Source organism: Mycobacterium shunyiense (assembly GCF_058270075.1).
On the sequence record NZ_JBZDPU010000015.1, the window covers coordinates 224,480 to 279,794 of the forward strand.

General features: G+C 66.4%; 58 protein-coding genes, 2 pseudogenes and 2 riboswitches (2 of these 62 cut by a window edge). Of the genes and pseudogenes, 26 read left to right on the forward strand and 34 right to left on the reverse strand.

Annotation, left to right across the window (positions count from 1 at the left end; genetic code table 11):
- From AC4ELH_RS15395 to AC4ELH_RS15410, 4 genes and pseudogenes are all read right to left on the reverse strand, one after another.
- Window positions 1-497, reverse strand: a pseudogene (locus tag AC4ELH_RS15395) (type IV toxin-antitoxin system AbiEi family antitoxin); it reaches 353 nt to the left of the window's first position.
- A 123-nt stretch (window positions 498-620) separates the two neighbouring features.
- Window positions 621-1,046 carry a nuclear transport factor 2-like protein gene (locus tag AC4ELH_RS15400; RefSeq protein WP_498885259.1) on the reverse strand — a complete coding sequence of 142 codons (426 nt, stop codon included), beginning with the start codon at window positions 1,044-1,046 and terminating at the stop codon, window positions 621-623.
- A gap of 28 nt (window positions 1,047-1,074) precedes the next feature.
- The gene (locus tag AC4ELH_RS15405; RefSeq protein WP_498885261.1) at window positions 1,075-2,025 is read right to left on the reverse strand and encodes an SDR family oxidoreductase; all 951 of its coding nucleotides are present in this window, start codon (window positions 2,023-2,025) and stop codon (window positions 1,075-1,077) included.
- Window positions 2,026-2,054: 29 nt separating this feature from the next.
- Complete coding sequence (locus tag AC4ELH_RS15410; RefSeq protein WP_448448594.1) at window positions 2,055-2,675, reverse strand: NADPH-dependent F420 reductase; 621 nt, start codon at window positions 2,673-2,675, stop codon at window positions 2,055-2,057.
- Window positions 2,676-2,773: 98 nt separating this feature from the next.
- Here AC4ELH_RS15410 and AC4ELH_RS15415 point away from each other — a divergent pair, with 98 nt between their 5' ends.
- Complete coding sequence (locus AC4ELH_RS15415) at window positions 2,774-3,241, forward strand: MarR family winged helix-turn-helix transcriptional regulator (protein ID WP_448448593.1); 468 nt, start codon at window positions 2,774-2,776, stop codon at window positions 3,239-3,241.
- 5 nt (window positions 3,242-3,246) lie between these two features.
- On the opposite strand, the gene AC4ELH_RS15420 is transcribed toward AC4ELH_RS15415, so the two are convergent.
- A complete protein-coding gene (locus tag AC4ELH_RS15420) occupies window positions 3,247-3,843 on the reverse strand; it encodes a TetR/AcrR family transcriptional regulator (RefSeq protein WP_448448592.1) in 597 nt (198 codons plus the stop codon).
- A gap of 126 nt (window positions 3,844-3,969) precedes the next feature.
- Between AC4ELH_RS15420 and AC4ELH_RS15425 the strand changes: the two genes are divergently transcribed.
- The 4 genes and pseudogenes from AC4ELH_RS15425 to AC4ELH_RS15440 all read left to right on the forward strand — a co-directional run bounded on the left by AC4ELH_RS15425 (window position 3,970) and on the right by AC4ELH_RS15440 (window position 6,748).
- On the forward strand, window positions 3,970-4,704 hold the full coding sequence (locus AC4ELH_RS15425) for an SDR family NAD(P)-dependent oxidoreductase (RefSeq protein ID WP_448448591.1): 735 nt from the start codon (window positions 3,970-3,972) through the stop codon (window positions 4,702-4,704).
- A 9-nt stretch (window positions 4,705-4,713) separates the two neighbouring features.
- Window positions 4,714-5,136 carry a nuclear transport factor 2 family protein gene (locus AC4ELH_RS15430; RefSeq protein WP_448448590.1) on the forward strand — a complete coding sequence of 141 codons (423 nt, stop codon included), beginning with the start codon at window positions 4,714-4,716 and terminating at the stop codon, window positions 5,134-5,136.
- Between the two features lie 79 nt (window positions 5,137-5,215).
- Window positions 5,216-5,830 (forward strand): annotated as a pseudogene (locus AC4ELH_RS15435) (carboxymuconolactone decarboxylase family protein); the annotation flags it as partial.
- A gap of 126 nt (window positions 5,831-5,956) precedes the next feature.
- Complete coding sequence (locus AC4ELH_RS15440; RefSeq protein WP_448448589.1) at window positions 5,957-6,748, forward strand: phosphatidylethanolamine N-methyltransferase family domain-containing protein; 792 nt, start codon at window positions 5,957-5,959, stop codon at window positions 6,746-6,748.
- A gap of 3 nt (window positions 6,749-6,751) precedes the next feature.
- Here AC4ELH_RS15440 and AC4ELH_RS15445 read toward each other — a convergent pair whose 3' ends face one another.
- The 11 genes from AC4ELH_RS15445 to AC4ELH_RS15495 form a co-directional block, all read right to left on the reverse strand.
- Window positions 6,752-7,246 carry a PPOX class F420-dependent oxidoreductase gene (locus AC4ELH_RS15445; protein WP_448448588.1) on the reverse strand — a complete coding sequence of 165 codons (495 nt, stop codon included), beginning with the start codon at window positions 7,244-7,246 and terminating at the stop codon, window positions 6,752-6,754.
- Complete coding sequence (locus AC4ELH_RS15450; RefSeq protein ID WP_064879364.1) at window positions 7,246-8,154, reverse strand: sigma-70 family RNA polymerase sigma factor; 909 nt, start codon at window positions 8,152-8,154, stop codon at window positions 7,246-7,248. Before AC4ELH_RS15450 ends, AC4ELH_RS15445 begins: the two co-directional genes overlap by 1 nt.
- A gap of 22 nt (window positions 8,155-8,176) precedes the next feature.
- Complete coding sequence (locus AC4ELH_RS15455; RefSeq protein WP_448448586.1) at window positions 8,177-8,515, reverse strand: cupin domain-containing protein; 339 nt, start codon at window positions 8,513-8,515, stop codon at window positions 8,177-8,179.
- 16 nt (window positions 8,516-8,531) lie between these two features.
- On the reverse strand, window positions 8,532-9,950 hold the full coding sequence (locus tag AC4ELH_RS15460) for an NAD(P)/FAD-dependent oxidoreductase (protein ID WP_448448585.1): 1,419 nt from the start codon (window positions 9,948-9,950) through the stop codon (window positions 8,532-8,534).
- Window positions 9,951-10,003: 53 nt separating this feature from the next.
- Window positions 10,004-11,092, reverse strand: a complete 1,089-nt coding sequence (locus AC4ELH_RS15465; protein WP_448448584.1) for an ABC transporter ATP-binding protein — start codon at window positions 11,090-11,092, stop codon at window positions 10,004-10,006.
- The gene (locus AC4ELH_RS15470; RefSeq protein ID WP_236734645.1) at window positions 11,082-11,882 is read right to left on the reverse strand and encodes an ABC transporter permease; all 801 of its coding nucleotides are present in this window, start codon (window positions 11,880-11,882) and stop codon (window positions 11,082-11,084) included. Before AC4ELH_RS15470 ends, AC4ELH_RS15465 begins: the two co-directional genes overlap by 11 nt.
- Window positions 11,879-12,766, reverse strand: coding sequence for an ABC transporter permease (locus AC4ELH_RS15475; protein ID WP_448448583.1), 888 nt, complete (start codon window positions 12,764-12,766; stop codon window positions 11,879-11,881). Before AC4ELH_RS15475 ends, AC4ELH_RS15470 begins: the two co-directional genes overlap by 4 nt.
- A 14-nt stretch (window positions 12,767-12,780) precedes the next feature.
- Window positions 12,781-13,905, reverse strand: a complete 1,125-nt coding sequence (locus tag AC4ELH_RS15480) for an ABC transporter substrate-binding protein (protein WP_498885267.1) — start codon at window positions 13,903-13,905, stop codon at window positions 12,781-12,783.
- A 73-nt stretch (window positions 13,906-13,978) separates the two neighbouring features.
- Window positions 13,979-14,572, reverse strand: a complete 594-nt coding sequence (locus AC4ELH_RS15485; protein WP_003882365.1) for a helix-turn-helix domain-containing protein — start codon at window positions 14,570-14,572, stop codon at window positions 13,979-13,981.
- 238 nt (window positions 14,573-14,810) lie between these two features.
- Window positions 14,811-15,959, reverse strand: a complete 1,149-nt coding sequence (locus AC4ELH_RS15490) for an FAD-dependent oxidoreductase (RefSeq protein ID WP_498886175.1) — start codon at window positions 15,957-15,959, stop codon at window positions 14,811-14,813.
- Between the two features lie 28 nt (window positions 15,960-15,987).
- Window positions 15,988-17,475 (reverse strand): gamma-aminobutyraldehyde dehydrogenase, encoded by a 1,488-nt coding sequence (locus AC4ELH_RS15495; protein ID WP_064879351.1) that lies wholly within the window; start codon window positions 17,473-17,475, stop codon window positions 15,988-15,990.
- Between the two features lie 123 nt (window positions 17,476-17,598).
- Between AC4ELH_RS15495 and AC4ELH_RS15500 the strand changes: the two genes are divergently transcribed.
- The 3 genes from AC4ELH_RS15500 to AC4ELH_RS15510 all read left to right on the forward strand — a co-directional run bounded on the left by AC4ELH_RS15500 (window position 17,599) and on the right by AC4ELH_RS15510 (window position 20,588).
- Entirely contained in the window at window positions 17,599-18,114 is a 516-nt protein-coding gene (locus tag AC4ELH_RS15500) for an Lrp/AsnC family transcriptional regulator (protein WP_038566321.1), read from the forward strand.
- Complete coding sequence (locus AC4ELH_RS15505) at window positions 18,111-19,499, forward strand: aspartate aminotransferase family protein (protein WP_064879349.1); 1,389 nt, start codon at window positions 18,111-18,113, stop codon at window positions 19,497-19,499. The genes AC4ELH_RS15500 and AC4ELH_RS15505 overlap by 4 nt, the downstream gene beginning before the upstream one ends.
- 90 nt (window positions 19,500-19,589) lie before the next feature.
- On the forward strand, window positions 19,590-20,588 hold the full coding sequence (locus AC4ELH_RS15510) for an SMP-30/gluconolactonase/LRE family protein (protein ID WP_448448580.1): 999 nt from the start codon (window positions 19,590-19,592) through the stop codon (window positions 20,586-20,588).
- On the opposite strand, the gene AC4ELH_RS15515 is transcribed toward AC4ELH_RS15510, so the two are convergent.
- Window positions 20,585-20,791, reverse strand: coding sequence for a winged helix DNA-binding protein (locus tag AC4ELH_RS15515; protein WP_448448579.1), 207 nt, complete (start codon window positions 20,789-20,791; stop codon window positions 20,585-20,587). The two genes, AC4ELH_RS15510 and AC4ELH_RS15515, sit on opposite strands and share 4 nt — an antisense overlap.
- Before the next feature lie 274 nt (window positions 20,792-21,065).
- Between AC4ELH_RS15515 and AC4ELH_RS15520 the strand changes: the two genes are divergently transcribed.
- From AC4ELH_RS15520 to AC4ELH_RS15545, 6 genes are all read left to right on the forward strand, one after another.
- Window positions 21,066-22,280 (forward strand): D-alanyl-D-alanine carboxypeptidase family protein, encoded by a 1,215-nt coding sequence (locus AC4ELH_RS15520; RefSeq protein ID WP_448448578.1) that lies wholly within the window; start codon window positions 21,066-21,068, stop codon window positions 22,278-22,280.
- 210 nt (window positions 22,281-22,490) lie between these two features.
- Window positions 22,491-23,165, forward strand: coding sequence for a ferric reductase-like transmembrane domain-containing protein (locus AC4ELH_RS15525; RefSeq protein ID WP_064879342.1), 675 nt, complete (start codon window positions 22,491-22,493; stop codon window positions 23,163-23,165).
- Between the two features lie 49 nt (window positions 23,166-23,214).
- Window positions 23,215-23,844, forward strand: coding sequence for a TetR/AcrR family transcriptional regulator (locus AC4ELH_RS15530; protein WP_448448576.1), 630 nt, complete (start codon window positions 23,215-23,217; stop codon window positions 23,842-23,844).
- Window positions 23,841-25,112: a glycosyltransferase gene (locus AC4ELH_RS15535; protein WP_448448575.1), complete on the forward strand. Its 1,272-nt coding sequence runs from the start codon at window positions 23,841-23,843 to the stop codon at window positions 25,110-25,112. Before AC4ELH_RS15530 ends, AC4ELH_RS15535 begins: the two co-directional genes overlap by 4 nt.
- 7 nt (window positions 25,113-25,119) lie before the next feature.
- Window positions 25,120-25,350: a F0F1 ATP synthase subunit C gene (locus AC4ELH_RS15540; protein WP_165617822.1), complete on the forward strand. Its 231-nt coding sequence runs from the start codon at window positions 25,120-25,122 to the stop codon at window positions 25,348-25,350.
- Entirely contained in the window at window positions 25,351-26,607 is a 1,257-nt protein-coding gene (locus tag AC4ELH_RS15545) for a glycosyltransferase (RefSeq protein WP_498885272.1), read from the forward strand.
- Window positions 26,608-26,704: 97 nt separating this feature from the next.
- On the opposite strand, the gene AC4ELH_RS15550 is transcribed toward AC4ELH_RS15545, so the two are convergent.
- On the reverse strand, window positions 26,705-27,562 hold the full coding sequence (locus AC4ELH_RS15550) for a nitronate monooxygenase (RefSeq protein WP_498885274.1): 858 nt from the start codon (window positions 27,560-27,562) through the stop codon (window positions 26,705-26,707).
- A gap of 22 nt (window positions 27,563-27,584) precedes the next feature.
- Window positions 27,585-27,649, forward strand: a riboswitch (guanidine-III (ykkC-III) riboswitch).
- 12 nt (window positions 27,650-27,661) lie between these two features.
- Between AC4ELH_RS15550 and AC4ELH_RS15555 the strand changes: the two genes are divergently transcribed.
- A complete protein-coding gene (locus AC4ELH_RS15555; RefSeq protein WP_064879333.1) occupies window positions 27,662-27,979 on the forward strand; it encodes a DMT family transporter in 318 nt (105 codons plus the stop codon).
- A 173-nt stretch (window positions 27,980-28,152) separates the two neighbouring features.
- On the opposite strand, the gene yhjD is transcribed toward AC4ELH_RS15555, so the two are convergent.
- Genes yhjD through AC4ELH_RS15570 form a run of 3 tightly spaced genes read right to left on the reverse strand, consistent with a single transcriptional unit; the run spans window position 28,153 to window position 30,679 of the window.
- A complete protein-coding gene (gene yhjD / locus AC4ELH_RS15560) occupies window positions 28,153-29,169 on the reverse strand; it encodes an inner membrane protein YhjD (RefSeq protein ID WP_064879331.1) in 1,017 nt (338 codons plus the stop codon).
- 24 nt (window positions 29,170-29,193) lie between these two features.
- A complete protein-coding gene (gene trpS, locus AC4ELH_RS15565) occupies window positions 29,194-30,207 on the reverse strand; it encodes a tryptophan--tRNA ligase (protein WP_064879329.1) in 1,014 nt (337 codons plus the stop codon).
- Window positions 30,208-30,241: 34 nt separating this feature from the next.
- Window positions 30,242-30,679 carry a MarR family winged helix-turn-helix transcriptional regulator gene (locus tag AC4ELH_RS15570; protein WP_064957933.1) on the reverse strand — a complete coding sequence of 146 codons (438 nt, stop codon included), beginning with the start codon at window positions 30,677-30,679 and terminating at the stop codon, window positions 30,242-30,244.
- A 28-nt stretch (window positions 30,680-30,707) separates the two neighbouring features.
- Between AC4ELH_RS15570 and AC4ELH_RS15575 the strand changes: the two genes are divergently transcribed.
- Window positions 30,708-31,325, forward strand: a complete 618-nt coding sequence (locus tag AC4ELH_RS15575; protein ID WP_498885278.1) for a TIGR03086 family metal-binding protein — start codon at window positions 30,708-30,710, stop codon at window positions 31,323-31,325.
- Here the strand turns inward: AC4ELH_RS15575 and AC4ELH_RS15580 are convergent.
- Window positions 31,316-32,107: an exodeoxyribonuclease III gene (locus AC4ELH_RS15580; RefSeq protein ID WP_064879449.1), complete on the reverse strand. Its 792-nt coding sequence runs from the start codon at window positions 32,105-32,107 to the stop codon at window positions 31,316-31,318. The genes AC4ELH_RS15575 and AC4ELH_RS15580 overlap by 10 nt on opposite strands.
- Window positions 32,108-32,195: 88 nt before the next feature.
- On the opposite strand from AC4ELH_RS15580, the gene ephH reads away from it, so the two are divergent.
- On the forward strand, window positions 32,196-33,023 hold the full coding sequence (gene ephH / locus AC4ELH_RS15585) for an epoxide hydrolase EphH (RefSeq protein ID WP_498885280.1): 828 nt from the start codon (window positions 32,196-32,198) through the stop codon (window positions 33,021-33,023).
- Window positions 33,024-33,107: 84 nt separating this feature from the next.
- Here ephH and AC4ELH_RS15590 read toward each other — a convergent pair whose 3' ends face one another.
- Window positions 33,108-35,348, reverse strand: coding sequence for an NADP-dependent isocitrate dehydrogenase (locus tag AC4ELH_RS15590; RefSeq protein WP_448448569.1), 2,241 nt, complete (start codon window positions 35,346-35,348; stop codon window positions 33,108-33,110).
- Window positions 35,349-35,626: 278 nt separating this feature from the next.
- A riboswitch (SAM riboswitch) is annotated at window positions 35,627-35,746 on the forward strand.
- A 170-nt stretch (window positions 35,747-35,916) separates the two neighbouring features.
- Between AC4ELH_RS15590 and AC4ELH_RS15595 the strand changes: the two genes are divergently transcribed.
- From AC4ELH_RS15595 to AC4ELH_RS15605, 3 genes are read left to right on the forward strand one after another with little or no spacing between them, the layout of a single operon-like run.
- Window positions 35,917-37,239: a bifunctional o-acetylhomoserine/o-acetylserine sulfhydrylase gene (locus AC4ELH_RS15595; RefSeq protein WP_448448568.1), complete on the forward strand. Its 1,323-nt coding sequence runs from the start codon at window positions 35,917-35,919 to the stop codon at window positions 37,237-37,239.
- A 20-nt stretch (window positions 37,240-37,259) separates the two neighbouring features.
- The gene (gene metX, locus AC4ELH_RS15600; protein WP_498885282.1) at window positions 37,260-38,390 is read left to right on the forward strand and encodes a homoserine O-acetyltransferase MetX; all 1,131 of its coding nucleotides are present in this window, start codon (window positions 37,260-37,262) and stop codon (window positions 38,388-38,390) included.
- Window positions 38,387-39,112: a class I SAM-dependent methyltransferase gene (locus AC4ELH_RS15605; RefSeq protein ID WP_064880169.1), complete on the forward strand. Its 726-nt coding sequence runs from the start codon at window positions 38,387-38,389 to the stop codon at window positions 39,110-39,112. The genes metX and AC4ELH_RS15605 overlap by 4 nt, the downstream gene beginning before the upstream one ends.
- 11 nt (window positions 39,113-39,123) lie before the next feature.
- Here AC4ELH_RS15605 and AC4ELH_RS15610 read toward each other — a convergent pair whose 3' ends face one another.
- Window positions 39,124-39,627, reverse strand: a complete 504-nt coding sequence (locus AC4ELH_RS15610; RefSeq protein ID WP_064880191.1) for a winged helix-turn-helix transcriptional regulator — start codon at window positions 39,625-39,627, stop codon at window positions 39,124-39,126.
- Window positions 39,628-39,709: 82 nt separating this feature from the next.
- On the opposite strand from AC4ELH_RS15610, the gene AC4ELH_RS15615 reads away from it, so the two are divergent.
- A complete protein-coding gene (locus AC4ELH_RS15615) occupies window positions 39,710-40,129 on the forward strand; it encodes a nuclear transport factor 2 family protein (RefSeq protein WP_498885285.1) in 420 nt (139 codons plus the stop codon).
- Here the strand turns inward: AC4ELH_RS15615 and AC4ELH_RS15620 are convergent.
- Together AC4ELH_RS15620 and AC4ELH_RS15625 are read right to left on the reverse strand one after the other, a co-directional pair.
- Window positions 40,119-41,666: an FAD-dependent monooxygenase gene (locus AC4ELH_RS15620; protein WP_498885286.1), complete on the reverse strand. Its 1,548-nt coding sequence runs from the start codon at window positions 41,664-41,666 to the stop codon at window positions 40,119-40,121. The two genes, AC4ELH_RS15615 and AC4ELH_RS15620, sit on opposite strands and share 11 nt — an antisense overlap.
- Window positions 41,663-42,286, reverse strand: a complete 624-nt coding sequence (locus AC4ELH_RS15625) for a TetR/AcrR family transcriptional regulator (RefSeq protein ID WP_498885288.1) — start codon at window positions 42,284-42,286, stop codon at window positions 41,663-41,665. Before AC4ELH_RS15625 ends, AC4ELH_RS15620 begins: the two co-directional genes overlap by 4 nt.
- Before the next feature lie 105 nt (window positions 42,287-42,391).
- Between AC4ELH_RS15625 and AC4ELH_RS15630 the strand changes: the two genes are divergently transcribed.
- A complete protein-coding gene (locus AC4ELH_RS15630) occupies window positions 42,392-42,736 on the forward strand; it encodes a type II toxin-antitoxin system Phd/YefM family antitoxin (protein ID WP_064880174.1) in 345 nt (114 codons plus the stop codon).
- Between the two features lie 9 nt (window positions 42,737-42,745).
- Complete coding sequence (locus tag AC4ELH_RS15635; protein WP_498885290.1) at window positions 42,746-43,369, forward strand: ATPase; 624 nt, start codon at window positions 42,746-42,748, stop codon at window positions 43,367-43,369.
- 74 nt (window positions 43,370-43,443) lie between these two features.
- Here AC4ELH_RS15635 and AC4ELH_RS15640 read toward each other — a convergent pair whose 3' ends face one another.
- Both AC4ELH_RS15640 and AC4ELH_RS15645 read right to left on the reverse strand, forming a co-directional pair.
- The gene (locus AC4ELH_RS15640) at window positions 43,444-43,737 is read right to left on the reverse strand and encodes a DUF3017 domain-containing protein (protein WP_055109665.1); all 294 of its coding nucleotides are present in this window, start codon (window positions 43,735-43,737) and stop codon (window positions 43,444-43,446) included.
- On the reverse strand, window positions 43,734-44,585 hold the full coding sequence (locus tag AC4ELH_RS15645) for a bifunctional methylenetetrahydrofolate dehydrogenase/methenyltetrahydrofolate cyclohydrolase (RefSeq protein ID WP_064880194.1): 852 nt from the start codon (window positions 44,583-44,585) through the stop codon (window positions 43,734-43,736). Before AC4ELH_RS15645 ends, AC4ELH_RS15640 begins: the two co-directional genes overlap by 4 nt.
- Before the next feature lie 37 nt (window positions 44,586-44,622).
- Between AC4ELH_RS15645 and AC4ELH_RS15650 the strand changes: the two genes are divergently transcribed.
- Both AC4ELH_RS15650 and AC4ELH_RS15655 read left to right on the forward strand, forming a co-directional pair.
- Window positions 44,623-45,846, forward strand: coding sequence for an NADH:flavin oxidoreductase (locus AC4ELH_RS15650; protein ID WP_064960809.1), 1,224 nt, complete (start codon window positions 44,623-44,625; stop codon window positions 45,844-45,846).
- Window positions 45,847-45,869: 23 nt separating this feature from the next.
- On the forward strand, window positions 45,870-46,754 hold the full coding sequence (locus tag AC4ELH_RS15655; protein WP_448448619.1) for a diphosphate--fructose-6-phosphate 1-phosphotransferase: 885 nt from the start codon (window positions 45,870-45,872) through the stop codon (window positions 46,752-46,754).
- Here AC4ELH_RS15655 and AC4ELH_RS15660 read toward each other — a convergent pair.
- Window positions 46,751-48,511 (reverse strand): outer membrane protein assembly factor BamB family protein, encoded by a 1,761-nt coding sequence (locus AC4ELH_RS15660; protein WP_448448563.1) that lies wholly within the window; start codon window positions 48,509-48,511, stop codon window positions 46,751-46,753. The genes AC4ELH_RS15655 and AC4ELH_RS15660 overlap by 4 nt on opposite strands.
- 76 nt (window positions 48,512-48,587) lie before the next feature.
- Between AC4ELH_RS15660 and AC4ELH_RS15665 the strand changes: the two genes are divergently transcribed.
- Window positions 48,588-51,245 carry an FHA domain-containing protein gene (locus AC4ELH_RS15665; RefSeq protein ID WP_165609750.1) on the forward strand — a complete coding sequence of 886 codons (2,658 nt, stop codon included), beginning with the start codon at window positions 48,588-48,590 and terminating at the stop codon, window positions 51,243-51,245.
- 243 nt (window positions 51,246-51,488) lie between these two features.
- Here the strand turns inward: AC4ELH_RS15665 and AC4ELH_RS15670 are convergent, their stop codons facing one another.
- The 5 genes in view from AC4ELH_RS15670 to AC4ELH_RS15690 are tightly spaced (at most 34 nt apart) and all read right to left on the reverse strand, a layout consistent with a single transcriptional unit that may run on beyond the window.
- Entirely contained in the window at window positions 51,489-52,052 is a 564-nt protein-coding gene (locus AC4ELH_RS15670; protein WP_064880182.1) for a pentapeptide repeat-containing protein, read from the reverse strand.
- A gap of 3 nt (window positions 52,053-52,055) precedes the next feature.
- Window positions 52,056-52,667, reverse strand: a complete 612-nt coding sequence (locus AC4ELH_RS15675; RefSeq protein ID WP_003882325.1) for a GTP-binding protein — start codon at window positions 52,665-52,667, stop codon at window positions 52,056-52,058.
- Complete coding sequence (locus tag AC4ELH_RS15680; RefSeq protein ID WP_082448780.1) at window positions 52,648-53,013, reverse strand: DUF742 domain-containing protein; 366 nt, start codon at window positions 53,011-53,013, stop codon at window positions 52,648-52,650. The genes AC4ELH_RS15675 and AC4ELH_RS15680 overlap by 20 nt, the downstream gene beginning before the upstream one ends.
- 34 nt (window positions 53,014-53,047) lie before the next feature.
- A complete protein-coding gene (locus AC4ELH_RS15685; protein ID WP_019346515.1) occupies window positions 53,048-53,455 on the reverse strand; it encodes a roadblock/LC7 domain-containing protein in 408 nt (135 codons plus the stop codon).
- A protein-coding gene (locus AC4ELH_RS15690) for a HAMP domain-containing sensor histidine kinase (RefSeq protein WP_448448562.1) crosses the window boundary here: on the reverse strand, window positions 53,452-55,315 show its 3' portion. The gene runs 1,139 nt beyond the window's last position; only the last 1,864 of its 3,003 coding nucleotides appear in the window; the start codon falls outside the window, past its right edge — the gene reads right to left on this strand; its stop codon occupies window positions 53,452-53,454. Before AC4ELH_RS15690 ends, AC4ELH_RS15685 begins: the two co-directional genes overlap by 4 nt.

Genomic DNA, 55,315 nt, shown 5'->3' on the forward strand with positions numbered 1-55,315 from the left:
ACCTCGCGGAGCTGAACGAGACCGCGCATCCCCTTATGCCGCAACACAAGCGGGTGCACTTCCGAGATCTTCAGGGAAGTGGCCTGTAGCAGCGCATCCACACGAATCACAGCTGTCGTGAGTCCACGCCGACGGCCGAGGTCGAAGGCCGTTCTGTGGGGAGTTGTGGTCTTGATGCCGCGCACCAGGCAGATCTCATCGTCGGCGAGAGCATCACTGTGCAACACGATGCCAGCGGTCTTGTGCTGGCTGGGTTGGTTGAGTTCGGCGGGGTGTTTGGCGTCGGTCCATTCCGAACGGTGCAGCGCAGCGGCTGACAGGCCTGTCACCGTCGCGCGCCGGCCAGACCAGAGCCAGGCCGCCACTGCCTTGTCTTCAGGAGTGAGGTTGGTGCCCCGCGGGACGTAAACGCCCCTGTACACCACCTCATACCGGGTGCGCAGCTGGTACCGGTTGAGCTTGCCGGACGCCAGCGCCTCGGAACCCAGAAACGGCATGTAGTTACGACGCCGAGGGCTGATCGCCGGTTCCCCGCGCGCCGAACCTGAGCTTGGGTTCGAGAATTCAGCGAAAACTCGCACACAAGCTCAGACTCGCCTGTCACCGAACCGCGTTCGGCGCTACTCCCCGATCGTGCGTAACTCCCAGGGCTGCATGCCGATAACCTCCGCCAGGTTCCGTTGCAGCGCAACTCCGGCCGGCAGCGTGCGGTAGAAGATGTTGACCTCGGCGATCTTGCCGTCCGCGTCGAGCAGGACGAGAAATACCCCGTTGACTGCGGCGTCTCCGACTTGTAGCCGGAAGTGTGCGGCGTGGTGGGTGTCGCCGCTGAGCACCTCCATGTAGGTGTCATCGGACGCGAGTCCGTTGACGGCCTTGATGGTTTCCACGGCGACCACGCGGCCGATGATCGGCTCATCGCTGAACGGGCCGTAGAGCACTATGTCCTCGGCGAGCAGACTGCTGAGGGTGTCAGCGTCTACGCCGCCGTTGATGCAGTCGACGAAGGACTCCAAGGTGTCGCGGTCCGGGGCGAACATGGTCATGGTTTTTCCTTGGTGGACCGAGTTGCGGCTAGGCCGTCAGCCGGTCAGCGAAGTAGTGTCCGTTGCCCAAATCGGCGAGCAGCCTGGGCTGGACGGGCTCCCAGCCCAGGGCCTGACGGGTGATGAGGTTGGATGCCGGCAGGTTCATCGTGACCAGATTCGTGAACATGCCGAAGTATCCCGGCAGCATCAGTTCGTCTACCGGCACACTCACGGTGGGCAGGCCCAGACGGCTGCCGATGGCCTCGGCGATGTCGCGGAACGCGATTCCCTCGTCCTCGACCGCGTGCCAGTACCTGCCGGCCGGACCCTTCTCCAGCGCCAACCGGAACAGGTTGGCGATATCGCTGATGTGCACCGCATTCCACAGATTCGCGCCATCGCCGGGGTAAGCAGCGAAACCCTTCGCCTTCGCAAGTGCGATCAGCCCGGGGAGGAACCCGGCAGTGTCGGTCGTGTCGTGCGCGATGGTGGGAAACCGCACGATCGACGACCGCACTCCCCGCTCGGCGAGTCCGATTACGGCGAGTTCCACGGCGTTACGGAATCGCAGGGTGCCCGAGTACTCCTGCCCGGCGGGCAGGGCCGGGTCCTCCTCGGTGGCCGGGCGCCCCAGCTTCCCGAATGACGACGAGGCAATACTGCCCGCCGCGACCAACGGCTTTCCGGTTCCCGCGAGTGCCTCCCCGTAGGCGTGGATGACCGGGACCTCCGCGGCGGTCACCGCGTCGATCCCGCCGGCGGGCAGCAGATCTTGCCGGTGCGCGACGTGGATGACGCCGTCGGAGTCCGCGGCCGCCTCCTTGAGCCCGTCGAGGTCCTCGAGGCTGCCGCGACGCACCTTCGCGCCGAGTGCGGACACGGCCGCCGCAGCCGTGTCGGATCGAGCCAGCCCGGTGACCTCGTGCCCGGCCGCGATGAGCTCGGGAATGATGTGCGTACCGGAATGACCGGTCCCGCCAGTGACGAAAACACGCATGTGACTGTCCTTTTCAGGGTAGCGGCAGATCAGTTGAGGGCGTTGACGCCGAGGAAGAAGTTGGTGTGCCCGACGGAGTGGTTGACGAGGCTTATCTCCAGCAGGCCCGCGCTCTCCAGGGCCCGCGCCATCAGCAGCGGCCCGGCGTCCAGCGGACGCAGCCCCAGGCTCTCGATGAACGCCGACACGCGCGCCTTGGCCTGCGCGTCGTCGCCGGCGATGAAGACGTCCACCGGGCGGCCGTCGGACAGAACGTTGGAGAACAGGGTGTTGAACGCTTTGACGACGTGCGCGCCGGCGGGGACAGCCTTGGCGATCTCCTGCGCGCCGGAACTGCCGTCGGGGGTGACGAAGCCCGTCATGTCGGCCGCGACAGGGTTGGTGATGTCGACGATGACCTTGCCGCGCAGGGCATCCGCGTACTCGCTGACCACCGCCGCCGCGCTGGCATACGGCACAGCGAGGACGACGATGTCCCCCGTCGGGCCATTGCCGGCCATCCCTACTGTGGCGCCGTCGAGTTCGGCAGCCAATTCCTTCGCTTTCACCGGGTCGCGGCCGATGATCTCGACGGCGTTGCCGCCGGCGAGCGCCCGGTCCGCGAAGGCGCGGGCCATGTTTCCCAGGCCGATGATGCTGATGCTGCTCATGAGGTGTCCCATCGTGATTGACGATCAAAAAGGTTGACGTGTCAACATTAAGCCGGATTTTGATGATGCGTCAACCAATCGCGGTAACATCAAGGCCCATGGAGCCGAACTGGCTGAACCCTCGCGAAGACCGCGCCTGGCGAGCGTTCATACACGCCCATCAACAGATCGAAGCCCACCTGAGCCGACGCCTACAGGAATCGGGACTGTCCGGAGCCGACTACGAGGTCCTCGCGGCACTCTCGGCCCTCGACGGAGACCGCATGCCCGCACACGCCCTCTGCAATGCCCTGAACTGGGAGAAGAGCCGCCTCTCCCACCAGTTGCGGCGTATGCAGAAGGACGGCCTGATCAACCGCGAACCCAACCCCGACGACGCCCGCAGCACCATGGTCTGCCTGCTGCCGGCCGGCCGCGCCACCATCGAGCAGGCTGCACCCGGCCACGTGCAGGATGTCCGCCGCAACTTCATCGACCTGTTCACCCCAACCGAGCTCGACATGCTCGCCGACCTCAACGAACGAATCCTGCAGCACCTGACCGAGGACGACGACCCGCCCCGCTGAGGCGGCTAGTTCTCGCCCACGCCGGACGTTGGCGCTGCCGCCGGGATGGCCTTGTCGATCAGAACGGCTGCGATAGCGGCTGCGGTGGCGAAGGTTTCGGTATTGAGGACCCGGTTGCGGGCCGACGCGCCATCCAGGAGCAGCGCCAGCTGTTCGCCGAGCTGTTCGGGGTTGGTGACACCGGCCTCGCGGGCGGTTTCGACGAGCCGCGCGGCAAAGGCCAACTTATAGTCGCGGGCGTGGAGGCGTGCCGGGTGGCCCGGGTCGTTGATTTCGACAGCCGCCGCGATGAACGGGCACAGGGGCGCGTGGATATCGAAGACGGCCAGTAGCCGTTCGCGGGGGGTGAGGTCGGTGCGGTCGAACACCTCGGGCAGGACGTCGGGATCGAAACGGCGTAGATGTTCGGCGATCAGCTCGTCCTTGCTGGTGAAGTGCTGGTAGAAGGTGCGCTTGGACACCTGGGCCACCGCGCAGAGCTCGTCCATGCCGGTGCTGTTGATGCCTTGATCGCGGAACAGTTGTCGTGACGCGCCGAGGATGCGCTCTCGTGCGCCCCTGCCGCGGCGCAGGCCTCGCGGCCCCTTCTCCAGCTCCGTCATATGCCCAGCGTAGCCCAATCGGGTACCGATCGGTGTGCATAGCTTGCGCTCGACATCGCCTTCCATTACGTTAAGCACTCAGATCGGTGTACCTAACATCGGCAGTCTCGGAGAGATGGAGCGATCGTGGGAAAACTTGATGGCAAGGTCGCGGTGATCACCGGCGCGACGAGTGGGATGGCACTGGCCGGTGCCAAGTTGTTCGCCGACGAGGGAGCCCACGTCTTCATCTCGGGGCGGCGGAAGGATGCACTGGACGAAGCCGTCGAACAGATCGGGCGGAATGCGACTGGCGTACAGGGTGATTCCGCCGACCTCGACGATATGGACCACTTGTTCGACACGGTCAAGCGGGAGAAGGGCGCGATCGACGTGTTGTGGGCGAGCGCCGGGGTGGGCAAGCAGAGCAGGCTCGGTGACATCACCGAGGAGGACTTTCACGACGCTTTCTGGCTGAACGCGCGCGGCACCCTGTTCACGGTCCAGAAGGCGCTGCCGCTGTTCAACGATGGCGGCTCGATCTTCATGACCGGGTCGAACGCATCGCTGCGGGGCTACCCAAATTGGAGTGTCTACGCGGGAAGCAAGGCCGTGCTGCCCGCCTACGCACGGGTGTGGGTGTCGGAGTTGAGGGACCGGAAGATCCGGGTGAACGTGCTGACCCCCGGCCAGGTCGCCTCGCCGATGTTGGCGGAGGTGATGGACGAGGAGATGAAGGCGCAGTTCGAGTCCGTGATCCCACGGCGAGAGATGGGCGACCCAACAGAGATCGCTTCGGCCGCATTGTTCCTCGCCTCCGACGACTCGAGCTATGTCAACGGCATGGAACTGGTGGTCGACGGCGGCACGACGGTGATCTGAGGAGCGACCATGACCACATTCGCCGCACACCGCGACACCGTGGAGGCGTTCGTCGACTGCATGCACGGCGGCGCCGACAAAGACGCTCTTTCCGCGATTCTCGCCGAGGACGTGGTGCTGTACGGCCCGCTCGGCGATGAGCCGGTCACCGGCCGCGAGGCAGTGCTGGAAGCCATCCAGACCGTCAGCGCGGTGGCCGCCGACCTCACCTACAAGGAAGTCCTCAGCGGAACGACACACCACGCCGCGCACTTCCGGCTCCAGGTCGACGACGCGATGGTCGACGGTATGGACTGCTTCCGGCTCGACGCCGACGGCAGGATCGCCGAGGTGACGATATGGTGGCGCCCGCTGCCTGCCGGCGTCCAGATGCAGGGGCACCTTGCCCGTCTCCTCGGCGTCAAGCCGTGGGAACTCCTCACCCCACTCTGACCGCCGGGCTACGCCCGCCGAACCTGAGCTTGTGTGCGAGATTCCAGCGAAAACTCACACATAAGCTCAGGCTCGCCTGTCACACATTCCGGGGCCATCTCGTCTAACGGATATGACCGAGACGAAGACACGAATCCCCGCTGTAACCCCCAAACAAGCCGGCCTGCTGACCCGCGCCATGTATTGGTACGCCAAGCGCCAGTTCGGTGAGGTGCCTGAGCCGTTCGCGGTGGCCGCTCACCATCCGCGTCTGTTGGTCGCCAACGGTGTCCACGAGATGCTGCTGCAGGGCGGCTCCAAGAAACTGCCCGCCACCGTTCGCGAGCTCGCGGTGTTCTGGACCGCCCGCACCGTCGGCTGCTCGTGGTGCGTGGACTTCGGCTCCATGCTGATGCGGTTGGAGAACCTCGACGTGGAACGGCTCAAGTCGATCGACGACTACGCCACCTCGCCGCTGTTCACCGACGACGAGCGCGCCGCGATCGCCTATGCGAACGCGATGACCACCGACCCGCACACCGTCACCGACGAGCAGGTGGCCGATCTGCAACGCCGGTTCGGCGACGACGGCGTGATCGAGCTGACCTATCAGATCGGAGTAGAGAACATGCGGTCGCGGATGTACGCGGCGCTGGGCATCACCGAGCAGGGCTTCAACTCCGGCGATGCGTGCCGGGTGCCTTGGGCGGAGTGAGCGCGGGGAGCAGTGACTCCGGAGTGAACGTCGGGGGGCTGGCTCCAAGATGCGGCCAGGTGGTAGAACACGTTACAGAAACAGTGGCCCCCGCTGCTGAAACCACCTGCTCAGCGAGGAGCGCCCATGCACTGGTACACCGGCAACACGTTCTACGACACCGTGCTGACCGCGGCCTTCGCATTCGCCGTGTTCGTGATCATCGGCGGCTTCTTCGCACAGAGCTCGTATGGGCGTTTCTCGACGACGAAACTCGGCCTCAACCTCAACCCGAAGCTCGGCTGGTGGCTGATGGAGATCCCCGCGACCGTGGTGTTCTTGATCAGCTACCTGGCCGGGCCCAACCGGTTCGAGCCGACGTCCCTGGTACTGGCCGGAATCTGGATGCTGCACTACGCCAACCGGGGCTGGTTCTTCCCGCTGGCGATCCGTCAGGTGCCAGGCAAGCGCGGCACCTTCAACGTCTCGGTGATCGTGATGGGCATGCTGGTCACATCGATGCACGGCTACCTCAACGGGACCCTGTTCAGCCATGACTACTTCGGGCAGTACACCACCGCGTGGTTGACCGACCCGCGATTCCTGGTGGGGTTGGTGATCTACCTGTGCGGGTTCGCGCTGTTGGTCAGCTCCGAGTCGATCGTGCGAAACCTGCGTGAGAAGAACAACCCCGGCGTTGCCGAGTACCGGATCCCGTTCGGCGGCGGCTTCCGATTCGTCACCAGCCCGGCGTATCTGGGCGAGATCATCGCCTGGTCCGGGTTCGCGCTGCTGACCTGGGCCCTGCCCGGCGTCGCGATCCTGCTGATCACTGCAGGCAACCTGGTCCCCCGGGCGCTGGGCACCCACGGCTGGTACCAGGAGAAGTTCCCCGAGTACCCCGCCGATCGCAAGGCGTTGATCCCCTACGTCCTGTGAGCGTCACGCCTCCGCGGGCGTGATCTCGATGTAAGCCGTGGGTACCCCGGCCAGTTGACTGCCGTAGTCGAGGCTGCGTTCGAACACCTTCATCGGCGCACTCCAGTTGGCGGCGATGACCGCCTCGGCATGGGCGTGTTCGGCCTCGGGCAGGATGCGGGCCACGCCGGCGACGACGGACCCAGTGGGCTTGCCGCGCAGATTGCTCGCGACCACAAGGACTTTCGGGTTGTTGCGGATTCGCTTGACCTTCCCGGTCGACGGATCGGTGCGCACATAGATCTTGCCGCCGGCCACACCGTGGTTGATCGGGCTGGGCATCGCCTCCCCTGAACGCTTGAAGGTCACCAACACGATCTGGCGGTAGTTCTCGAACCCGGTGAAGTCCGATCCGGTCGGTGCGCCGATGTCGAAGGCGTCGCGATGGCGCATCTTGTCCATGCCGCGGAACATCATTCGGCTCAATGTGTGGGCCAAGGTGCCCGGTTCGTTCGGCATCATTGAGCACCTCGCAGGGGCGATCCGGTGAACTTGTCAGGGTTGGCGATGTCCCAGACCGCACAGACCAAGCCGTCGCGAACGGTGAAGATCGTCACCCGCGGCATCATCTCGGGGTAGCCGTCACCGGCGGGAGCGCCTGCCGTGTAGACCCCCAGCTGGCCGTTGACGAGCGCAAATTGACTGCCTGCCAACCAGTTCGGGCCATACTTCTTGGACAGACCGAGGATGAACCGGGCCACCTTGTCCGGCCCGTGGATGACGCGGGCAGCGGTCGGGGCACGACGGTTCGAATCACCGGTGAACGTGACGTCGGGATGCAGCAGCCGGACGACGGCATCGAGCTCCCCCGACGCCAGGGCGGCCATCAGCTCGCCTGCGACCTGATTGTGCAGGTCGTCGGGCGACGAAGCAGGCGGATTGTCGGACACCGCGCGGCGGGCTCGCGAAGCCAACTGGCGGGCCGAGGCATCGCTGACACCAAGCACGCCGGCGATCTCGCTGAAGGGCAGGCCGAACCCGTCGTGCAACACGAACGCCACACGCTGATCCGGGGTCAACCGCTCCAACACCACCATCGCGGCGAACCGGGCGTCTTCCCCGGCCACCACCGCGTTGAGCGGGTCGTTGGCGTCCAGCCCGGTCACGACAGGCTCCGGCAGCCATTCACCGTAATAGGCCTCACGGCGGTGGGCAGCCGAGCGCAACCGGTCCAGACCCAGCCGGCTCACCACAGTGGTCAGCCAGGCCCGCAGGTCGGCGATCGTGGTCTGGTTCGATTCCCAGCGGATCCACGCGTCCTGGACGATGTCCTCGGCATCGGCGAAGGTTCCGGTGAGGCGATAGGCCACGGCAAGCAGGTGTGGCCGCAACTCCTCGAACTCGCCGACCCGAGCGCTCGCGGTCATGCCCCCAGTTTAGGGCGCGCCCTCAGACACCGATCATGACGTACGTCTTGCGGATCGCCTCAGTGACGAACCACGTCCCGCGCCACCCTCGGGGCAGGACCAGCAGCGTGCCCGGCCCGATGTCGGCGCTCATTCCGTCCTCGCCGACCACGGTCCCTGCGCCCGAGATGATGTGACAGACCTCTGTCGCACTCGAACGGTCCGCGGTGAACTCCCCCGGGCCGCATTCCCACACCCCGGTGTCGGTCACCGCATCGGCCCAGACACTGATCGCAGATTCCAGCTGACCGCTGACACTCGTCGGTTTCGGTTGTGGCTCGGGCAGTTCGGCAGTTGTGGCGTCAACATGCAGAAGGTTCACAGTCGTCTCCATGGCGTCAGCGCCCCGTGATCTTGTTGGCCACCCGTGCCAACCCACTGGTACCGGCCAGCCCGCGGGTGGACTCGCGACGGTCAGCGGTGCGGTACAGCGCATACATCGCCTGGACCCCGAGCCATCGGAATGGCTCCGGTTCCCACTTGCGGACCCGTCGCCCCACCCAGGGCAACCGGGTGAGCGCGGTGTCACGCTTGAGGACGAGGTCGGCAAGTGTGTGCCCGGCCAGGTTGGTGGTGGTCAGACCGCTGCCGACATACCCTCCCGCGGTGCCCAGCCCGCTGGCCTGGTCGAAGTCCACGGTGGCAGTCCAGTCGCGTGGCACTCCGAGCACACCGCACCAGGCGTGCTCGATCGGAACATCGCGGGTCGCGGGGAACATGTCGCGAACGAGCGCCCCGAGAGCGTCGATGGTCCACTGCTGGGTGGCGCCGCGATGGTCGAGCGCTGAGCCGTACCGGTAGGGAATTCCACGGCCGCCCAGGGCAATTCGATTGTCCGCCGTACGCTGGGCGTACATGTAGCCGTGCGCGTAGTCGCCGAGGAGCTCGACCCCCTTCCAGCCGACCTCCTGCAGCACGGATTCCGGAAGCGGTTCGGTCACCACCATCGACGAATTCATCGGCAGCCACGCGCGGCGTTGTCCCGGCATGGTCGCGGTGAAACCTTCGAGACAGCGCAGGATCACGGGGGCGCGGACATCGCCGCGCGCGGTGATGGCACGGCCAGCCTTGATGTCGGTCACCTCGGTCTGCTCGTAGATGGCGACGCCCATGCCCTCCACCACGCGGGCCAGGCCGCCGACCAGCTTGGCCGGCTGCACCCGTGCGCAGTGCGGGGTGAACAACGCACCCATGGCGCCTTCTACCCGGATGCGGGCGTTGGACTCGTCACCGGTGAGCACAACGAAGTCGTCCTCGGTCGCACCCCAGCTCCGCTCGTAGTCGAGCGACTCACGCAGCCTGCCCATCTGGGCCTGGTTGCGTGCCACGTGCAGCACACCGTCCTTGACGATGTCGGCCTCGATACCCTCGGATTTCGTGACGCCGATGACCTCGTCGACCGCACCCCGCATGGCCCGCATGAGTTCCACGACGCCGCCGTGACCGTGCGTGGAGGCATAGGCGTCGCGGGACCCGGCGAGTTCCGCGGACAGCCATCCACCGTTACGGCCGGACGCCCCGAATCCGGCGAACTCCTTCTCCAGCATCACGATTCGCAGGTCAGGCTGCTCCCGCTTGAGGTAATACGCTGCCCACAAGCCGGTCAGCCCCGCCCCGACGATGCAGACGTCGGCTTCGAGCGACCCCGGCAACGGCGGTCTCGATTTCGGAAAACCCGCCGCGCGATACCAGAACGACACGCTGCCGTTCACGAAGTCATTGGCGAGACCGCTGGTCGTGCGACCGTCGGGGGACATCTTGGTTCTCCTGTACTCGTGGCTGTTGTCAGTGATGGATATGCCGGCCGACGTCATGTGTCGGCGGGCAGGATCGTGGCGACATCCGGATCGAAGGTCAACCAGACCTTCTGCCCCGTGTGGGTCGGCGTGATGCTGTCCGCGCTTTCCCGGACGAGCGCGACGGTGCCGTCGGGCAGGCTGACCTCGACCTTGCGGGAGTTGCCCAGGTAGATTTCCTGAATCACGGTGCCCGGCACCGCATTGACGGCCTCGGGCTCCCCGTCGCCGGTGAGGATGCGGATCCGCTCCGGACGCACCACCACGGCCACCGCGTCTCCACTGGCAGCATCACCCCGGCCGGCCACGATCCGCCGCCCATAGGCGTTCACGGCGAGCCCGTCTTCGAGCTTTCCGTAGAACAGCGACGACTCCCCGAGGAACCGGGCCACGAAGATGCTCTTCGGGCGCTCGTAAAGATCTGTGGGCGAACCGATCTGTTCGATTCGGGCCTTGTTGAACACTGCGATGCGGTCCGACAACACCAGGGCCTCGTCCTGATCGTGCGTAACGTAGACGAACGTGGTGCCGAGCTCGCCGTGGATGCGCTTGATCTCCAGTTGTAGCGAATCGCGCAGTTTCTTGTCCAGCGCACCGAGCGGTTCGTCCATCAGCAGCACGCGCGGTTCGTAGACCATGGCGCGGGCAAACGCGACCCGCTGCTGCTGACCACCGGACAGTTCCTTGGGCATCCGCTTGCCGTAGCCGTCGAGGCCGACCGTCCGCAGCGCGGCGGCCACCTTCTCGCGACGCTGAGCCTTGGCCATCTTGCGTTGCCGCAGCGGGTATTCGACGTTGTCGATCACCGTCATGTGCGGGAACAGCGCGTAGTGCTGGAACACCATGCCGATGTTGCGGCGGTACGGCGGCAGATCGGCCACCGGCCGGCCGTCGATCAACAGCTCGCCCTCCGTGACGTCGGCGAAACCGGCAATCATGTTGAGCGTGGTGGTCTTTCCCGACCCGCTGGGACCGAGAAGGGTGAGGAACTCACCGGGCCGCGCGTCGAGGTCGATGGCGTTGACGACGGTCTCCGACCCGTAGGTCTTGGTCAGGCGCCGCATGGTGATCGACGCTCCGTGCGGGGTTTGGTCAGTGGACACGGTTCCTCCTGCGCGAATAGATGCCCGCGACGACCGTCAGACACGTCGTGAGGGCAAGGATGAGGGTGGCGGCCGCAGCGATGGTGGGATCGGTGTCACGGGTGACCGAGGCATACATCTTGACCGGCAACGTCTGCAGATACGGGTTCTGGATGAACAGCGACAACACCACTTCGTCGAAGCTCGTCGCGAATGCGAACAGCGCACCCGAGAGCACCCCTGGGGCCACCGACGGCAGTGTGACGGTACGGAAGGTGGTCCAGCGGCCGGCACCACAGATCGCCGCGGCATCCTCCAGGCGCCGGTCGAACCCCTGCAGGCTGGCCATCACCGGCACGATGACGAAGGGCAGCGCCAACATGCTGTGTGCGACGACGAAGCCGAACACCGTCCCGAGCAGGTTCAACCTCAGGAACAACGCGTACAGGCCGACCGCGACCACGATCACCGGAACGACCATGGGAGCCAACAGGAATGCGCGTATCCCCTGCCGGCCGGCCAGCGAAGTGCGGCTGAGCGCCACCGCCGCGGCAGTGCCGAACAAGGTGGCGAACACGGCCACCAGGACGCCGACTTCCAGGCTCGCCTTCAGGGCCGAGATCCACGCCGGGTCCTCGAAGAACGTGTGATACCACCGCGTCGACCATCCGGTCGGCGGGAACGCGAACGAGGGCCGGTCGGTGAAGCTCAGCGGCACCACGATCAACGACGGTGCGACCAGCCATAATCCGACACCCGCGCAGAACAGTCCGAGCAGAACGTTCCAGAACGTCTTCATGTGCCGTGTCATGTCGTGCGCTCCTTCCGGTTTCGGCGCAGCAGGTACATCAGGGCCGCGAGGACCAAGAAGGTGACGAGCAGCAGGACCACGCCCATCGCACCTCCCCTGCCCCAGGCCAGCAGGCTCGTGACCTGCACGTAGATCTGCTGACTGATCAGGGCGTCATCCGGAGCGCCGAGCAACGCCGGGGTGACGTAGAAGCCGAGGCTGCTGATGAACACCATCAGGCAGCCCGCTCCCACGCCGGGCATCGACAACGGAACCCAGATCCTGGCGAACGAGATCACCGGTCGCGCACCGAGACTCGACGATGCGAGCACGAGCCTGCGGTCGATACCGGACATCACGGCGTACAGCGGCAGCACCATGAACGGCAGCAGGATCTGGCTCATGCCGATGACCACGCCCAAATTGGTGCGCAGCAACGGCACACCGCCCAGCCCGACGAAGGACAGCAGGGTTTGGATCGGTCCGCCGTCCTCCAGCAGGATCACCCAGGCGAAGGTGCGCACCATCAGGCTGGTCCAGAACGGCACCAGCACGATCAGTGTCAGCGCGATACGCACCGCCGGTCCGAACGCGACCATGGCGTACGCGTACGGGTAGCCGAGAACCAGGCAGATCGCCGTGACCTCCAGGCCCGTGGTGAACGTGCGCAACAGAACGCTGCGTTGCACGGAATCGCCCAGGTACCAGGCGAAATTGCCGAAGCCGAGTTCTGGATCGCTGAATGCCTGCCAGAACATGATGGCCAGCGGCAGTCCGAACACCCCGACCACGAGCAGGATCGACGGCAGCAACAACCCGACGTCGCCCAATCTCCGACCCGAAGGCGGGGCGGTTGTCTGGATCTTGGGTGGCGCACCACCGGCCAGAACATCGACCATCGACATACGACGAAACCCTCCTAGCCCGCGAGCCAGGCCGTGTACTTGGAGGCGATGTCCTCCTGGTGTTCGGCCCAGTAATCGAGGTCGAGCGGGAACTTGTCCTTCTCCCGCTCCGGCGTGGTGGTCAGATACGACCGGGCGAGGTCATCGAGTTGAGGCTTGGCATCGACGTTGATCGGGCTGTACGACGTCAGTTCAGCGAGCTTGGCCTGCTGCTGCGCACCGAGATAGAAGTTGATGAACGCCATGGACGCCTTGGGATTCCGGGCGCCGATCGGCACGGCGATCGTGTCGGCCTCGGGCATCCACTGGTCCCACATCGGAGCGAATGGCGCGCCGTTCTTGACCGCCGAGTAGGCGCGACCGCTCCACACGAGCGCCATGTCGACCTGGCCGGATTCGATGAGCTGTTGAGACTGTGCGCCGGTGGTCCAGAAGATTGTGTCATTGCGGATGGAGTTCATCTTCTTGAGCGCGCGGTCGAGATCGATCGGGTAGACCGCGTCGGGTGCGACACCGTCGGCGAGGAGGGCCCCCTCGGGCACTCCGGGGTCAAGCTCACCGGGCACGCCCTCGATGGCCCGCTTGCCGGGGAACTTCGCGGTGTCGTAGAAGTCGGCCCACGTCTTCGGCGGGTTCGCACCGTACTTCTTGGTGTTGTAGACCACGATCAGGCCGTAACCCATTGCCGGAACGGAACAGTCGTCGGTCTTGGTCCCCGCGGGCAGCTTGCTGATGTCCACGATGCTGGTGTCGAGCGGCATGAATAGCTTGCCGCAGTTCTTGGCGGTGAACACGTTCGTGCTGTCGACCACGTCCCAGGTCACGTTCTTGGAGTCGACCTGGGCTTTGATCTTCGAATTCTCGGTGGGCCCGTCCTGCAACACTTTTGCCCCGGACTGCGCCGCGAACGGTTCGATCGCGGCCTTCGCCTGACCGTCCTGGAAGATGCCGCCGTAGGAGACGAACGTCATCGTGGTGCCCTTGAGCGCACCCTCCTTGATGGTGCCCGCCTGCGGCGGTCCGCTCCCGAGGTCGACGTCGGCGGCCTGGCCGGGACCTGCCGGGGTACACGCGGTGGCCAGGAGGACGCCTGCGGCGATCAAGGCGGGCACACTGCGGGCTACACGTGACTTGTTCATTTGCGGATCTCCTTTGATCTGGGCGGAAAGGTGTTCGCGGATGCGGTCACATCCGCAGCGGGCGAGCGGCCCGTCAGGTCGGCCAGTCAGTCGGGGGGCTGACGATCCAGATGAGTTCGACCGGCGCGTCACTCAAGTTGTGAACGGTGTGCGGCATGGATGTCCGGTACTCCGCGCTGTCGCCCGGTTCGAGCAGGTAGCGCTCGCCGTCGAGCTCAAGCGTCGGAGTACCGGCGATGACGATGAGAATCTCCTGCGCGTCACCGTGCACATACGCCTCGCCCGCACTCGAGCCGGGCGACAGTTCCCCCGCGTACACCTCGAGGTTGCGAAGCGGCTTCTGCGACAACAGGTACTTCGAGCTCAGCTCCGACACCTCGATGGTGGGACGGGCCGCCTTCCGGAGAATGCGGACGTCGCTGACCTCGTCGTCGGTGAAAAGGTCGGGCAGGACGATGCCCAGTGATTGCGCCAATCGGCGCAACGTTCCGACACTGGCGTTGACCTGGCCGCGCTCGACCTGGCTGAGGAAGCCCGGGGAGATACCGGCCCGGTCGGCCAGCTGCCGAAGAGACATCTTCCGCGCGGCGCGGAACTGCCGGATCCGGGCACCGACCACGGTGTCTGCCGTCGTCCCAGCGGGATCGGGCTCGACAGTCGCACTCATATCGAAACATCCGTTCGTCTCATAAGAGCAAGAGGATTGTTTTCAGCGAACACTTTGTTCGCTCCGGCCGAACCCTATGTCTGCCTCGAGTGCGCGCGCAAGGCCTGGATCACATTCCCCACACTTTGTGGGATAGGACACACTGGCGCGTTATCAGCAGCTGTCGGCAGAAATACCGATGATCAGCCCGGTCAAATACGCCGCCAACGACTGATTCCGTAGAACGCCCGCAGGCCTTCTAGTGCCTGCCGAGCACATGCGGGCCGGTGCGCGCGGGCACGCCCTGAGAGAAGCGCGCCAACGACCAGGCGGCCACATCGGCGTCCGGCACGCGTCCCTCGGCCAGATCCGCCAGCACCTCGCCCATCAGCGCGGAGTACTTGAAGCCCTCCCCCGAGTCCCCGCAGGCGACCACGATCCCACCGGCGAGCCGATCGACGACGAAGGTGCCGTCGGGAGAGTCGGTCCAACTGCACACCTGGGCGTCGAGAACCGTCGGATCCACCGAGGACATATCGGCGCACACCCGGTCACGCAGCACGGCAGTCCGCTCGGCATCGGGCGTCCGATCGATGTCGCCGGCACGGTAGTCCCGCAAGGGCTTGTCCAAACCGATCTTGTACCCCGCGCCCGGCGAGGGCATGGCATAGATGCCGGGGCGGTCCTCACCCGGCCCGTCGAACAGGCACGGAAAGTCGTCGGTGGCAGCAGGATCCGCCGGATCACCGAAGTACACCACCTGTTCCAGGTATGGGTGCAGCGACAGCTCGAGGCCGAGCGGCGACAACAGCGGCCCCGACCCCGGCCCCGCAGCGATCACCACGACGTCGGCGTCGATGGTGTCACCGTCGTCCAGGACCACCCGCACGCCGTTGGCCACCGTCTCGACTGCAGCCACATCCCGCTCCAGAACCGTTGCGCCGGCAGCACTCCGGAAGAGGCTCAGCTGCGCCCTGAGCGATTCTCCGGCCAGGACGACACCCGCCACCGGCTGCCACAGGGCATGGCGCCCGTCGCCGCGCAGACCGGGGAAGAACCGGCCCACATCGCCAGGAGCCACGCTCGTGTACGACACCCCGAGAGCGTCCAGCGTCGACTGCACGCCAGGCAGTGACTGGTCGTCACGCCACAGCAGGCCATGGGTGAGGAACACCGGGGTGCCGGCGCGTTCGGCCAGGCGCCGCATCGCGTCAACTCCACGCTGCGCCAACCGAACCCGGAGCGGGTCGGGATCGGCCAGCCGCCACAACCGGGTCGACCCTCCGGATGACGACAGCGTGTTGAGCGGGCCGTAGCGATCGATCAGCGTCACCCGGTGCCCGCGGCGGGCAAGTTCGGCCGCAGTGGGCAGACCCCAGGCGCCGGCGCCGATCACCACGCACTTCATGGCCACGGCGGCATTCCCTCCAGATGCGTCAGCGCTTGTTGAAAACCGTTCGGTGCCATTCTTTTTCGGCAACCCCGGTGATGTCGCTCATCACATGTTTGATGGTGAGGTACTCCTCGAACGAGTAATCGCTCATGTCCTTGCCGAAGCCCGACGCGCCGACGCCACCATGCGGCATCTCGCTGATGATCGGGATGTGGTCGTTGACCCACACGCATCCGGCGTTGATCTCGCGAGAGGCGCGCTGGGCGCGGTACACGTCGCGGGTCCAGGCCGAGGCTGCCAGACCATAGACGGTGTCATTGGCCTGCCGGATCGCGTCGTCGTCATCGGTGAACGGCCGCACGGTGAGCACCGGACCGAAGATCTCGTCGCGATAGACCTCGGAGGTCTCGGCGACGTCGGCGATCAGGGTGGGCCGGTAGAACGCACCCGGGAGATCGGGCGCAACCCCGCCGGTGACGACGCGGCCGCCCTGCTCGGGTGCGCGCGCCACCATCTGCGCGACCTTGTCGCGGTGGGCGAACGAGATGAGCGGGCCCAGGTCGGTGTCGGGATCGTGCGGATCTCCGACGACCATCTTGCTCATCACCTCGGCGACGCCGGCGACGAAGTCGTCGTACAGGTCCCGGGCCACGATCGCCCTGGTCGCAGCGGTGCAGTCCTGGCCCGTGTTGATCAGCGAACCGGCCACCGCCCCCTGGATCGCGGCGTCCAGATCGGCGTCGTCGAACACCACGAACGGCGCCTTGCCACCCAGCTCAAGCTGGGTGCGGTGGCCGTGGACGGCGGCGGCCGCCATCACCTTGCGGCCGACGGCGGTCGAGCCGGTGAAGGTGACGACATCCACGTCGCGGTGCCCGGCAAGGGCGTTGCCCACGTCGGCGCCACCACCGGTGACCACGTTCAACACTCCGTCGGGCAGCCCGGCCTCGGTGGCCAGCCGCGCCAGAGTGAGGGTGGTCAGCGGGGTGATCTCGGCCGGCTTGATGACGACCGAGCAGCCGGCCGCCAGCGCCGGGATGACCTTCCACACCGCCATCTGCAGCGGGTAGTTCCACGGGGTGATGGTGGCGACGACGCCGACGGCTTCGCGCCGAATGCTGGAGGTGTGGTCACCGGAGTACTCGGCCGTGGCCTTGCCCTCCAGGTGGCGGGCCGCACCGGCGAAGTAGTCGATGTTGTCGATGCTGCCCGGCACGTCGAACTCGGTGGCCAGGCGCACCGGCTTGCCGGTCTGGCTGACCTCCTCGGCAATCAGCTGATCAGCATGTTCGTCGGCGAGCTTGGCCAGCTTGGCCAGCACCGCGGACCGCTCGGCGGGTGTCGCCTTGGACCACCCGGGGAACGCCTGGCGGGCGGCAGCGACGGCGTTGTCGACGTCGTCCGGGGTGGCCAGGGCGTAATCGGCAACGGCCTGCCCGGTGGCCGGGTCGATGATCTGGTGGGTCGGCCCGGAGGTCGCCACGGGCGCCCCATTGATCCAGCTGCTTGTCACATTCACTGCCACGCTCATGGAGCCCCACGGTAACCGATGCCACATTTCTTCTCTACGCAATCCCGCGTTGGACCCGGTTCAAACAAGGGATTTCATCGATTCGATTGCCACAAACGACGGATTCCGTGCACAATCGGAGGCATGAGCAACCCTGAGGGTGACGACCTTCAGCCCGTCCCACTGCGGGTGAACAACAATTCTCGCACCGCCTTTCAACTCGACGACCTGTCGAAGGCGATCATCGAGAAGCTGCAGGCCGACGGCCGCCGTTCGTATGCCGGGATCGGTAAGGCCGTGGGCCTGTCCGAGGCCGCGGTGCGCCAACGCGTGCAACGCATGGTCGACGCGGGTGTCATGCAGATCGTCGCGGTCACCGATCCGCTGCAACTCGGGTTCGCGCGCCAGGCGATGATCGGCATCCGGTGCACCGGCGACACCCTCAAGCTGGCCGAGAAACTGTCCGCCATCGACGCCGTCGACTACGTGGTACTGACCGCGGGATCCTTCGACGCCATCTGCGAAGTGGTCTGCGAAGACGACGACAGCCTGCTCGAACTTCTCAACACCCAGATCCGCTCGCTGCCGGGAGTGATAACCACCGAAACCCTTGTTTACCTGAAACTTGTCAAACAGCAATACAATTGGGGAACGCGATGACTATCGCAGAACACGCACCAACCACCTCCACCACAGATCTGGCCGCCAAGGCGAACCGCCACCTGTGGGGACACTTCGCCCGGCACGGCGAAGGCATCACACCGCCCATCATCACCCGCGGCGAGGGTGTCCGGATCTTCGACGACAAGGGCAAGAGCTACATCGACGGCCTGTCCGGCCTTTTCGTCGTCCAGGTGGGCCACGGCCGCAAGGAGCTTGCCGAGGCTGCCGCCAAGCAGGCCGAGAAGCTGTCCTTCTTCCCGCTGTGGTCCTACGCCACGCCGCCGGCCATCGAACTGGCCGAACGCGTGGCCAACTACGCCCCCGGCGATCTGAATCGGGTCTTCTTCACCACCGGCGGCGGCGAGGCCGTCGAGAGCGCCTGGAAACTGGCCAAGCAGTACTTCAAGCTGACCGGAAAACCCGGTAAGCACAAAGTGGTTTCGCGCGCGATCGCCTACCACGGCACCCCGCAGGGCGCGCTGGCGATCACCGGCATCCCGGCGTTCAAGGCTCCGTTCGAGCCGCTGACCCCCGGCGGCTTCCGCGCTCCGAACACCAACTTCTACCGGGCACCTGCCGAATACGCGCACGACGAAAAGGCTTTCGGCCGTTACTGCGCGGACCGGATCGCCGAGGCCATCGAGTTCGAGGGACCCGAGACCGTCGCTGCGGTGTTCCTCGAGCCGGTGCAGAACGCGGGGGGTTGCTTCCCACCCCCGCCCGGCTACTTCGAGCGGGTCCGCGAGATCTGCGACCAGTACGACGTGCTGCTGGTGTCCGACGAGGTGATCTGCGCATACGGTCGCATCGGGTCGATGTTCGCCTGCGACGACTTGGGCTACGTACCCGACATCATCACCAGCGCCAAGGGCCTGACCTCGGGCTATTCACCGCTGGGGGCGATGGTGGCCAGTGACCGCCTCTTCGAACCGTTCAACGACGGCAAGACCGTCTTTGGCCACGGCTATACCTTTGGCGGACACCCGGTTTCAGCCGCGGTCGCCATGGCCAACCTCGACATCTTCGAGCGCGAGGGCATCAACGACCACGTCAAGCAAGCCGCCCCGGCGTTCCGGGCCACCCTGGAGAAGCTCTACGACCTACCGATCGTCGGCGACGTCCGCGGCGAGGGCTTCTTCTACGGCATCGAACTCGTCAAGGACAAAGCGACCAAGGAGACCTTCAACGACGAAGAGTCCGAGCGTCTGCTGCGCGGGTTCCTGACCCCGGCGCTGTGGGAGGCCGGCTTGTACTGCCGCGCCGACGACCGTGGCGACCCAGTGATCCAGCTGGCCCCGCCACTGATCAGCGGGCAGGCCGAGTTCGACGCGATCTACGAGATCCTGCACGGCGTGCTGTCCGAGGCAGGAAAGCTGTTGTAGCCCCACCCCCTTTGCGTCGAAACGGCATTCCGGCAGAAGAAGTTCGAGTAACTCTCTGCCGGAATGCCGTTTCGACGGCAGACTGGCGGCGTGCCACGTAAACCCCCGATCGATCCGGTTCGTTGGACTCCGCCTCCCATTGACGAGTTGCCGAACTTCGGCCCTGCCGAACTGACCATCGTCCCGCTGCCTGGCGACGGGCCCGAGGATGTCGTGGTCGACGCCTCCGGGCAACTGTGGACCGGGCTGGTCGATGGACGCATCGTGCGGGTGTCGCCCGACGGAGCGGCTGAAGTGGTGGGCAATACCGGCGGACGTCCGCTGGGCCTGCATGTCGCCCGCGACGGCCGGTTGCTCATCTGCGACAGCCACCGCGGACTGCTGGCATTGGAACCTGCTACCGGAGTGTTGTCCACGCTGGTGGAATCGGTGGATGGCCGCCCGTTGAGGTTCTGCTCGAATGTCACCGAGACGGCCGACGGCACAATCTATTTCACCGAGTCGACCAGTCATTTCCATTTCGAGCATTTCGCCGGCGCCGTCATGGAAGCCCGCGGCCGCGGCAGCCTGTTCAGGTTGAATACCGACGGCTCGGTCACCACACTGCTGAACGGCCTGTACTTCGCCAACGGCGTGACCACCACCGCCGACGAGTCGGCGTTGGTGTTCGCCGAAACTCAGGGCCGGCGCTTGTCGAAGTACTGGCTGAGCGGGCCGCAGGCCGGGTCGGTGACGCCGCTGGCGGTGCACCTGCCCGGGTACCCGGACAACATCTCCACCGGCGCCGACGGCCGGATCTGGGTGGCGATGGTGTCTCCGCCCAACGCCGCCGCAGAGGCCCTCGCACCGCGCGCGCCGGTGATCCGAAAACTGCTGTGGCAGTTGCCTGACCGACTCCAACCCAAGATCCGTCCCCAGGTGTGGGTGCTGGCCTTCGACGCCGACTCCGGCGAGGCGCTCGCCGGGCTGCGTACCACCCGGCCGGATTTCGGCACTGTCACCGGGGTCGTGGAATCCGCAGGCAGGCTGTGGATGTCGACGATCGCCTTCCCGGCGCTGGCCTGTGCCGACCTTCGCGACTTGGGTTAGTTGCGGTTCTTCAAGGCATCGCCGACGCGTCTGGCGCTGTCCCCCAGAGCGTTCATCTGTTCCCGGTCCAGCGGCGCGAGATAGAACTGCCGCACCAGCATGGCGTATGTGCGCAGCACCGGCCGCAGATAGTCCTGACCCTGCCGGGTGATCCCGACGGCGATTCCCCGCTTGTCCTCGCGGCTACGAAACCTGCGGACCAATCCTCGTTCCTCCAGGCGAGGCCTCCTCTGCAAAGTAAAGCCAGACCCGCCAACAGCGCTGCCGAGCTTCCTCCGGGTCGGGGGACGCCGGGTAACCGGCAAGCATTCGGGTCCCATCCTCCGCGGGGCCCGAATGTCTGCCCGGATCGACATGCCGAGCCGACCACGCATGCCCACCGCCGCATACAGCACGTTCACATTTGTCACACAAACCACACACGTCACAGCGTGGCAAACGGGAAATTGTGTCCGAGTCACCTAATCTTCGGACACGATGGCGACCTTGCGGAGGACTACCCAGCGCGCAGTGTCCGTGTTTGCGGCACTGACGATGCTGACGGCACCCCTGATGACGGCCGGCGTAGCCAATGCTGACCCGGCGCCCGAATGCCCGTACAAGGTCACCACTCCCCCTGCGGTCGACGCCTCGGAAGTGCCCAAGCCAGGCGAGGTCACACCGGGACCACTGCCCGTACCCGCCAAGACGGTTGGCGGTGAGGCGCTCTCAGGCTGCGGAGTGATCACCGCCGCAAACACTCCGCCACTGCCCAACGATGTCTCCGCCGAGGCCTGGGTGGTCGCCGACCTCGACAGTGGCGACATCATCGCCGCCCGCGACCCGCACGGCCGGCACCGCCCGGCCAGCATCATCAAGGTATTGGTGGCCACCGCTGCGCTCAACGAACTCAACCTCAACAAGTTGGTTGCCGGTACCCAGGACGACGCAAACTCCGAGGGCACCCGGGTAGGCGTCGGGCCCGGCGGTCAGTACACGATCAACGACCTGCTGCACGGTCTGTTGATGCACTCCGGCAACGACGCCGCACATGCCCTCGCGGTTCAGCTGGGCGGCATGGACCCCGCGCTACAGAAACTGAACATCCTGGCGGGCAAGCTCGGCGGGCGCGATACCCGCGCGGCCACACCGTCTGGCCTGGACGGCCCCGGTATGAGCACCTCGGCCTACGACATCGCCCTGTTCTACCGCTACGCCTGGCAGAACCCAGCCTTCGCCGACATCGTCAGGACGCAGACCTACGACTTCCCCGGACGTGACGGTAATCCGTCCTACCAGGTGGAGAACGACAACAAGCTGCTCTACAACTACCCGGGCGCGATGGGCGGCAAGACCGGATACACCGATGACGCGGGGCAGACATTCGTGGGCGCCGCCAATCGTGACGGCCGCCGCCTGGTGGCCATCCTGATGAAGGGCACCCGGGTCCCGATCGCGCCGTGGGAGCAGGCCGCACACCTGCTCGACTACGGGTTCGCCACTCCCCCGGGAACCAAGGTCGGAACTCTCGTCGACCCCGATCCGTCGCTGACCGCCCCCAAGGCCGACCCAGCGGCCGCTGCGCAAGCGGCTTCGGTGCTGCCTCCGGCAGATGCCCTGCCCGTGCGGGTCGGCGTCGGGATCGTCGGGGCCCTGATCGTGTTGATGCTGATGATGGGCGCACGGTCACTGAACCGCCGAACCATTCGCTGATCTGCGATCTATCGGCATCTGCGAAATGCTTCGGCGGCAACCTCTTCGGATTGCACGCAGCCGGCCATAGTGCGCCCCGGGATAGACACCTTCATCTGCTATGTAGATGACATTCATCGAAAACGCTCGTTGGATGCGATGACTCAATCGTGTTCGACTAGATGGCGTGATCTTCGGACAAGGCCCGTCTCAGCAGGAGGAGTTCTAGAAGTGTCGACCGAAATATCTGACGCCGAAAACGCCGCACCGGCCCCCCGCGCCCCACTCAAGTCCATGCTTTCAGGCTGGACGTTGACGTGGTTCCTCATCGTGGCGATCGCCGTCGGCTCAACCCTCGCGGCGTGGGTGGTGGGCGGCGTCAACGGAGCCAACCTCGGCATCCGCATCACTGCCCGGACATCGGCGATCCTTTTCCTGCTCGCCTTCACCGCGTCGTCGCTGTACCAGTTGTGGCCGAACAACACCACCAAGTGGATCCGCCGCAACCGACGCTATCTCGGCGTCGGCTTCGCCGGATCTCACTTCGTCCACGCCGCATTCATCGTCACGACAATCGTTCTGAACCAACAGCGGTTCGAGACCCGCGTCGTCGATCCCACCCCCCACGGTGTCTTTGTCCTGGACTTCATCGCCTACGGATTCATCATCGCGATGACCATCACCTCGTTCGACCGCATCTCCAAGCGCATGCAGTACTCGACGTGGAAGAACCTGCACCTCACCGGCAGCTACGTCATCTGGTTTACGTTCTTCATCGCCTACTGGCGTCGAGGCGTCACCTACACGGAGTTCTACGGACCGTTCCTCATGATTGTCCTGGCCGCGCTGATCATCCGGTTCATCGCCAAGGCGAAGCGAGGTGCGGCGAAGGCCTCGCGCACCTAGCGACGGTGCACCCTTGCCAATGTCTGACCGATCGGTCTAATCTCAGACCATGCGGTCTGAACGCACGAAAACGTTTACCGAACAGGCCCGGCGCCGGCAGATCGTCGAGGGCGCCCTGGAGGTGATCGCCGAACAGGGCTATCCGCAGGCTTCCCTGGCGCGCATCGCCGAGCACATCGGGATCGCGAAAAGCGCTGTGCTCTACCACTTCACCAGCAAGTCCGAAGTCGTCGAGGCGGTCTTCACCGAGATCTTCACGCGTGGTGCCGCAGTGATCGTGCCCGCGGTGAATGCCGAAACCACCGCGGCGGCAAAGCTGTCCGCTTACATCCGGGCCAACGTGGCGTTCGTCGCGGCCAACCGAGCCGCGGCCGTGGCAATGCTCGAGCTCATCTCCGGCTACCGGGACGCAAACGGACTACGGGTTGACCAAGCGGCCGCCAAAGCCGTTCAAGACCATCCGCCGACCGGGGATCTAGCCGCCCTGGACCCGCTGACCGTCTTCGAGGCCGGAATGAACGACGGCGAATTCCGGGAACTGTCACCGCTGTTCATGAAGAACATCCTGCGCGGCGCGTTGGACAGTGCGGCGCAAGAGTACGCCCGAGATCCCGACTACGACGTGGTCGGCCACGGCGAGGTGCTTGTCGAGATCTTCGCGAAGGCCACGGCACGATGACCACCGTCATGATCGCGGCGTTCGGCACCCGCGGCGACGTCGCACCGTACACGGGGCTGGCCCGGCACCTGATCGAATGCGGTTACCAGGTGGCGATCGCCGCGCAGGAACCCTACCGAGCGCTCGTCACCGACACCGGTGTCGACTTCCGACCGCTGCCCGGGGACACCGAACAGGCGACCAGGAACTCCCCCGCGGCACAAGCTTTCGTCGATGGTGGCCGAATGCGGCCATCGACTCGATTGCTGGACGAGATGCGCTCGGACATGCGCGATCTGGGTGTGGCCCTGGCCGATACCGCGGCCGACGCGGACCTGCTTCTGCTGCCCGCGGTGGCAGCGGTCGTGGGATACCACGTGGCCGAGGGACTCGGCATCCCGAGCGCCGGTGTGTTTCTCCAGCCCACCGCACCGACCGGCGACTTCCCACCATCGGTGCTCAGCGCGAGATCTTTCGGCCGTTGTGGCAATCGAATGTTGGGGCGTATCGGCGCCGTCGGCGAAAAGGCCTATCTACCAGTGATCAACGAGCTTCGCGCCGGCCTGGGCCTAACGGCCACATCACGCACGGACTACCAGCGGCGACGTACGGCCGGCTGGCCGATCCTGCACGGCTTCAGCCCACACATCGTGCCCAAGCCCGGGGACTGGCCGCCGCATCTCCACGTGACGGGCTACTGGTGGCCACAGCACCCCGGCGGATGGCAGCCACCAACACGGCTCACCGATTTTCTGCAGGCCGGACCGCCGCCGGTCTACATCGGACTCGGAAGCACCGCAACGGCGCACGGTCCCCAACTCTCAGAGATCATCGGGGCCGCGGTCCGCCGTGCAGGGGTTCGGGCCGTGGTCCAGCGCGGCTGGGCCGGTCTTCGGTGCGACAGTGACGAGGTCATCACGATCGGTGACGTCCCGCATTCCTGGCTGCTTCCTCAGATGTCGGCGGCGGTCCACCACTGCGGCGCGGGCACCACGGCAGCGGCGTTACGCGCCGGTATCCCGTCGGTGCCGGTGACAGGAATCATGGACCAACCCTTCTGGGCCGCGCGAATGCACCGACTCGGTGTGGCGGCCCTGCCGATGCAGCGCCGATCGCTGAACGCCGAGTCCTTGTCGCGCAGCATCCGCGACGTTGTCACCACCGGGTCGTACCGCGCTCGGGCCCAGGAACTCTCGAAGCAGCTCGATCGCGAGGACGGTGCCGCGAACGCCGCCGCCGTCATCACCAAACTGCTCGATCGATCACAGGAGGTGCACCATGGCAAGTGAGGAATTGATGGGCCACGCCCTGCTGGCCGGCGGGATCGTGCTCGCCGGCGGCGCGATCGGCGCCGGAATCGGCGACGGGCTGGCCGGCTCGCAATTCATCGCCGGTGTCGCGCGCCAGCCAGAGGCCCAAGCACGTTTGTACACACCGTTTTTCATCACCGTCAGCCTGGTGGAGGCCACGTTCTTCATCAACATCGCCTTCATGGCGTTGTTCGTGTTCGCCACCCCGGGAGGGTAAGTGGCGACCATCGCGATCATCGCCATCGGCAGTCGCGGTGATGTCGCACCGCTGACCGGGGTCGGTATGCGGCTGCGGCAAGCCGGCCATCGCGTGATCATGTTGGCATTTCAGGCATTCGCCGATCTGGTGACCGGATGCGGGCTGGAGTTCCGCGGCCTCGACGACGGCCCCGACGACAACACAGCCGATCTATCGGACGTGTCGGCACGCCAGGCCGCGCAGGCGATGGCAGCGTTCCTCTCCCCACGCGGCATGCGAGGGTTGGGCGAGGGCGTGCTGGCCGCCGTGGGCGACGAGGGGATCGACGCCCTGCTGCTGTCGCCGTTCGCCGAACTGGTCGGCCATCCGCTGGCCGAGGCGCTCGCCATCCCCAGCATCGGCGTGCGGTTGCAGCCCATGTCGACGACTGCGGACCACCCGCCGGCGTTGATGGGAGCGTGGACCGCCGGTCGGTACGGAAACCGGGCGGCGGCGCGGATCGGCGAGACGATGATCGACGGCCTATACGGCAGGACTACCAACCACTTTCGCGAGAGACTCGGTCTGTCGAAGGCCTCGGCTCGATCACTACGACGGCAACGCAGCGACGTTCATTGGCCCATCCTGTACGGCTACTCCCCTGCGGTTGCGCCGAGGCCGTCGGACTGGAGAACGGGGATCGACGTCGTCGGCTACTGGTGGCCGGCCCGCCCGGTCGGGTGGCAACCACCCGCCGAACTGGTGAGGTTCCTCGACGCCGGCCCACCGCCGGTTGTCATCGGTTTCGGCAGCACCGTCAACAGCCGCGTCGCGGCCGAGACCTTGTCCACCGTTGTGGCGCAGGCCGTTCGAACCACAGGCACCCGGGCAGTGATCCAGGCCGGATGGTCGGGACTCGATGCCTGCGGCGACGACGTGCTCGCCGTCGGCGAGGTGCCACACGACTGGTTGTTCCCACGGGCGGCAGCCGTCGTACATCATTGCGGCGCGGGCACGACAGCCGCCGGCCTGCGGGCGGGCGTACCAACAATTGCGGTCCCGGCCGGCATCGGAGACCAACCGTTCTGGGCACAACGGCTCGTCGAACTCGGCGTCAGCCCGCCACCGCTCCGGCAGAATCGCCTCAACCCGGACAATCTGGCCACGTCGATTCGAAAAGTGTTGTCGACCAATATATTTCGAGACAGCGCCGAAAGCCTTGCCGTCCAGATCAACGCCGAGGACGGTGCGGGCCAGGTGGCCTCGATCGTGGAGGAGGCTCTCAGCTACCGGTAACGAATTCGCCGATTCGGCTGACACATAATTGCCGAGCGAGTTAAATACGTCCCGGGCCTGCCAATCCGCCGCCGCTCTCGGCGGTTTGGCAGGCTCATCACTGCCAACGTCGCAGTAGCTGCTCGGCGCCGTCGGACAGCGACCGCACGATTTCGGCAGCACCGGCCTCCCGCTGCACCGCACCTACGCCCTGTCCCGCGTTGACGGGCGATCCACGCAGCACTCGCTCGGGAATCGTCGCCGGCCACCGATAGCCGGCGGCGACGTCGTAGCCGGTGGTGAGCTCGGTGTCGTCACCCGCCGCGGCCAGCAACGCATCACGCGCCGGCGCCGGCGTTAGCGCCTCGACACACGCCGCGAATGCCGTGCCGACCCAGGCGGCACCCGCTCCCGCCGCCAGCACCGCAGCCACCGCGCGCGGCGAGGAGATCCCGCCGGCGGCCAGTACCGGTATGTCGACGGCGTCGAGTACCTCGGTCAACAGCGGCAGCGTCCCGACCGTTGGCTCACCGTGGCCGCCACCTTCGGCGCCCCGGGCCACCACCACGTCGACACCGGCGTCGACTGCACGCCGGGCGGCATCGACCGTCGCCACCTGGGTTGTCACCGTGAGGCCCGCATCATGCGCCCGACGCACCCAGTCCCAGTCATCCCCGAAGCTCACGCTCAACAGCGCCGGCTGGGCGGCCAAGGCCACGTCGAACAGATCGGGCCGATCCTGGGCAACCCAGTGCACCAAGCCAATTCCGAATCGCTGCCCGTCGAGTTGAGCCAACTCGGCCGTCAACTGGTCAGCTGTCGCCGAGCTGCCCATGCCGACCATGCCCAGACCGCCGGCAGCCGAGACCGCGGCGGCCAGCCGGCCTCCTGCCGCACCGCCCATCGGCGCGTTGACGATTGGGACATCGATGCCGATCGACCGCGACCAGGTGGTTGCCAAGCTCACAGCCCGCAATGTTACGTCGTTGTTACAATGGGAGTCGCCAGCACATGGCACCGGACGAGGCGCACCCGTACCCGGCCAGCGACAAGACGGGGTGTTTGGAGGTGTGCCATGGCATGGCTGATTCTCGTCGTCTCAGGTGTCCTGGAAGCGGTCTGGGCGACTGCCCTGAGCAAGACAGAGGGTTTCACACGTCTGGTTCCGTCGGTGATTTTCGGTGTGGCCCTTGTGTTGTCGATGATCGGGCTGGCAATCGCGATGCGCAGCCTGCCGCCCGGCACCAGCTATGCGATCTGGGTCGGCATCGGCGCGGTGCTCACCGTCGCCTTCGCCATGATCACCGGCGCCGAGTCCGCGTCGGTCATCAAGGTTCTACTGATGCTCGGCGTCGTCGGCTGCATCGTGGGCCTCAAGGCCGTCAGCCACTAGACGTTTTCCCGCCCTGCTTTGTCACGCCAGCGTGGCTGTCGACCGCCGGCGCCACTCCAGCGTGACAAAGTGCGGCGGGTGCGCACTCCAGCGTGACGCTCGACCGCCGGCGCCACTCCAGCGTGACAAAGCCGTGGGTGAGCCGCAGCCACCGACCACCGGCCGTCCGGTTACTAGCGGCGCAGCAGGCGCGAAAGCCCGAGGGCCCCAATGGCTCCCATGGCGGCCGCGGCCAAGGCTCCGGTCACCCCGATACCCTCGTGGACCTGCACCCTGGTGACGATCTGCGCAGGATCCGGTGGTGGCACCGGCGCCTCGGCCAGGCTCTCCGTGGACGTCGCCGCCCAGGCCGTCGCGAACAAGATCAGCCGCGCGGTGACATAGGCGAACACCATCAAGCCAAGCACGGGGCCGAACGTCGCCCCAGCCGGGCCGTTCAGCACGGACTGCAGGTAGATCGACGCCACCTGCTTGAAGATCTCGAAACCCACGGCAGCCAGGAGGCCGGCCCGGATCGACCGGCGGAACGGCACCGGTTCGCGCGGCAACCGGGAGATGATCCAGGTGAACAACAGCCACGAGATCGAGACCGACACCGCGATCGAGATGACGCGCAACCCGCCGCCGAGTAGGGCGCCGTCGTGAAGGCCGATCCAGCGCAATATCTTCCGCATCAAGGAGGGGTCCCCGAGCACGGTCAGCCCGATGGTGACCACCATCGCCAGGAACGCCGACACCAGTGCGAGCAGATCCGACAGCTTGTTGCCGACGAAGCTGGACTCGGCGTGTTGCTCCCACATCTGGCTCAGTGCCTCACGCAGATTGGCCATCCAGCCCAGTCCGGCCCACGCCGCGGTCGCAAGGCCGATCACGCCGACCGTACCGCGCGAGGCGATGGCCGAGTCCATCAGCGTGACCAGTTGCTGGCCGAGGTCACCGGACACCGCCTCACGGATCCGGTGCTCGATTTCTTCGAGCAGATCCGGACGGCGCGACAGCAGGAAGCCACCGGCGGCGAACCCGACCATCAGTAGCGGGAACAGGGCGAAGATCGTGAAATAGGTGATGCCAGCGGCGTAGAAGTTGCCGTTGCAGTCGTTATAGCGCTCCTGTGCCCGCATCACGTGGTCGAACCAGGGGAAGCGGGCGCGGACCCGTGCCAGTAATCCCGGCTTCTCCGGCTCGTTCACCGCCGACCCTCCCCTGGCCACTCATCACGTTTGCTGGAGAAACCCTATCTTGTCGTAAACCCGGGCGAGGGTCTTCCCCGCGACCTCCCGGGCGTGTTCCGCCCCGGCGGCCAGAACCGACTGGAGTTCGGTCGGATCGGCCAGGAGTTCATCGACCCTGGTCTTGATCGGCGTGACGAACTCGACCACGGCCTCGGCGGTCTCCTTCTTGAGATCGCCGTAGCCGCGGCCCGCATAGCCTTCGACCAGCTTGTCGATGTCGGCCCCGGTCACCGCGGACTGGATGGTGAGCAGGTTGGAGATACCCGGCTTGTTCTCCTGATCGAACCGGATCTCACGCTCGCTGTCGGTCACCGCGGAGCGGATCTTCTTGGCTGTGGCCTTCGGATCGTCGAGCAGGCTGATCAGCCCGGCATCGGACGCCGCAGACTTGCTCATCTTCGCCGACGGATCCTGCAGGTCGTAGATCTTGGCCGTGGCCTTCGGAATCATCGCCTCGGGCACCACGAACGTGTCGGGGAACCGGGCGTTGAACCGCTGCGCCAGGTCGCGGGCCAGCTCCAGGTGCTGACGCTGATCCTCTCCGACCGGCACCAGATCGGTGTCGTAGAGCAGGACGTCGGCGGCCATCAGCACCGGATAGGTGAACAGGCCCACGGTGGTGGCGTCCGCACCCTGCTTCTGCGACTTGTCCTTGAACTGTGTCATCCGCGATGCCTGGCCGAAGCCGGTGAAACATCCGAGCACCCAAGCCAATTGGCTGTGCTCGGGGACATGGCTCTGGACGAACACGGTGCTGCGCGCCGGATCGATGCCCAGCGCCAGGTACTGCGCGGCGGTCACCAGCGTGCGCCGACGCAGGGTCTCGGGATCCTGCGGCACGGTGATGGCGTGTTGGTCGACGACGCAGAAGAACGCCTCGTACCCATCCTGTAGCTGCGCCCAGTGCGTGACGGCGCCCAGGGCATTACCGAGGTGCAGGGAGTCCGAGGTGGGCTGAGCGCCCGAGAATACGACCTGTTTGCTTCCGCTACTCATGATGCTGTTGATTTTCGCACTGGCGTCATCCGCATTATTCAGGGGTCAGCCGCTGCAGGACCCGCAAGAACACTTTTCGCTCCTCGGCGGTCAGCTCGCCCAGCCAGCGCTCCTCCCCGCGCTGGATCTCCCGTTGGACCGCATCCTTGACGGCCCGGCCCGCCTCGGTGATGCCCAACAGCCGGACCCGACGGTCGTCGGGATCGGCCTCACGCTCGATGAAGCCCTGCTGCTGCAGGTCATCGAGGGTGCGGATGATGCGGGTCTTGTCCGCGCCGATCGCCTCGGCCAGCGCCGCCTGCGTCCGCACCGAGGACCGGTCGAGGGCGAGCAGGACGACGTAACCCCACATCGACACACCGTGAGCGTCGAGGACCGGTTGTTCGGCGGCCATCAGCTCCCGCAACAGCGGGGCGAGCATGGCTGCCAGATCCGGACGCTTCGACACCCTGATCAGCGTAGGCGTTGCCATATGATGTGCTCACGCTTATCGTAAGCGTATGCCTACTATTGAAATAGACCCACGTACCTTTCACCGCGTCGCCGTGCTGCGCTCCGTCGAAGCCGTCGACGCGGTCCGCGCGTCCGACCTGGACCGGCCCACGCCCTGCACCGGGTGGACGCTCGCCGACCTGCTGGCCCACATGACCGTGCAGCACCACGGATTCGCCGCGGCCGCGCGCGGAAATGGCGCCGACGAAGCGGTATGGCAGGTGGCGACGGTGGCCGACGCCGTCCGCGCCGACCCGGCCGGCACCTATGCCGCTGCCGCCCACGAGGTGCTGGACGCGTTCGCCGCCGACGGAATCACCGAGGCAACGTTCGCCTTGCCCGAGTTCGGTCCGGATGCGACGTTCCCCGGCGCCCTGGCGATCGGCTTCCACTTCGTCGACTACGCCGTCCACGGGTGGGATGTCGCGGCTTCGATGGGTGTGCCGTACCAACTGCCCGACGACGCTGTCACCGCATTACTGCCACTGGTCATGGGGATTCCCGACGGGGACTTCCGTGACAGTGCGGCCTCACCGTTCGACCGCGCGGTCGACGCCGCGGCCGCAACGGATTTCGAGAAGGTCCTGCTGCATCTCGGCCGGAGGCCGAACTGGCCTCAGCCGTAGTTGACCGTCACGGGTGAGTGATCCGACCACCGCAGCGCGTACAACTCGGCCCGGTCCACCCGGGCTGCGGTCGCCCGGCCGGCCAAGGTTGGGCTGGCCAGGTGGTAGTCGATGCGCCAGCCGGCGTCGTTGTCGAAAGCCTTACCGCGCCACGACCACCAGCTGTACGGTCCGGCCACGTCGGGATGTAGCACCCGCACCACATCCACCCAGCCGGTGCCCAAGAGTTCGGTGAGCCAGGCCCGCTCACCGGGCAGGAAGCCGGCCTTCTTGACGTTGCCCTTCCAGTTCTTGATGTCGTTCTCGGTGTGGGCGATGTTCCAGTCCCCGCACAGCACCGCGTCATGCTCCAGCAGCTCGGCCATCCGGGCGGCGACGGTGGCCATGAACCGTTCCTTCTCCAGCTGACGGTCCGTCTCCGCCTCGCCCGTCGGGACGTACACGCTGGCCACCGTCACTCCCGCGGTGTCCACCTCGAGGTAGCGGCCGTGGGCCTCGAACTCGTCGGACACCAACAGTCGCGCAGCCTCGATGGGGTGCCGGGACAACACCGCAACCCCGTTGCGGCCCTTGACATGCGGGACGGCCGAGGCCAGATTCCACCCGTCGGCCAGAGCTGGGGCCAGGGCATCGTTGAGCTGCTCGTCGTCGGCGCGGGTCTCCTGCAGACACACCACCTCCGCCTCGGTTTCCTTCAGCCAGGGCAGCAGGCCCAGATTCTCGGTGGACCGCTGCTTGACCGCGGCGCGAATGCCGTTGACGTTGATGGTGCTGACAGTCAGAGGTGCCGGAGATGCCACGCCCAGACCCTACCGATCCGCACCGACAGGCCCTTGCGGTACCGGCGGTATCACCTTAATGTCGGGCGACATGGCTGAACGTGCCCCCATTCACCTGGGATCAGGCGAACCGATCCTGCTGCTGCACCCGTTCCTGCTGTCGCAGAGCGTGTGGAAGTACGTCGCACCCCAACTCGCGCAGACCGGGCGCTACGAGGTGTTCGCGCCCACCATGGCCGGCCACCACGGCGGTCCGCATGCCCCGATACTTCTCGACGTCGCAACCCTGGCGGACGACGTCGAACGCCGGCTCGACGAGCTGGGCTGGTGCACCGCGCACATCGTCGGGAACTCGCTCGGCGGCTGGGTGGCCTTCGAACTGGAACGCCGTGGCCGGGCCCGCACGCTGACCGGCATCGCTCCCGCGGGAGGCTGGTCGCGGTTCACCCCGGCGAAGTACGAGATCATCGCCAAGTTCATGGCGGCCCTGCCGGTCGTGCTGTCCACTGCGGTGTTGCGCCAGCAGCTGCTCAAACTCCCGATGACGAAGCAGATCTCATATCTGGCCGTGAGCGCGACCCCCGAGGTGCTCAACGACAGCGACCGTCGCGATCTGATCGACGATCTGGCACACTGCCCGGCCTACTTCAAGCTCATGGTCAAGGCACTGACCACCGCGGGACTGATGGAGATCAAGAACTCGCGGACCCCGACGCAACTCGTGATCTGCGAGAAGGACCGGGTGCTGCCCGCGCCGCGATTCACCCGGCACTTCACCAAGAGCCTGGCACCCGATGCCGTGGTCACCACGCTGAAGGGTGTGGGACACGTGCCGATGTTCGAGGCACCCGAAACCATCACCCGGCTGATCACCGAGTTCGTCGACCGGCACACGGACCAAACGCGCGCGACAGGCTAGCCCGCGTCCGCAGGCGCCAAGGACTGAACGCCAGACAGCAGTCAGGGCGGCGACGGGATTATCGCCGCCGCCCTGACTTGCCACCTAAGCCTTCTCGGAAGCCGCCAGCGCGTCGTTGAGCGTCTTGCTCGGACGCATCACCGCGGCGGTCTTCTCGGCATCCGGGTAGTAGTAGCCGCCGATGTCGGCCGGCTTGCCCTGCGCCGCATTGAGTTCGGCGACGATGGCCTGCTCGTGCTCGCCGAGAGACTTGGCCAGCGGCGCGAAGTGCGCGGCCAGTTCCTTGTCCTCGGTCTGCTCGGCCAGCGCCTGCGCCCAGTACAGCGCCAGGTAGAACTGGCTGCCGCGGTTGTCCAGCTCACCGGTCTTGCGCGAGGGAGACTTGTTCTCGTTCAACAACTCTCCGGTCGCGGTGTCCAGCGCGGCGGCCAGCACCTTGGCCTTGGCGTTGTCGGTCTTGTTGCCGAGGTCCTCCAGGCTGGCGCCCAGCGCCAGGAATTCGCCGAGCGAGTCCCAACGCAGGTGGTTCTCTTCCACCAGCTGATGGACGTGCTTGGGGGCCGAGCCGCCCGCACCGGTCTCGTACAGCCCGCCACCGGCCATCAGCGGCACGATCGAGAGCATCTTGGCGCTGGTACCCAACTCCAGGATCGGGAACAGGTCGGTCAGGTAGTCACGCAGGATGTTGCCGGTCACCGAGATGGTGTCCTTGCCGCGGATCAGCCGCTCCAGGGTGTAGCGCATGGCCCAGACCTGCGGCAGGATCGTGATCTCCAGGCCCTCGGTGTCCTCTTCCTTGAGGTAGGCCTTGACCTTCTTGCGCAGCTCGTTCTCGTGCGGGCGCTCGTCATCGAGCCAGAACACGGCAGGCATACCGGACAACCGAGCCCGGTTGACGGCCAGCTTGACCCAGTCGCGGATCGGGGCATCCTTGACGATCGGCATCCGCCAGATGTCGCCCTCCTCGACCTCCTGGCTCAGCAGCACCTCACCGGAATCGATGTCGACGATCTTGGCGACACCCGCCTGCGGGATCTCGAAGGTCTTGTCATGGCTGCCGTACTCCTCGGCCTTCTGCGCCATCAGACCGACGTTGGGCACCGTGCCCATCGTGGTCGGGTCGAACTGACCGTGGGTCTTACAGAAGTTGATCACTTCCTGGTACATCCGGGAGAAGGTCGACTCCGGGTTGACCGCCTTGGTGTCCTTGGTGCGGCCGTCGGCGCCGTACATCTTGCCGCCGAGGCGGATCATGGCCGGCATCGACGCGTCGACGATGACGTCCGACGGCGAGTGGAAGTTCGAGATGCCCTTGGCCGAATCCACCATGGCCAGTTCGGGCCGGTGCTCGTGGCAGCGGTGCAGGTCCTCGATGATCTCTTCCCGCTGCGAGGCCGGCAACGCCTCGATCTTGCTGTAGAGATCCGACAGACCGTTGTTGACGTTGACCCCGAGCTCGTCGAACAGCTTCTCGTGCTTGGCGAAGGCGTCCTTGTAGAAGACCTTGACGGCGTGGCCGAACACGATCGGGTGGCTGACCTTCATCATGGTCGCCTTGACGTGCAGCGAGAACATCACGCCCGTCTTGTAGGCGTCCTCGATCTGCTCCTCGTAGAACTCGATCAGCGCCTTCTTGCTCATGTACATCGAGTCGATGACGTCGCCCTCGTCGAGCTTCACCTCGGGCTTGAGCACGATGGTCTCGCCGCCGGACGTCTCCAGCTCCATGCGTACGTTGCGCGCCTTGTCCAGGGTCATCGACTTCTCACCGTGGTAGAAGTCGCCGGTCTTCATGGTGGCCACGTGGGTACGCGACGCCTGCGACCACTCGCCCATGCTGTGCGGGTGTTTGCGCGCGTATTCCTTGACCGCCTTGGGAGCGCGGCGGTCCGAGTTGCCTTCACGCAGAACGGGGTTCACTGCGCTGCCGAGGATCTTCGAGTAGCGATCGCGGATCGCCTTCTCCTCGTCGGTCTTCGGGTCGCCCGGGAAGTCGGGCACCGCGTAGCCCTTTTCCTGCAACTCCTTGACCGCGGCCACGAGCTGCGGGACCGACGCGCTGATGTTGGGCAGCTTGATGATGTTGGTTTCGGGCAGCTGAGTGAGACGCCCCAGTTCGCCCAGGTTGTCCGGGACCTTCTGGTCGTCGGTCAGATAGTCACCGAATTCGGCCAGGATGCGGGCCGCAACCGAGATGTCACTGGTCTGGATATCGATACCCGCCGGCTCTGCAAAGGCGCGGATGATCGGCAAGAAGGAGTACGTCGCAAGCAGCGGCGCCTCGTCGGTCAGCGTGTAGATGATGGTCGGCTGCTGGGCAGTCATGGTTGCTCTCCCGGCGTCAGTCTGGGTTGGACGAGGATCACTCGTTCTCACCCGCGGTTATTCGCTGCTCTGTTATCGCGGGCCAGACTACAAGGGAGCGGATCGCCGCGAAGGAGCAGCTTTCATTACTGACCAGTAACTTTGGCTTACGTTCAGGCGCCCGACACCTCCACGCACCCGCCGAACCGAACGTGTTTCAGTCCCGTCCGCGCAGAACCGGCAAACACGTTGAAGAACCGACTGGCACCGCCTCAGCGCGTTGCGATAAGCTGCAGGCCGGTCATGAGTGTCAGCATCAAGCCCCGGCTTGCTGGCCGGCAACCCTCCAACCGCGGTGGGGTGCCCCGGGTGATGACCAGGTTGAGCAGTCGTTCGCGGCTGTAAGGCAAGCGCGGGTCCGAAGGTACGGGCCCCCAGACAGACAGGGAAACCTGATGGAGGCCAGCCATGTGTATGTGTCCATGAACTGTCGATGTTCGCGTGTCGTCGTAGTCGACGAGCGAGACGTCCGGTAGCCGACCCACACCCCTACCTTCCTCATCCCCTCACCCGGAGGAGACATCAAGCCATGACAACCGCCGAAAACTGGTCGTTCGAGACCAAGCAGGTCCATGCCGGTCAGACGCCGGACAGCGCCACCAACGCCCGCGCCCTGCCGATCTACCAGACGACGTCCTATACGTTCCGCGACACCGACCACGCGGCCGCCCTGTTCGGGCTGGCCGAGCCGGGCAACATCTACACCCGGATCATGAATCCCACGACCGACGTGGTCGAGCAGCGCATCGCCGCACTCGAAGGCGGCGTCGCCGCGCTGCTGCTGTCCTCCGGGCAGGCCGCCGAGACTTTCGCCATCCTCAACCTGGCCGGCGCCGGTGACCACATCGTGTCCAGCCCACGCCTGTACGGCGGCACGTACAACCTGTTCCACTACACGCTGCCCAAGCTCGGCATCGAGGTCAGCTTCGTCAAAGACCCTGATGCTCCCGACTCATGGCGGGCGGCCGTGCGGCCGAACACCAAGGCCTTCTTCGCCGAGACGATCTCCAACCCCCAGATCGACATCCTCGACATCCCGAACGTGTCCGCCGTGGCACACGAGAACGGTGTCCCGCTGATCGTCGACAACACCATCGCCACGCCCTACCTGATCCAGCCCATCGCCCTCGGCGCCGACATCGTGGTGCACTCGGCCACCAAGTACCTGGGCGGGCACGGTTCGGCGATTGCCGGTGTGATCGTCGACAGCGGCAACTTCGACTGGACCAACGGACGCTTCCCGGGGTTCACCGAGCCGGACCCCAGCTACCACGGCGTGATCTTCGCCGAGCTCGGCGCACCCGCCTACGCGCTCAAGGCCCGCGTGCAGCTGCTGCGCGATCTGGGCAGCGCCCTGTCGCCGTTCAACGCCTTTTTGATCGCGCAGGGATTGGAAACGCTGTCGCTGCGTGTTGAACGCCACGTGGCCAATGCGCAGAAGGTCGCCGAGTACCTGGCCGGGCACTCCGGCGTCACCTCGGTGAATTACGCCGGACTCCCCACCTCTCCCTGGTATGAGCTGGGGCAGAAGCTGGCACCCAAGGGCACCGGCGCCGTGCTGGCATTCGAGTTGGCGGGCGGTGTGGAAGCGGGCAAGGCGTTCGTCAACGCCCTCACGTTGCACAGCCACGTCGCCAACATCGGTGACGTGCGCTCGTTGGTGATCCACCCCGCCTCGACCACGCACGCACAGCTCTCCCCCGAGGAGCAGCTGTCCACCGGCGTGACCCCCGGCCTGGTGCGGCTGGCCGTCGGTATCGAGGGCATCGACGACATCCTGGCCGACCTGGAGCAGGGATTCGCCGCCGCCCGTCCGTTCAGCGGCGTCGCGCAGACTGCGGCGACGGTGTAGGACGGCGAGAGAAGACCGGCATGACGATCACCGAAGAACCCGCCGTGTCCACCGTCCCGTTGCCCGCCGAAGGCGAGATCAGCGTGGTGCACATCGGTGCCCTGACGCTGGAGAACGGCACTGTCCTGCCCGACGTGTCGATCGCCGTGCAGCGCTGGGGCAAGCTGTCCCCCGCACGCGACAACGTGGTGATGGTGCTGCACGCGCTGACCGGCGACTCCCATGTCACCGGACCGGCCGGCGACGGCCATCCGACCGCGGGTTGGTGGGACGGGGTGGCCGGACCGGGCGCCCCGATCGATACCGACCAGTGGTGCGCGATCTCGACCAACGTGCTCGGCGGCTGCCAGGGCTCGACCGGACCGGGTTCCCTTGCCCCCGACGGAAAGCCATGGGGCTCACGGTTTCCCCAGATCACAATCCGCGACCAGGTCGAGGCCGACCGGGCTGCACTGGCCGCCCTCGGCATCACCGAGGTCGCCGCGGTGGTCGGCGGGTCGATGGGCGGCGCCCGAGCGCTGGAATGGCTCGTCGGGCACCCCGACGAGGTTCGGGCCGGGTTGGTACTGGCCGTCGGGGCCCGTGCGACCGCCGACCAGATCGGCACCCAGAGCACCCAGGTGGCCGCGATCAAGGCAGATCCGGACTGGCAGGGCGGTGATTACTACGACACCGGCCGGTCACCGTCGGCCGGAATGGAGATCGCCCGGCGCTTCGCGCACCTGACCTATCGCGGTGAAGAGGAACTCGACGACCGCTTCGGAAACGACGCCCAGGGCGACGAGGACCCGACCGACGGCGGGCGTTACGGGGTGCAGAGCTACCTCGAGTACCAGGGCGGCAAACTGGCCCGCCGATTCGACCCTGGCACCTATGTGACTCTCTCGGATGCGCTGTCCACCCACGATGTGGGCCGCGGACGCGGCGGAGTCGCCAGCGCACTGCGTAACTGTCCGGTGCCCGTCATCGTCGGCGGGATCACCTCCGACCGGCTCTACCCCATCCGGCTGCAACAGGAACTGGCCGAGTTGCTGCCGGGCTGCAACGGCCTCGACGTGGTCGACTCAGCGTTCGGCCACGACGGCTTCCTGGTCGAGACGGAGGTGGTGGGTAAATTGATCCGCCGCACACTGGAGCTGGCACAGCGGTGAGTTCACCCAAGGCGCGTTCCCTGTCCTTCGGCTCAGAGGCCGCAGCCTACGAACGCGGCCGGCCGTCGTATCCGCCGGAGGCGATCGACTGGCTGCTGCCCGAGGGTGCCCACGACGTGCTGGATCTGGGCGCAGGTACCGGCAAGCTGACCACCCGGCTCGTCGAGCGCGGGCTGGACGTCATCGCCGTCGACCCCATTCCGGAAATGCTTGAGCTGCTGACGAACTCATTGCCGGACACCCCGGCACTGCTCGGTACCGCCGAGGAGATTCCACTGGCCGACAACAGCGTCGACGCGGTGCTGGTGGCCCAGGCGTGGCACTGGTTCGACCCGGAGCGGGCGGTCAAGGAGGTCAGCCGGGTGCTGCGCCCGGGCGGTCGACTAGGTCTGGTGTGGAACACCCGCGACGAGCGGTCGGGCTGGGTCAAGGATCTGGGCCGCATCATCGGGCCCGAACATGATCCCAACAGCGAGGTGGCACTGGGTGAACCGTTCGGCGCGATCGAACGTCACCAGGTGGAGTGGACGAGTTATCTGACGCCCCAGGCACTCATCGATCTGGTGGCCTCGCGCAGCTACTGCATCACCTCACCGGAGCGGGTGCGCACCCAGACACTGGAGCAGGTCCGCGAACTGCTGTCCACCCACCCGGCGCTGGCCCATTCGTCGGGCCTGGCGCTGCCCTACGTCACCGTGTGTATCGGAGCCACGCTCGACTGAGGTCGACCGAGCTAGGCGTCGCGGCCCCCGATGAACTCGCCGATGACGGCGGTGCCCGGGCCGGGCCGCGCACCTGGACCGGCCGTGGCGGTGGTGGTGTCTGCGCTGAGTTCTCCGCCACACTGGGCGCATACCGTCTTCGCTGTTGTGACACAACCACATTCGTCGTGAACAAGTACGGCCGGCGGTCCATCCGACCCGGCCAGCCACTTGTCCCCCCACGCCACCAGCGTTGCGATCACCGGGTAGAGATCGCGGCCTTTGTCGGTGAGCAGGTACTCGTACCGCGGTGGCGCGCTCTGATACTGCCGTCGTTCCACGACTCCGTGGCCTTCGAGTTCGTCGAGACGCGCGGCCAGGATGTTCGACGCGATACCGAGGTCGCGGCGGATGTCCTCGAACCGCGTCAACCCCGCGAACAGGTCACGCAGGATCAACGGAGTCCAGCGTTGCCCGACCACGTCGACCGCGCGCGCGATCGAGCACGCGATATCGCCGAAGGACTGTTTGGGCACACCCGAACCGTAGTCCATTGCGAATTGCAATGAACAGAGATTAGGGTGGGTTGCAATTCGCAAGTGACTGAAGGATGGGGCGATGACAACGACGACAGACTCGGTCAACGCGTTCTGCGAGGCCACCCGTACCAACGACATCGACCGGGCGATGGCCACGCTGGCCCCGGACGCGGAACTCATCTCGCCGTTGTCCGGCCGGATGGTGTTCCGCGGACACGACGATCTCCGCTCGCTGCTCACCGGGGTGTACGGAGGCCTGGGGCAGCTGTCATGGCAGGAACCGATCGGCGAGGGACCGATTCGCGTGGCGGTCAGCGAAGGCAGGGTCGCAGGCGTCACCATCACCGACGCGCTGGTGCTCGAACTCGACGACAACGGCCAGATTCGGCGACTGCGCCCGCACCTGCGGCCGTGGCTCGCGACCACGGTCTTCGCACTCCTGCTCGGACCGAAGATCGCCCGCCACCCCGCCGTCTTGCGCCGCGCCCTCAGGCGCTGAGCGCATCCAGTTCCGCTTCCGGCCCGAACCAACGCTGCAGCGCACCACGTAGCCGGTCCTGGTCGGTTTCGGCGAGTTCGTCTGCCGCCCAGGCGACATAGCCGTCAGGCCGGATCAGCAGAAACGCAGCGGGCCGGTCTTGTGCGGTCGCCACCGTCACGTCCAGCCGGTCGCGCCAGCCCTCGATCACGTCGGCGCAATCGCCGCCGGACAGGTCGAGCAACAACGGCCTCCCCGACTGCAGCAGCTCGGCGATACGGCGCCCGTCATCCAGGACGAAATCAGGCACGAAGTATCCGGACAGCCGGTGCTCGTCATCGACGTCGTACCGGACGTCCGAGCCGGCCAGGACCCCGGCGATGTGCGCCGCGCCGTCCGGCGTCGCCAGGAGTTCGCCGAAAAGCTGTCGCAGCGCCGTGACTTCGGGCCCCGAGGCCATCAGGGCGGCCTGGGACATCGAGTGCATCATCACCCGCTGCCCGGCCGGCCAGCGCTCGCTGTGATAGCTGTCCAGCAGGCCGTCAGGTGCCCGGCCCTGCACTGTGGCGGCCAGCTTCCAGCCGAGGTTCATCGCATCCTGCAGTCCCAGGTTCAGACCAGGGCCGCCCATCGCCGAATGCACGTGGGCGGCGTCTCCCACCAGGAAGACGTTGCCGGCGCGGTACCGCTCCGCCTGACGGGTGTTCTGGCCGTTGATCCGTCGAAGAGCATGCGGTCCCGGCCCGTCTGGGGGTTCGATCGGCAGATCGGCACCGACCACTCGCCTCGCGCTCGCGCGCAACTCGTCGATCGTCAGCTCCGGTGCATCCTCGGGCAGCACGGAGCCGTACTCGATGGTCCCCAGCATCGACCGCCCCTCCTGGAACTCGGCATAGATCAGCACACCATTGTCGAAGCGATTGTGTCCGAACGGGATTCGTCCAACGCCAGGGATGTTCAGTTGGCCGTAGCCCGCGCGCAACTCATCCGGCAGGCTGATGTGAGCCACTCTCGCGACCATCTCGGTGGTCAGCCCGGGGAAATCGATGCCGGCCTTCTTCCTGACCGGACTGCGGCCCCCGTCGGCGCCGACGAGATAGGTGGTCGACAGCCGGTAGTTCCCTGCGGGTGTGGCGACCTCCAAGGTGACGCCGTCGGATTCGTGCCGGAGATCGACGAGCTCATGCCCCCACCGGATCTCGACCCCCAGCCCCTGTACCCACTCCACGAGTTGGCGCACGACCTTGGGCTGCTGAATCAGCATGCCGTACATCGGATTGTCGATGACATCGGCGAACGGCACCTGCATGCCCGCGAAGATGTAGCCCCCCATCGGCTCCGGAGCATCGTCCGTTCCGCTGAGCGTCCGGTACAGGCCCCGCAGGTCGAGCACGCGGTTGGCCTGCCCGACAATGCCGTTCGCCTTGAGCTCCTCACTAGGCTCAGGCAGCTGCTCCAACACCACCGGCCGCACACCGGCCAGCGCCAACTCACCGGCCACCAGCAGACCGTTGGGTCCGGCACCGGAGACGACGACGTCCACCTTGTTCTCGTTCATGAGTTCCCTCCTGGTTCCGGCAGGCCCGCGGCCACCGCCGCGAACCCTCTACGCAGTAGTGATGTGAAAGACACTGGCGGATCGGCGATCCCGTACTCGTCCATCGCGACATCGCCGACGGCACGCACCACGGCGGCCACCAGCCGCGGGTACATGTCACGTTCCGGGTCGGTGCCGGTCCGCTCGGCGATTGCCGCCACCCACTCGTCGGACATCCCCCGGAAGGTCGCATCGCGAATCTCCGGGATCATCAGCAGTTTTCGGACCTCGGCCAACTGCTGACGCGTCGGCAGCGCGTTCTCCACACCGTAGACGTCGGACATGTCGGCGTCCACCGGATTAACCACCGATTCGGTGATGGCGGTCCACAACGGTTCATCGGCCGGGCGCGAGCGCAACAGGTCGATACTGCGCCGCAAGCGCTCCTGCTGCCGGTAGGCCAGCGCGTCGAACTTGCCGGCGAAGTAGTTGGTGAAGGTGCGCAGCGAGACCCCGGCCAGATTGGCGATGTCTTCGCGGGTGACATTCTCGAGGCCCCGCTCGAACGCCAGCGTCAGCGCCGCATCACTCAGCGCCCGTCGCGTGTCGAGCTTCTTGCGTTCCCGCAGTCCCGGTTCCATGCCACCACGGTAGGCGAATTATTGCCTACTGGGCAAGATTGCCTACTGGGCATTTCCTGTGAGTATCAGGGTGGCTGAAATAGCCAAAATGGCTAAAATGGCCATATGACAACTCTGACTTTCCGCAACCGCGCCGGCGAGCTCGTCGACGTACCGTCCGTCGCGGCTACCCGGTTCAAGAACGAGTTCGCCGCGATCGTCGAACAGGCTGCCCTCGGCGGCGCCGTCACGATCACCAAACACAACGCCCCCAAGGCAGTGCTCGTGTCCTACGCCGAGTTCGAAGCGCTCACCCGCGCCAACGCCCCGGCCCTCGACGAGCTGACCGAGGAATTCGACACCCTGCTGGAACGCATGCAGACGCCCGAATCCAAGACAGCCATGGCTGCTGCATTCGACGCAACACCCGAACAGCTGGGCGCCGCGGCGCAATCGGCACAACGAGGCTGAGCCCCTCAGGTGCCTTGCATCTACGTCCTTGCCGGGGTCAACGGCGCCGGCAAGAGCAGCATCGGCGGTGCCACCATCCGCTCGTTCGGAGGCGACTACTTCAACCCCGACGAAGCCGCTCGCCAGCTGATGGCCGCCAATCCCGAGCTCGACCAGACCCGGGCGAACAGCCTGGCCTGGCATCAGGGCAAGCGGCTACTGGAACGCGCCATCGCCGAAAAGCTCGACCTGGCCATCGAATCCACCCTCGCCGGCAGCACCATCCCCCGACTGTTGACTGAAGCCATCGCCGCGGGATTCGAGGTGCGGATCTGGTACGTCGGGCTGGCCTCCCCCGAGCTGCACATCGAGCGGGTCCGGCACCGGGTGGGCGCCGGCGGTCATGACATCCCGGAATCGTCGATCCGGCGCCGGTGGCGGCACAGCAGGCAGAACCTCGTGCAGTTACTCCCGGTGGTCACCGAACTCCGCGTCTACGACAACTCCGCGGACGCCGATCCGGCCGGTGAGCACGCGCCACTGCCGGTCCTGGTGCTACATGTGGCCCGCGGCGAGATCGTCGGTCCGGCCGATCTGTCGAACACGCCGGAGTGGGCCAAGCCGATCGTGGCGGCCGCGCTGAAATTGAGTTGATCCGCGCCGAAAGGCCAGTTATGACACGGACTTTCGTCAGTTCAGTGCAATAACTGGCCACTCGGTCGAGAGAATTACGAGGTGCCGAGCGGGTCGATGGTCCACGCGATGTAGAGCACGATGGCACTCACCGTCGCGGTGGTCGTGAAGTCGATGGTCCGCGAACGCACCACCAGAAGTCCGGCCCGGTCATCGGTCAGGGCCAGCCGGAGCGCTGCGGCCGCGCCCACGCCGATCCCGATGACCAGCGCGCCGCGGCGCCAATAGCCCGCCACCACCAAGGCGAAGGCCGCGATGAAGATCAGCCCGACCACGAGGATCGGCCACTGGCCGGCGAACACCTTGCGGACGAACTCGTTCACTGTCACGCCAGTTTCGACTCTTCGGCCTCGACGACGTTGGTCAGCAGGAACGCCCGCGTCAGGGGCCCCACCCCGCCCGGGTTGGGTGACACGTGCCCGGCCACGTCCCAGACGTCGGGCGCGACGTCACCGGTGAGCTTGCCGTCCACCCGGCTCACACCGACGTCGACGACGGCGGCACCGGGCTTGACCATGTCGGCGGTCACCATGTGCGGCACCCCGACCGCGGCGATGATGATGTCGGCCTGCCGCGTCAGAGCGGGCAGATCGCGGGTACCCGTGTGGCACAGCGTGACCGTCGCGTTCTCCGAGCGCCGGGTGAGCAACAGGCCCATCGGCCGGCCGACCGTCACCCCGCGCCCGATCACCACGACATGCGCTCCGGCGATCGGCACGTCGAACCGCCGCAGCAGGTGCACGATGCCGCGAGGCGTGCAGGGAAGAGCCGCTTCCTTGCCCAGCACGAGCCGGCCCAGGTTGGTCGGATGCAGACCGTCGGCGTCCTTGGCCGGATCGATGCGCTCCAACGCGGCGTTCTCGTCCAGATGCTTCGGCAGCGGAAGCTGCACGATGTAGCCCGTGCACTCCGGGTTGGCGTTGAGCTCGTCGATGGTCTCGTCGAGCTGCGCCTGGGTGATGTCGGCAGGCAGGTCGCGGCGGATCGAGTTGATCCCGACCTTGGCGCAGTCGGCATGCTTGCCGCGCACGTAAGCCTGCGAACCGGGGTCGTCACCGACCAACACGGTCCCGAGCCCGGGCGTCCGGCCCGCTTCGGTCAATTTCGCGACGCGCTGCTTGAGATCAACGAAGATCTCGTCGCGCGTCGCCTTACCGTCCAACACAATGGAACCCACGGGTGCCATTGTGTCAGCCGCGTGGCAGGCTCAGCATATGAACACCCAGCCCAATGTGTTCACTGACGTATTCAGTGAGGCCAAACTCGGCCCGGTGACGCTGCGCAACCGCATCATCAAGGCCGCCACCTTCGAAGCATCCACACCCAATGCGCTGGTCACCGATGATTTGATCAACTATCACCGCCTGCCCGCGGCCGGCGGCGTCGGCATGACCACCGTCGCCTACTGCGCGGTCTCCCCCGGCGGCCGCACCGACGGCTGGCAGATCTGGATGCGGCCCGAGGCCGTGCCCGGACTCACCAAACTCACCGAGACCATCCACGCCGAGGGCGCGGCCATCAGTGCCCAGATCGGCCACGCCGGGCCGGTCGCCAACTCGCGCACCAACAAGGCCAAGGCGCTGGCGCCGGTGCGGTTCTTCAACCCGCTGTCGATGCGGTTCGCCAAGAAGGCCTCGATCGAGGACATCCGCGATGTCACCGAAGCACATGCCAATGCCGCACGGCTGGCCATCGACGCCGGATTCGACGCGGTCGAGGTCCACCTCGGCCACAACTATCTGGCCAGCTCGTTCCTGTCCCCCCTGATCAACCGACGCACCGACGAGTTCGGCGGTTCACTGGAGAACCGGGCGAAGGTGGCCCGCGGTGTGGTGCGCGCGGTGCGCGACGCCGTCGACAAGCACGGCGACAGGAAGATCGCCGTCATCGCCAAGCTCAACATGAGCGACGGCATCCGCGGCGGTATCCCGATCGACGAGTCGCTGCAGACCGCGAAGTGGCTCGAGGAGGACGGCGGACTGGACGCCATCGAGCTCACCGCAGGTAGCTCGCTGGTCAACCCGATGTACCTGTTCCGCGGCGGCGCTCCGGTCAAGGAGTTCGCGGCGAACTTCAAGCCACCGATCAGCTGGGGCATCCGGATGAGTGGCAACAAGTTCTTCCGCGAATACCCGTACCACGAGGCGTATCTGATGCGCGACGCCGAGAAGTTCCGCGCTGAGCTGACCATGCCCATCATCCTGCTGGGCGGCATCACCAACCGGGAGACCATGGACCGGGCGATGGCGGCGGGTTTCGACTTCGTCGCGATGGGCCGCGCACTACTCGCCGAGCCCGATCTGCTCAACCGGATCAAGGCAGAGGACGAAAAGGGTTCGGTCAAATCGCTTTGCACGCACTGCAACGAGTGCATGCCGACGATCTACAGCCATACCCATTGCGTGGTGACGGGAGCCCCGGACACACTCGTGAAGTGAGCACAGACGCCGTCAGCGACACCATGGTGACCTACCGCTACGTGCGGGTCGGCCTGGTGGCGCTGGTGGTGTTCCTGTTGACCTCGCTGGCATTGACCTGGGCACACACCTGCCCGCAGGGGTCGATCAGCGCGTTCTTCTACACCCGCACCCACGCGGTGTTCCTGGCGTCCCTGTGCGCCATCGGCATCTGCCTGATCGCCTACAAGGGCAGCCGGGTGGGTGAGGACGCACTGCTCAATTACTCCGGTTTCATGGCCTTCATCGTGGCGCTGGTACCGACCGGCCCCGGCGACGACCTGTGTCAGCCATGGCTTCCCAGCGTGGCCGACCCCTTCGGCGGCGTCGCCAACAATGTCGCCGCGTTGTTCGTGGCCGTCGCCGTCGGCGCCGGGATGTATCTGGCGCTGGACCGCTGGCGTCGCCCGAAAGTGCCGCCCGTGCCGTCCGAACCGTCCTGCGCCGAGGCCGCCACTCTGTGGAAGACCGTTGCCACCGCGCTGCTTCGGGTCGAAAAGTGGCTTCCGACAGCGCTGTTGGCCATCGCGATCGCCGGCGCCCCGCTGATGCTGTGGGACTGGTTCGCCGAGCATGCACACGTCATCGCCGCGGTGGCGATGTTCCTGGCCATCACGCTCGTGGCGGTCTACCACGCGTGCTACGCGCGGGCCGCGGTGCGACAGCACCTGGCCCGGTTCTACGCGACCATCGCCGCGCTCATGCTCCTCACCGTCGTGGCCGGCGTCGTGTTGCTGATCCTGGGATGGCATTTCGGCGTGATCACCGTCGAACTCATCCTCATCGTGCTTTTCGCGGTGTTCTGGGCGGTGCAGACCTGGGACGTCTGGGACGCCCAGGACCGCTACCCGGCAGAAGCCGTGCCGGCCCTGGCCACTCCGCCGGCTTAGCCGGTGTACCCGTCGATGTGCAGCGTCTTCCCCTCGCTCCGCAACACCAACACCGCACCCGGGGACGGGACGAAGCCCTCTACCGATTGAGCAGGCACCGTTGCGGTCTGAGCGCACGTCTTCGCGTCGAAGGTGCGCAGTGATCCCGCGGCGCCCCGGTCGGCGAGGACCAGGGTGTCGGGGAACGCCACGTAGGCAGGTTGATCGACCCGCCGACTCGGCACCGTCGAGCGAGCCGGCTCGAGGCCATCGGGGAGCTGGCACCGTTGACGACCGTCAGCACCGAACAGGGTCAGCCGGGTAGCCCGATCGTCGAGATACCACACCACGAAATCATCACCGGGACCATAGGACTCGGCCAGACGCCCATCCGCAGGCAACGGGCTGACTGTGCGGTGAACGATATCGGCATACCTGACATCCGCGGGTGTTCCGGATCCCAGAATGGAAACGAAGACTCCGATGCCGTTGGCCGGCCGGTCCGACAATCTCAGATAGCGCTGCTCGAGCGGCGCCTTCGGGTCGATCTTTCGCTCCGTCAGCAATGTGTCCCAACCGATTTGGCCGGTCTCGGGATCGAGCACGCTCAACCAGACCTTGCCGTCCTCACATTGAACTGCGGACACCACGCCGGAGGCGGCCACCACGGGTTCGACCATTCCGCATCCGGGATGCGGAGCGGGCACGCTCCACAACGCGCGGCCGGTCCGGCCGTCGTACCGGGACCAGATGCGCTCGTCGTTCCACGCCACGATGAACGGCCCGGTCGCGGCGCGAAAACGTCCGCGGGCCGCCGTGGTCAGGGCGTCATCGCCACTGGTCCACAGTTGCTCACCGGTGATTGCATCCAGACCGACCAGGCCACCATCGATGAACGCCAACACCGTGGCGCCGTCGTCGACCACCCGCATCCCATTGACGCCGATCTCCGCCGGCCCGGTACGGGCGTAGTGCCACCGCTCCTTGCCGTCGGAACCGTAGGCCGTGATGCGGCCGTTCTGATACACGACGAAACCGGCTCCGGCCGAATCGATGTCGTATAACGACACGTGTTTGTCGCCGAACGCGTCAGGCAACGACACGGTGAACGTCCGCTTCCCCAACGCGGCGGGAATCGCGGGCACATCGGTAGCTGCCGCCGTCGACGCGTCGACGAAGCGCCCGTCGTCACCGGCGCGTGAGGCGCCGACGGTCACCACCGCGGCAACCACGACGGCGATCGCTGCGCCGACCGCCAGCAACTTCACCGAGCCGCGTTCCAACCGCGGGAACGCTCGCGCGGCCAGGAACGTCGCCGCCGCACCGGCCAGGCACAACCACCACGACGCCGCACCGAGAGGCAACGCCGCGGTGACCGGGGCGCTGTCCATCACCCGGCGGTAGAACGCCGGGATGCCCTGACTGACGTAAGCGATGACCAGTAATGCCGCCACACCCGCGGCGCCGGCCGGGGTGGCCGCCAGATCACGGTCGGTGCGTCCGCGCCACACGCTGTAGGCCATCGCCGCGATCAGCACCACCGCGATCACCGTCACCACCAGCGCCATCCGATTCGGCAACGCGTCGCCCCAGCGGTGCAGGTTGAGCGTGTACCAGGCGCTTTCACCTGCACTGCGCGGCGCAACCAGCCGCGCCCAAGCGCTCAGCGCCAAGGCCCACACCAACCACACCGCCGCCGCACCGGCCAGCACAATGCCCACCTGCCGCAGCGCGCCGAGCACCCGGACGGCCACCTTCTGCGCCCCTTCAGAACCCATGCGTGCCATCGTCACACGCCGCCACACCCCGGCAACGGCCCAGCCCCGGTGAGAACAACGGATAGAGTTGAGCGCGATGAGCCCTGCGCTGACCGTTCGTTACGACGGGTCGACCCGTACCTTTGCCCCGGGCAACGATGTCGTCATCGGCCGAGACCTCCGCGCCGACGTCCGCATCGCCCACCCGCTGATCTCGCGTGCCCACCTGGTGCTGCGCTTCGACCAAGGCCGATGGGTCGCGATCGACAACGGCAGCCTCAACGGCATGTACGCCAACGGCCGCCGGGTGCCCACGCTCGACATCCATGACGGCCAGGTCGTCAACATCGGCAACCCGGACGGACCACAGCTGACCTTCGAGGTCGGCCGGGTCCAGGAGGGGTCCGTCGGCCGCACGCCGACAGCGGCAGTACCGATCGCGAACCGGCCCAGCGGCGCCTGGCCCACCCAGGCCGCACCCGGCCGACAGCAGTACGGCCAGCCGCCCGCCGCCCAGCGCCCCGGCTTCTCGTCGGGCCCACAACCTCGCTACCCGACGCCACCCACCGGGTATCCCAGCGGCCCACAGGGCGGTTACCCGAGCGGGCCGCAATCCGGCTACCCGAGTGGCCCGCAGACCGGCCACCCCAGCGGTCCACAGGCCTATCAGCCCCCTCCCGTTCGCAACTCGAACCCGGGCGCGGCGCCGACGACGATGGGGCCGGCCGCCAGCGTCCGCGGCAGCAGTGAGTCCGGCGGCAACATCGCGACCAGCATGCTCAAGATCCTGCGCCCCGGACGCCCCAGCCCGGCCCCGGCAGGCGCGGTGAAGATCGGCCGCGAAACCGACAACGACATCGTCATCCCCGATGTGCTGGCCTCGCGGCATCACGCCACGTTGATCCCGATGACCGGCGGCACCGCGATCCGCGACGAACGCAGCATCAACGGCACGTTCGTCAACGGCGCCCGCGTGGACTCCGCGATCCTGCATGACGGCGACGTGGTCACCATCGGCAACGTCGACCTGGTGTTCTCCGGCGGCACCCTGGTGCGCCGCAGCGAGACCGAGGCCGACACCCGTACCGGGGGGCTCGAGGTCCGGGCCCTGACCTGGACGATCGAGGGCAACAAGACGCTGCTCGAGAACATCTCGCTCGACGCACGACCCGGCATGCTGACCGCCGTCATCGGCCCGTCAGGTGCGGGCAAGTCGACGTTCGCCCGCCAGGTCGCCGGCCTGACCCATCCGACCAGCGGCACGGTCACGTTCGAGGGCCACGACGTCCACGCCGAGTACGCCTCGCTGCGATCCCGAATCGGCATGGTGCCTCAGGACGACGTCGTGCACGGCCAGCTCACCGTCCGGCAGGCACTCATGTACGCCGCCGAACTGCGACTCCCGCCGGACACCACCAAAGCCGACCGTGAACAGGTCGTCATGCAGGTGCTCGAAGAACTCGAGATGACCAAACATCTCGACACTCGGGTCGAAAAGCTGTCCGGCGGACAGCGCAAACGCGCCTCGGTTGCCCTGGAACTGTTGACCGGCCCGTCGCTGCTGATCCTCGACGAACCGACGTCGGGACTGGACCCGGCGCTGGACCGCCAGGTCATGACGATGCTGCGGCAGCTCGCCGACGCCGGCCGCGTCGTGCTCGTCATCACCCACTCCCTGACGTATCTGGACGTGTGCGATCAGGTGCTGCTGCTGGCGCCCGGTGGGAAGACCGCATTCTGCGGGCCACCCGACCAGATCGGCGAGGAACTCGGCACCACCAACTGGGCCGACATCTTCAGCACCGTCGCGGGCGACCCTGAAGGAGCCAAGCAGCGGTACCTCGCCAAGCACGGCCCTCCGCCGCCGAAACCGCCCGCCGAGAAACCGGAGAGCCTCGGCGAGCCGACGCACACCAGCCTGTTCCGCCAGCTGTCCACGATCGCCCGACGACAAGTCCGGCTGATCGTGTCCGACCGCGGCTACACCGCGTTCCTGTTGATGCTGCCGTTCATCATGGGTGTGCTGTCGTTGTCGGTGCCCGGTGATGTCGGGTTCGGTCTGCCGGTGCCGGCCGTCCAAGGCGGTGAAGCGCCCAACGAACCGGGCCAGATCCTGGTGATGCTCAACGTCGGCGCAATCTTCATGGGCACCGCGCTGACCATCCGGGCACTGATCGGTGAGCAGGCGATCTTCCGGCGTGAACAGGCCGTCGGCCTGTCGACGACGGCGTACCTGATGGCCAAGATCGCAGTCTTCGCGGTGTTCGCGGTCATCCAGTCCGCCATCGTCACGGTGATCACGATCCTCGGAAAGGGCTGGGGCCCTGGCGCCGTCGACAGAGGTGCGTTCCTCGGCGGCCGCAACCTCGAATTGTTCATCGACATCTCGATGACGTGTGTGGCCTCGGCGATGGTCGGGCTCGCGCTTTCGGCACTCGCCCGTTCAGCGGAACAGATCATGCCGCTGCTGGTGGTGACGGTGATGAGCCAGCTGGTGTTCTCCGGCGGCATGATCCCGGTGACCGACCGGGTCGTGCTGGATCAGTTGTCCTGGATCACCCCGGCGCGCTGGGGCTTCGCAGCCTCGGCATCGACCATCGACCTGACCCGCCTGGTGCCGCCACCGCTGCTGCCCGCCGACTCGCACTGGAAGCACACCCCGTCGGTGTGGCTGATCAACATCGGCATCCTCGTGCTGATCTGCATCGTCTACACCGGGTTCGTCCGCTGGCGGATCCGGCTGAAATCGGCCTGACGCGCTTCGGTCCCCCGACCCGCTGGGTGCGGCGCTGTCTGCCCCGCTGGCTCCCCATTGTCACGCTGGAGTGGCGCTCGACATCGGGTGCCACTCTGGCGTGACAAAGCGGTGTCGGAGCGTGCCGGGGCGTCACTCTGGCGTGACGCTCGGCGCCGAGAGCCACTCTGGCGTGACAAAGCGGGGGCGCGACAAAGCGCGGGCGCGACGCGCCAGTAGTTGCGCGCCAAAAGCGCGGAAAGGTCAGCCGCCGTGGACGTCGAGGCCGTGGGCAGCCGAGTAGGCCAGCGCCTGGGAGATGTCGATCTTGGCGCCGCGCAGCTTCGCGGTCGTCCAGAACGTGGGGTCGACGCGGGCACCACGCAGATCGGCCTCATCGAGCTTGGCGTCCTGCACGCGTGCGCCGGTCAGGTCCGCCTGCCGTAGCACCGCCTTGCGCAGGTCCACACCGACCAGACTGGCCTCCCGCAAGCGGCAGTCCGACAGGTCGACGTTGCGCAGATCGCAGCCGCCCAGCACGGCCAGCGTCAGGTCCGATTCCACGATCTTGATCGGCCGCAGCCGGCACTCGGTGAATACCGAACCCAGCAGGCTGCAGTTGGTGAATTCGCTGTGCCACAGCGTGGCGCGGCGGAACGTGCAGTTGCGGAACGCCGAGCCGAAATGTTGCGACTCGGACATGTCGACACCGCTGAAATCGCACTCGGTGAACACCACCCGCTCGGTGCGCAACCGGCTCAGATCTTCCTCGCGGAAGTCGTGACCTGTGAATTCCCTGTCCGCCCAGGCGGTTTCGTCAGCTACCACGCCTCAGCCGGGCAACGCCGACATCGTCGTCAACGAGTACTCGGTGACCGCGATCAGGGCAGCCTTGGCCGAGTTGCGGTCACGGGCGTCCACGGCGACCACCGGGATGTGCTCCGGGAGTGCCAGAGCCTTACGGACTGCCTGGGTGGGATGCTTTGGCGCGTCGTCGAACTCGTTCACTGCGACGATGAACGGCAGCTTGCGGGCCTCGAAGAAGTCGACCGCCGCGAAGCTGTCCTGCAGGCGCCGCACGTCGACAAGGATGATCGCCCCGATCGCACCGCGCACCAGGTCGTCCCACATGAACCAGAACCGTCGCTGGCCGGGGGTGCCGAACAGGTAGAGCACCAGATCCTCGTCCAGCGTGATGCGGCCGAAGTCCATGGCGACCGTCGTGGTGCGCTTGTCCGGGGTGCCGTCCAGGGCGTCGACGCCCTCAGACACGTTGGTGACCAACGCTTCTGTGCGCAGCGGCATGATCTCGGAGACCGCACCGACGAATGTCGTCTTCCCTGCCCCGAACCCGCCAGAAATGACGATCTTCGTCGAGGCGGCCCCACGTCGGGGGGCGCCACCGCCGGAGGCCGAGCGGGGTTCAGAGTGCTCGTAGGCCACGCAGGGTCCTTCCAATCAATTCGCGGCGTTCGTCGAAGCTAGCCGAATCATCAAGGGTGGCTTCCACCCGTAGATAACCCTGCGTCACCAAGTCCCCGATCAGCACGCGCGCCACGCCGAGCGGGAGAGATAAATGAGCGGCAATCTCGGCAACCGATGGACTGCCGGTGCACAACTCTACGATCTGTGCGCGCACATCGTGCCCAGTCCAGCGCGGTTCACGTGTCGTGTCGGTTTTTTGTATCGGCGCTTCCAGCGGAAGGTGCACGCGCGAGTCGGTGCGGCCGGCCGTCAGCGTGTACGGCCGCACCAGACTCGGACGGTCAGTAGTTTCCGGTTCGTCCACAGGCACCTCGCGAAGGGCAGAAGGGGTCGGGGACTCAGGACGGCTGCGGTGTACGGCGCGAAGACTGCACCACCGCGCCGACCCGTTCGACCAGAATCGCCATCTCGTAGCCGACCTGCCCGATGTCACACGACGGGGCGGTCAGGGTGGCCAGGTTGGAGCCGTCGCCCACCCGCATCAGCAGCAGGTAGCCGTTCTCCATCTCGACCACCGACTGCATCACGTGACCGCCGTTGAACAACTGGGAGGCACCGGTGGCCAGGCTCGCCAGGCCGGAGGAGACCGCGGCGAGCTGGTCGGCCCGCTCGACCGGCATGTGTTCGCTGGCAGCCATCAGCAGTCCGTCGGCCGAAACCAGCACCGCGTGGGACACCCCGGATACCTCGCGGGCGAACTTGGACACGAGCCAGTCCAGGGAGTCGCGCTGCGTCGGACGGGTCATTCGTTATCGGTTCCTCTGGTCTCACGGGCATGCGATCGTCCGGCGTGCACGCCTCCGAAAAGGTTGCTGGTGCTCGTACGGACAGCCTCGGGGTCACGCGGTTTGAACGCCGCGAACATGCCGCTGTCAGGTTCGTCTGCCGATGCTACCGCCTCGAAGCCGTCGTCGGTGCGGTGTACTCCACCGTTGCGGTGACGACCGTTGGACTCGCCGGCCACCCCGACCGCGGCAGCGACGCCACCCGGCACCAGACGGGCGCCCGGCGTACGCATGGGCAGGCCTTCCTCGGTGTGCTCCTCCACGGGCGCGTCCTGCGCCGCGGCAGCCACCGACCAGCCCTTCTCCCAGACGGTCTTCCAGTCCAGGTCGGCGCTGCGCACGTGCGTCGTCGGGTCGATCTCGAATTCCGAGACCATCGACTGATAGATCGAGTCGCCCTCGACCTCTGCGCTGTCGGACTGGGACACTTCGACGGGTTCTGCCGGTCCCTCGCCGGGATCCGGTATGTGCACACCGTTGACCCCGTTGAGGTCGCTGTGGCCGTTGAGGTCACCGTGGCCGTTGAGGTCGCCGTGGCCATTCAGACCGTTGACACCATTGAGACCGTTGACGCCGTTCGTGGCGGCTTGGCCGCGCGAGGCGAAGAACGACGACGTGTTGGTGGGTGACAGACGTCCGGGCTCCGCGTCTTCGTCGGCCGTGGTGTCGGCCCCTGTGTCCGCGGCTGTGTCCGAAGCCGGCTCCGCCGCTGCGCCGATTTGCCCCTTGGCCAGGGCCGCACTCTCTTCGGTGTGCACCGGCCACTGCTGCGGCCACTCGCTGACCGGCTCGTCCTCGGACTCCTCAGCCGGTTCCTCGGCCTCGGGTTCCGGTTGGGGGGCCAGCGTGCCCGGTAGTTCCGAGATACCGCTGGCTCCGGGACTGCGCTGAGGCAGCAGGTCGAACGGAACATCGGCACCGTTGACATGAGGCTCGTCGAGACCGGACCCGAACATAGAGGTGTCGGCGGGATCGGCGTCCAACGACAACGCCGTGGCGATCCCGGCATGGGCATCGACGGGCATGCCATAGGGCAGCTCGTCGACGGCGTCGCCGCCGTCCCGGGCCAACAGCGTCGCCGGGACGTACACCCCCGCCGTCGTGCCCGAGCTCGGTTCCTCGGCGACGGTGCTGCGCAGCCGCACCACCAGACCGTGCTGGGTGGCCAGTCGCCCGACCACGAACAGACCCATGTGGCGTGCGGTGTAGGGGTTGACCTCGCCGCCGGACTGCAGACGGGTGTTGGCGACCCGCAGGTCGGCCTCGGTCATGCCGAGGCCGACATCGCTGACCTCGATCACCAACGCACCCTTGGCGGCGTGCACGGCCGACACCCGCACCTGCGAGATCGGCGGCGAATAGCGCAGCGCATTGTCGAGCAGCTCGGCCAGCATGTGGATCAAGTCGCCGGCTACGGCACCGGCAATCTCGACGTCGGCCACCGAAGCGGTGACGACGCGCGTGTAGTCCTCCACCTCCGAGGCCGCGGCGTTGATCACCGTCGCCAGCGGGACCGGGCGGCTGTGTTCGCGGGCCAGCTTGGATCCGGACAGCACCAACAGGTTGGCGCCGTTTCGGCGCATGCGGGCAGCCAGGTGATCGAGCCGGAACAGGCTCTCCAAGCGCTCCGGGTTGTCCTCGTTGCGTTCCAGCTGATCGATGAGCGTCAACTGCTGATCGACCAGTGAGCGGCTGCGCCGCGACAACGTCTCGAACATGTCGGAGACCTGCAACTGCAGCTGCGCCTGCTCGCCGGCGAGGAACACCGCCTGCTCGTGCAGCTCATCGACGGCGTGGGCCACCTGGCCGACCTCCTCGGTG

Coding starts and splice junctions, on each gene's coding strand:
- AC4ELH_RS15540 (WP_165617822.1), top strand. CDS start 25,120: ATGGGCCACGCCCTGCTGGCCGGCGGGATCGTGCTCGCCGGCGGCGCG.
- AC4ELH_RS15625 (WP_498885288.1), bottom strand. CDS start 42,286: ATGGAACCGGGACTGCGGGAACGCAAGAAGCTCGACACGCGACGGGCG.
- AC4ELH_RS15660 (WP_448448563.1), bottom strand. CDS start 48,511: ATGGGTTCTGAAGGGGCGCAGAAGGTGGCCGTCCGGGTGCTCGGCGCG.
- AC4ELH_RS15650 (WP_064960809.1), top strand. CDS start 44,623: ATGAACACCCAGCCCAATGTGTTCACTGACGTATTCAGTGAGGCCAAA.
- AC4ELH_RS15535 (WP_448448575.1), top strand. CDS start 23,841: ATGACCACCGTCATGATCGCGGCGTTCGGCACCCGCGGCGACGTCGCA.
- AC4ELH_RS15655 (WP_448448619.1), top strand. CDS start 45,870: ATGGTGACCTACCGCTACGTGCGGGTCGGCCTGGTGGCGCTGGTGGTG.
- AC4ELH_RS15505 (WP_064879349.1), top strand. CDS start 18,111: ATGACTATCGCAGAACACGCACCAACCACCTCCACCACAGATCTGGCC.
- AC4ELH_RS15495 (WP_064879351.1), bottom strand. CDS start 17,475: ATGAGCGTGGCAGTGAATGTGACAAGCAGCTGGATCAATGGGGCGCCC.
- AC4ELH_RS15420 (WP_448448592.1), bottom strand. CDS start 3,843: ATGACGGAGCTGGAGAAGGGGCCGCGAGGCCTGCGCCGCGGCAGGGGC.
- AC4ELH_RS15685 (WP_019346515.1), bottom strand. CDS start 53,455: ATGACCCGTCCGACGCAGCGCGACTCCCTGGACTGGCTCGTGTCCAAG.
- AC4ELH_RS15440 (WP_448448589.1), top strand. CDS start 5,957: ATGCACTGGTACACCGGCAACACGTTCTACGACACCGTGCTGACCGCG.
- trpS (WP_064879329.1), bottom strand. CDS start 30,207: ATGAGTAGCGGAAGCAAACAGGTCGTATTCTCGGGCGCTCAGCCCACC.
- AC4ELH_RS15475 (WP_448448583.1), bottom strand. CDS start 12,766: ATGTCGATGGTCGATGTTCTGGCCGGTGGTGCGCCACCCAAGATCCAG.
- AC4ELH_RS15590 (WP_448448569.1), bottom strand. CDS start 35,348: ATGACTGCCCAGCAGCCGACCATCATCTACACGCTGACCGACGAGGCG.
- AC4ELH_RS15520 (WP_448448578.1), top strand. CDS start 21,066: ATGGCGACCTTGCGGAGGACTACCCAGCGCGCAGTGTCCGTGTTTGCG.
- AC4ELH_RS15400 (WP_498885259.1), bottom strand. CDS start 1,046: ATGACCATGTTCGCCCCGGACCGCGACACCTTGGAGTCCTTCGTCGAC.
- AC4ELH_RS15595 (WP_448448568.1), top strand. CDS start 35,917: ATGACAACCGCCGAAAACTGGTCGTTCGAGACCAAGCAGGTCCATGCC.
- AC4ELH_RS15530 (WP_448448576.1), top strand. CDS start 23,215: ATGCGGTCTGAACGCACGAAAACGTTTACCGAACAGGCCCGGCGCCGG.
- AC4ELH_RS15430 (WP_448448590.1), top strand. CDS start 4,714: ATGACCACATTCGCCGCACACCGCGACACCGTGGAGGCGTTCGTCGAC.
- AC4ELH_RS15445 (WP_448448588.1), bottom strand. CDS start 7,246: ATGCCGAACGAACCGGGCACCTTGGCCCACACATTGAGCCGAATGATG.
- ephH (WP_498885280.1), top strand. CDS start 32,196: ATGGCTGAACGTGCCCCCATTCACCTGGGATCAGGCGAACCGATCCTG.
- AC4ELH_RS15615 (WP_498885285.1), top strand. CDS start 39,710: ATGACAACGACGACAGACTCGGTCAACGCGTTCTGCGAGGCCACCCGT.
- AC4ELH_RS15405 (WP_498885261.1), bottom strand. CDS start 2,025: ATGCGTGTTTTCGTCACTGGCGGGACCGGTCATTCCGGTACGCACATC.
- AC4ELH_RS15470 (WP_236734645.1), bottom strand. CDS start 11,882: ATGACACGGCACATGAAGACGTTCTGGAACGTTCTGCTCGGACTGTTC.
- AC4ELH_RS15500 (WP_038566321.1), top strand. CDS start 17,599: ATGAGCAACCCTGAGGGTGACGACCTTCAGCCCGTCCCACTGCGGGTG.
- AC4ELH_RS15485 (WP_003882365.1), bottom strand. CDS start 14,572: ATGAGTGCGACTGTCGAGCCCGATCCCGCTGGGACGACGGCAGACACC.
- AC4ELH_RS15630 (WP_064880174.1), top strand. CDS start 42,392: ATGACAACTCTGACTTTCCGCAACCGCGCCGGCGAGCTCGTCGACGTA.
- AC4ELH_RS15620 (WP_498885286.1), bottom strand. CDS start 41,666: ATGAACGAGAACAAGGTGGACGTCGTCGTCTCCGGTGCCGGACCCAAC.
- AC4ELH_RS15480 (WP_498885267.1), bottom strand. CDS start 13,905: ATGAACAAGTCACGTGTAGCCCGCAGTGTGCCCGCCTTGATCGCCGCA.
- AC4ELH_RS15415 (WP_448448593.1), top strand. CDS start 2,774: ATGGAGCCGAACTGGCTGAACCCTCGCGAAGACCGCGCCTGGCGAGCG.
- AC4ELH_RS15665 (WP_165609750.1), top strand. CDS start 48,588: ATGAGCCCTGCGCTGACCGTTCGTTACGACGGGTCGACCCGTACCTTT.
- AC4ELH_RS15450 (WP_064879364.1), bottom strand. CDS start 8,154: ATGACCGCGAGCGCTCGGGTCGGCGAGTTCGAGGAGTTGCGGCCACAC.
- AC4ELH_RS15410 (WP_448448594.1), bottom strand. CDS start 2,675: ATGAGCAGCATCAGCATCATCGGCCTGGGAAACATGGCCCGCGCCTTC.
- metX (WP_498885282.1), top strand. CDS start 37,260: ATGACGATCACCGAAGAACCCGCCGTGTCCACCGTCCCGTTGCCCGCC.
- AC4ELH_RS15555 (WP_064879333.1), top strand. CDS start 27,662: ATGGCATGGCTGATTCTCGTCGTCTCAGGTGTCCTGGAAGCGGTCTGG.
- AC4ELH_RS15570 (WP_064957933.1), bottom strand. CDS start 30,679: ATGGCAACGCCTACGCTGATCAGGGTGTCGAAGCGTCCGGATCTGGCA.
- AC4ELH_RS15490 (WP_498886175.1), bottom strand. CDS start 15,959: ATGAAGTGCGTGGTGATCGGCGCCGGCGCCTGGGGTCTGCCCACTGCG.
- AC4ELH_RS15460 (WP_448448585.1), bottom strand. CDS start 9,950: ATGTCCCCCGACGGTCGCACGACCAGCGGTCTCGCCAATGACTTCGTG.
- AC4ELH_RS15575 (WP_498885278.1), top strand. CDS start 30,708: ATGCCTACTATTGAAATAGACCCACGTACCTTTCACCGCGTCGCCGTG.